Origin of the sequence: Lachnoclostridium sp. An14 (assembly GCF_002160755.1) — a bacterium.
In the GTDB taxonomy this organism is placed as follows: domain Bacteria; phylum Bacillota; class Clostridia; order Lachnospirales; family Lachnospiraceae; genus Lachnoclostridium_A.
The window spans coordinates 1-57671 of the sequence record NZ_NFLE01000016.1 but is presented as its reverse complement, the minus strand read 5'-3'; the positions used below and the strand labels follow the sequence as shown (position 1 = coordinate 57671).

Below are 57671 nucleotides of genomic sequence, written 5' to 3'. Positions count from 1 at the left end.
CTTCATTTTGGTCTGTTGGACTAATTTCTACCACTGTATTATCCGTAATTCCATCAATAGTATATGTCCAAACTTGTCCACTACCGGTAGGAACAGAAACTTTCTCTCCATTTCCCACCTGAATATCCAAGCTATCCTTATAAACACCAGTAATTTGAATTGTCAAGTTACTGCCTTCCGCCACTTTCACTGTTTCCGTATGTGTTTGTGACCAGGATAAATGCCCGGTAGAATTTACCGTCACCGTTTTCGCATTACTATCCACCGCCTGCTGATACAACGTCACATCCACATGATCCGCCCCCGGCGGTATCGTCATACCAGAGTCATCCTTCCACAGCTTTTTCACTGTCAGCTCTGTGGGCTGATTTTGCACATAGATTGCGCCGGAAGTGGTTAGGAATTTCACTTTTTCCGAATCAACGCCGTTCAGTGCGCCGCTGTTTTTCAGTTCATCTTTTACAGTATCTATCGTTTTACCATTTTCTAGCCATACAAAATAATATGGCTCCGTATCATCGGAATTATATCCAGAAGGTGCTTCTATCTCCGTCAAACAATACAGCGTGTTCTCCTTAAAATTCCAGTTACTATACTCCTCATCTTGTGTGTAACTTAACACAAACTGACCATTTTCATCCGAAGTAAGGTCATCCAACAGCGTTTTCCACTGACCATTTTGGTAAACCTCCAGCTTAAACACCGCCCCCGGCAGCAGCTTGCCGTAATTGGTGGCGTCCACTTTATAGATGGTCAGCTCTTTTTTGGTGGCAGTCGCGCTGGAGGAGGTGTCCTCCAAGATCACCTCGTTACTGCCTCCGGAGCCGGTTCCGCCCGTGAGGTGTGCCTCATTTTTAATCGTCAAATCTCCTGCGGCGTTTCCCCGGTCAATCACGTATTCATAGACCAGCACACAGGCCGTTTCATCCGGCAAAGTGAAAGTCAGCTTATACTCCGTCTCGTCATAGGTATAGCTGTACAGGCTGGAATCCAGTGCAGTTCCGCAAAGATTTTCCGCCTTTGAATCGTAGTGGTACAGTTTGACACTGCCCGGCCGAAATTCGGCTCCGGCCGCTGACCCCACATCCAACTGATCCCACATGGTAATAAAATCTTTGCCCGGCACCAGATCCTTTGCGCCGGCATTGATGACCACCGAATAGCGGATTGTATTGGACAAAAGCGGATTTCCGTCTTTGTCCTGTATGGGATCCCCGTTAGCATCGTACTGCGGGAGCTGTTCGCCGGTTTTTTTGATGTCCGGCACTTCCCGATCCACCGTGACATCCGTCTCGTCGCTCTCACTGCCCCATGTCACCTCATTCCGGTAAAGATGGCTCCCTAAACCAGGATTTTCCGTCCAGAGGGGGTCGTCCTTGATGGAAAGATCGTAGTACACTGCCAGGACATGGTACTCCCCATTTCCGTTGTAGCCGTCGTCGATGGTGAAGGTTACCGGAGTGGTTCCGTCGGAGTTGGTTGCACCCACTACGGCGTGGATATGTTCCGAGGCTTTATATGAACCATTCCCATCATATTCATACCAGTCATGTACATAGAAAGCCATTTTCACCGAGTCTTCCACCAGCGTAGCCCCCTTGGGGAGCAGGTCGGTCAAGGTGATGTCACCCTGAGTGCTCGCGTCAGTATGGAGCAGCAAGCGGTAGTGGATCACTCCGCCGGATTCCTCGTAATCAATAGTGATAGAATCGCCGGTGTAACTGCTCCCCCCATCTCCTGTGATGCTGGCCTGCTTTTCCAGCTTTTTAGGCGGCGTGTAGCCGGTACTGCTCTCACTATCATGACCAGGGATACTCCCCTTGTTGGCGATGGTATATGGCCCGTCGCCGGTCAGTTTGTTATAATCCACCTGGGTCTGATACCGCAGCTCAATGATCTGGCCGGTGACTTTCTCCTTGGCCGCATCCAGGAATTTCACCTGGAAACCGGTGAGATGGGTCTGGCTTGTAAAATCAGCGATGACATTGCCCTGGGCGTCGCAGATCTGATAGTCCGTCCCCCGCTCCAGCGCCGTGCCGTTGACCGTGACGGTCATCTGGCCCAGCAGGGCGGCGGTGATGTAGTGACTGCCTGCCACCGTTTCACCATTCACGGTTGCGTCAATCAGGGTGTCCGTGTAGATCAGCTTATCCAGATCTACTCCCGTTTTTGGCACCGTGATGCGGGACACCCACTTGTAAGTCCCCACCTCGTCCGTAGATTCGTTCTGATCTATGCCATCGAAACTCTTTCCTACGTTGTATCCCTGGGTCTGGCCACTAACGTTTCCGCCAGCCTCATAATGGTCATTACCCCCCTCCAGCTCCGCCTTGTTGGACACCGTCCAGGACTGGCCCGGCTCACCCTGGGGCGCGTCGGTCTCATAGGTGATGGTGTAGCTGTCGCTGGAGCCCGCCGGGAACGTATATGGTAAAGTGATGGTCTGGCTGCTCCCGTTCGACCCGGTCATAGTGATCACCGTGCCTGCCGGGATGCTGACGGTTTCGCCGCCGATGGTCATAGTGTCCTTCAGAACATAGCCGCTAATATCCTGCATATCCTGGTTCAGCTTGATGGTCCACTGAATCTTCCCAGTCCCACTGTTGTAGCTGCCCCATTTCTGAATCATCTGCTGGGAGATGGTCACAGTGACCCCACTGCTGTTGTTATCGCCGCCGCTGGTGCCGGTGGCATTGTTGTTCACACTGGAGGAGCCGCTGCTGTCGCTGGATTCCTCCGGTGTGGCAGTGTAGGTCACCACATACTTTTCCCCAGCCTCCAGTTTCGGCAGATTTTCGATGGTAAATTTCTCCGGGCCGCCTGTCCAGGCTGTACCAAATTCCGGGGTATAGCCGCTGACCGTTTCCTGCGTGCCGTCCGCCTTCACCTTGACAATCTGGAAACTGTCCTTATCATAAGCAGCGCTGGTATCTCCAGTGCCAAAACTATCACTGATGGTCACAGTATCTTCCGTCCCTTTTGTCGTAGAGACCGTGACGGTATAGTGCAGTTTCCCATCCTCCTTATTGTAGGAGCCCTCCTTCTCCACACGAATATCCGTGGGCGAGGCGTTGGGCTTTACCGTGATGGTTCCGCCGCTCCCGCCAAACTCGATCTCCTGTTCACCTCCCCCTGAATCAGCAGACAGCGTGCCCTCAAAGCGGATCATACCATTAAAGGGCTTATCGTCCGCAAAAGTGTTATTGAAAGTAATGGTAATCATACCATCCGTCCCGATGACATAAGCTCCCACCGGAGTCTGACCGTCGTACACCGTGCCGGACTCCTCCCGAGAAAGCCGGATGCCATCCGGAAGCTGATAATGAATCGTCTGATTGGCCGCTCCCACCGTATTGGCCGGGATCGTATAGTTAATCTCCACCCGCACAGAGTCCCCATCTGTAAACTCCGTCCCGGGCACCCACTGGCCATTCTCCAGCTTTGACACCGTCACACTGGTAATGTTGTCTGTAAAATCATGGCTGTTCTCATTATCCGCCAGCCCAGCGATTTCCTCCTCGAACAGGGCCATATTCATGACACCAAAATCCTCGGAAAGGAAATCCTCCTTCTCCACCGTCGCCCAGCTGGTGGCGTTTTCCGGGATCTCAAAGGGCAGTTCCTCCAGCCAGGACAGCTCCACCGTGTCCTCTGCCCGCCGTTTCGCCTCCTTCAAAGTCCCGCCGCTGCCGAAGGTGATCACCAGAAATCCTTCTTCTTCCACATCTCCCGGCTGATCCAGTATCAGCTCCACAGGCTCGTCCAGTTCCAGCTCCTCCTCGTCCATATCAGAAGGGGTGGCCGTCCCATAGGAACGGGCTACGGAGGGAACCTGATGCCAGGACAGGAAAAACTTCTCATCCCCGGCATTTTCCGCGGAAACCCGGATTTCCCGCCGGATTCCGTTTTCCTTCACCGGCACGGCAGCCAGATCGCTGCCGGTGGCCACGGGATCAGAAGACGTTTCCGGATCCACCCCGGGAGAGGTTTCGGCGGAAGGGCCGTTTTCTGGGGTACGGCCGCTCTCCGGCGCATACAGCTCCGACGGTGTCTGCACGGGATCGGGCACCTCCAATACCTCCTCCCGAATCCAATCGTCGCGGTAGCGGTCCACACCGTTGATCCAGGGGAGCTCAAACCGGACCGACTGTCCACGCTCCAGCGTAAACCAGTACTGGACCGTTCCGTCCCCCTCATATTCCCGGAACAGCTTTATTTTCTGTCCCGTCTCATCCTTAATAAAAGCCGCGTCATTCTCAAAGTCTATCCGGTTTTCATCCAACCCGGCGTTATCCCCGTCCGCAATGAGCACAAACACCGTTTCTTCCCTGTCGTCCTCCGCCTCCGCGAAGACTTCTGTGTAGATCGTTCTGCCCAAAGCGATTTCCGAAGGGGTGGCCGTGATTTCCAGAATGCTGTGTTCCATCGTAATCGCCGGCAAAATCAGCAGATAGGTGGTCACAAAAACCACCGCCGCCGCCATACCGGTCACAATCCTCAGCCACCAGCGATACCGCCGCTGATCCCGTATAAAACCCAACGCCTGGGTCAGAAGATTCTTCTGATCCATCGGCTGATCCTCCTTCCATACTTATTTCAAAGGTCCGAAAACGGCCAGCGGCCAGACCCGGAACACCAATTTCCCCACGATCTGTTCCTCCGCCACACAGCCTACCGCGCTGTTTCGGCTGTCCGAGGAGGTGGAACGGTGGTCGCCCATGACAAAAATGCGGCCATCCGGCACCTGATAAGGCAGCCTGATGTCACATTCTCCCAGCGCCCGCTCCGTCAGATACGGTTCACTGAGCGGTTTTCCGTCCACCGACACATTTCCGTCCTCGTCTATGTCCACCCACTCGCCGGGTTTCCCGATGACCCGTTTTACCAAAATCTTATTGTTAAACCAAAACGCGATAATGTCGCCGCGTTCAAAAGCCCCGCCCTTCACGGATACCACAATATCCCCGTCTACCATCGTCGGCGTCATGGAAGACCCGTAAATCCGCAGAACCGGCAGGAATAACGTAGCCACCAGCACCGCCGCCGCTGCCACCGTGATGAGCGTGTAAACGGTGCTGCGGAGCACCCGGTTATACCGTTTTCGGTAGGATTCCCGTTTCAGCTCGCCTTCCAGCTGCGCCACCGTGGGAACCTGTGAGAGCTTTGTTTTCCGTCCTTTTCCTATCATGTCTTTCCTCCGGAAAACAGCATCTGTTTCAGTTCCTCATGCTCTTTGCAGAAAGAATCCAGCCGCGCGGAAACCTCCGCCCAATAAGCCTCCGACTTCTTTTTCGCGTCTTCCTCCAGTTTCTGGCATTTTGCCCTGGTTTCTTCTTCCAGCCTGCGGGCCGTCTCAGCCGCCTCCCGCTGCTGTTTCTCGATGTTTTCCTGACATTCTGCCTCTCTCCGGACACAGTCCGCCTCCCGCTTCGCGCAGATTTCCTCTATATCCTCGCTGCGCTGGCGAACGCTGTCCAAATACTGCTGGGCCGCGGCCTGCGCCGCCTCAAACACTCCATTCAACCGCAGTGCCGCCTCGGCAATAGAACCAGCCTGCTCCATACAGAGCTGCCGGTTCTCCAATTCTGCCTTTATTCTCTCTAATTCTGCCTGCAGGGCATCCCGCTCACGGCCCTGGGAAATCAACAGCTCCAACAAATCCTTTCGGCTCAGTCTCCGCAGTTCCCGATCAGTCACAGCGGTGTCCTCCCTTCCTGTCGCTTTATGCGGATGGTGTCGAAAGCAGACTTTTAAAGCCAGATATTGTAAAATAAAAATGAGCCGCTGTACCTTTCTCACTATACTAAATATAGAAAATAGATACAGCAGCCCACTATATATTGAAAACTATATGTACACACAGGGATGGTTTTGAAAGTCTACCCTAAAAAACCGGTGAAATTTCACAAACTTTTCTCCATTCCACTCCCCCATTTGAGGAATGTACTGTGCACTACGCCCAATTCCGCGGCCGCGGCCCGGGCCGTGACCTCTCCCCGGCGGAATTTTTCCCACAATCCTCCGAATTCCTCGGGAATCGGTTTCTTCTCTCGCCCAAACTTCACTCCCCGCGCTTTCGCCGCCGCGATCCCTTCCGCCTGGCGCTGACGGATGTTTTCCCGCTCCACCTGGGCCACATAGCACAGGATCTGCAGCACCAGATCCGCGATGAAGGTCCCCGTCAAATCCTCCGCCTTCTGTCTCGTGTCCAAAAGCGGCATATCCAGCACCACAATATCGGCGTGTTTCTCTTTAGTGATCAGCCGCCACTGCTCCTGAATCTCCCCGTAGTTGCGGCCCAGGCGGTCGATGGCCTTAATTACCAGCACGTCTCCGGAATGGAGTTTCCGCAGCAGCCGCTTATACTGGGGGCGCTCAAAATCTTTTCCGCTGAGCTTATCCGTAAACACCTTCTTCTCCGGCACGCCAAACTCCCGCATAGCCAAAAGCTGACGTTCCTCGCACTGATCCTTCGCGGACACCCGGACATACCCATACACTTCACTCATATAAATCCCTCCTGATTCATTTATTTATTGTATAGGATAGTTTGCCTTCCAGAAAAAGTTTCAATGCACACAAAAAACAACAGGATTGCCCCTTTTTTAGACGGTCTTCTGCCCCCAATCGGAACTTATTTTCTCATTATTGTAAAAAGCTCCCGAAAACAGGCGTCTCCCCCCATTCCCAAGCCGCCGCCCGTCCCCTTCTGTACACGGCGTTTTCACGTCCCCCCTCCCTCAAATCTGCAGCCGTCACAATTCTCCCGCTGCCAGTCTGCTCCTTCCTCCCGCCGGATCCTCCAGACACCTGAGCCTTAAGAAAACGGCCCCAAACGTGTTTTTCCAGACGGCCCTTTTCCTCCAGGCGAAATACGCCTTCCGCCGGAGGCTTTTGTGGCATCGGAAATGCAATTTCTACACATAAAAAAGTGTGCGCTTGGCGCACACTCGCGCCGGAGCGCGGCTGCGTCAGCAGCCATATTCCTCTGCGCGGAGTGCGCCTCCCGCCGGAGGCTTTTGTGTCATAGGGAACGCAGTTTCCTACTATGACACAAAAAAATTCCCCTGCGCACAGCAGAGGAATTCTCATTTCATGTTTCCCGGGCCTCAATTCCTGGGATGGGTTTCCTTATACACGTCTCTTACCGCATTTTCCTGGGAGTAAGCCATATACGCCTGAGTGGTCGCCATATCCGAATGCCCTAACATCGCCTGGACAGCGTGCACATCCGCCCCGTTCCGCAGCAGATGGGCGGCGAAGGAATGGCGCAGGGTATGGGGCGTAATATCCGCCTGGATCCCCGCCTTTTCCCCGTAATACTTGATGATTTTCCAAAAGCCCTGGCGGCTCATGGGCTTGCCGTTACAGTTTGTAAAAAGCCACTCCGACTCATTTCCCTTTAAAAGCGTCTGTCTGGCCTGGTCCATATAGTTTAACAGGGACTGCTTGGCCACCTTTCCAAAGGGGACCGTCCGCTCCTTCATCCCATCCCGGCAGGTGATAAAACCTACGCTTAAATTCACGTCCTCCACCCGCAGATGGATCAGCTCCGACACCCGGATTCCCGTGGCATACAAAAGCTCCAGCATGGCCTTGTCCCGAATCTCCTTGGGCGCCTCCCCTCCCGGCTGGGCCAGCAGGCAGTTTACCTCGTCCACCGTCAGAATGGTAGGCGCTTTCTTTTCCACCCTGGGCGCCTTCAAAAGCTCCGCCGGATCCCGATGAATCCGCCCGCAGCTCACCTCATAATGGAAAAACGCCTTCATGGACGCCAATACTCTGGAAATGGTGGTAGTCGCCTTCCCCTCCTTCTCCAGATACAAGATATAAGAATTGAGGCTGGTCTTTGTCACCTTGGACGCCTCATGGATTCCCTTTTCCCGCAAAAACGCCGCCATCTGCAGCAAGTCCCTCTGGTAGGAAACCTCCGTGTTCACGGACGTCCGCTTCACCTCTCTCAGATAGACAATAAACTCTTTTATGTCCTCTACCATGGTTATCCCCCTAAACAATCCCCATAACCTGACTTATCCACCATAATCAGGCAAAAAACAGGCTCGTGCTCACATTATATCCCCATTTTTCCATAAAATCAAACATATTTTTCCCACTTTTCCACCATTTTCCGGCTGATTTACATAAAAAATACAACATATTGGAGGGCCATCCGTTTTCCCTCAATATGTTGTAATAAAAAACGCGAAATTTTTTGCGGATTTCCAGGCTCCCGAGGCGGAAAAAACGCCCCAAAGCCCATTTTTTCCACCTCTACCGGCGCAGCAGCCCCCTCAGCAGCCACGGGCTTATCACGCCCTCGCACCAGATCCCGGCAGCCAGCAGAACCGCTCCCGCCAGCACATAGCGGATGGGAATCCGCATACGCCGGCCTGCGGCCCCCGCCAGAAACAGCCATACCGGGAGGTAACAAGCTGCCTGGGGCAGCACCGTAGCCAGGTAAACCGCCAGGCCCATCATCCCCTTTTCACAGGTGAGCACAGATAAAACCACCGCCGCCGAGCACCCCAGATACGCGGCCAGCAGACAGCACAGCGGCCTGGCCGCCGCCGTCAGCCCGGCTCCCCAGAGAAGAACCGTTTCCCCCAGCCGCTGGAGCGCCGCCGCCCGCATCAGCTCCAGCCGGCTCCCGTTTCCATATACGCTGCCCGCCAGCAGGCTGCCCATTCCCGCCGCCTGCTCCCGCAGCTGCGGCTCAAGAAGGTTTGCCATCACGGTTCCCGCCACTGCTCCCGCCGCCAGCGCCGCCAACAGCCAGTCCCCATACCGCTTTCTCAACATAACAAACGCCCCGCGCATATCCTTATTCCCAAACTATGCGCGGGGCCAGCTGTTTATGACTGTATTTTCGTTTTCTACTGGTTCTGCGGCCTGCGGCCTTTGGCGATGGCCTCACCGCCACTCCGGGTTCCGCGGCAGCCCGTTCTTACTTCGGCTGTCCTTGCGGCCGTTCCCACCGTCTTTCCGCTCTCAAATCCTTCCGCTTCTTTTACCGGCAGAATTTTCTCGCGTAAGCCAGGATCCCGGCGATGGTCTTGCCGTCTGTCATCTTTCCGGAGTAAATGAGCTCCTCCAGATCCTTTACCTCCCAGGCCTCCACGTTGATCTCCTCATCCTCGTCCAGATGCTGCTTGGACGGGATCAGATCCCTGGCCACAAAAATATCAATCGCCTCATTGCAGAACGCCACTGTCGTGTTCACGCTGATCAGATACTCCATATGCTCCGTGCGGAAACCGGTCTCCTCCTCCAGTTCCCGGTACGCGCACTGGATCTTCGGCTCATCAGGCTCATCCAGCTTTCCCGCCGGCAGCTCCAGGGTATAGCGGTCCAACGCGTTGCGGTACTGCCGCACCATCAGGATCTTTCCCTCCGCGGTCACCGGCACCACCGCCGCCGCGCCGTCGTGATGAATATAGTCCCAATGGGCAATGTGTCCATTGACCTCCACCACATCCTCATACACATTGAGAATGTTTCCCTGGTACTTTAAGCTCCGCTCCAGGCGTTTTACCGGAGTTTCCTGATTTTTCTGATCTGACATATCTCCTCACCTCTGTCTGTTATTTTAAGCCGCTGTCCCGGCACTGTCATCCCGGCCGCGCGGCCCTCGGCCTTATTCCTGCACCCAGGCTCCCGTGCTGTCCACGTAATACTCCGTATCCGGCACGTAGGCGCCCCGCAGCATCGACCCGTCCGCTCCCACGTAATAGTAGACTTCACCGGTCTTCACCCAGCTGTTTTCCAGCATATAGCCCTGCTCATTAAAATAGTACCACTTGCCGTCAATTTTCTGCCAGTCCTCTGCCGTGTTAGAGCCGTCCTCGTTCCGGAACCACCAGCCGTTTTCATCGTGAACCCACTCTCCGCCGTCGGGATTGTCGCTGCGGAACTGGGCCGCCGCCATGCTGTCAATGTAAAGGCCTCCTGTGCTGGCCCATTTTCCCTTCACTTCCCAGTTTACCCGGCTGACTGGGCGCACCTTCACCGTGTAATTAGCCGCCTTCGTCATAAGATAACCGAAATCCACGGTGGTGCTCTGTACCGTCTGGGTGCCTCCCACTGTGGTGGAATTGCGGATCAGACGGACCTCGTACTGACCGGCGCCCTGCACCGCGTTCCAGGTGGCCATGCCGTTCTTCTCCAGGGTCACCGTCTCGATCTCATCCATCCGCCCCGCCATGGAAGGCAGATCCATGGTGATTTTCAGCTGGGTGGAATCCATGCCGGACGGTTTCACCGCCTCCACGTAGGTCGCCCCGTCCAGGTGCACATCTGAGCTCTTTAAGGAGAAATAATACCCCTCCTCCGCCGTCAGATACACCTCAATCCTGGGCACGTCCTCCTCCGTCCAGTAAAATCCGGTGTTTGTAATATCACAGGATTCCACGTAATACTTCTCACTGTCCTCCTCAATCTCAATCTGAGCCGGATCCATGTCATCCCCAATTCTCATATCTGAAGTCACCGACAGATTGACGGAGGAAATTTTCTTCCTGCTGGCCGCCGCCGGAACGATGGTTGTCCCCACCGCCATCGCCGCTGCCAGCACAATCATCGCTGTCTGTTTGTACCTTGTCATTTTCTGCACACTCCTTCCTTTCTCTACTCTAACCGCTGTCCGCGTCAAAGTCAATTCCCTTCCAGGAATTGACTGAAAAACGTAAGACTTCGTTTCCCGGTATCTATAAAATGCGCGCGGATGCCGCCATTTCCCTCTAAACAGCGCCCCGCACCGAAACGAGCCTGCGCCAGTAGCTAATTTCCTCTGCGCGGAGTACGTCTCCCGCCGGAGGCTTTTGTGGCATAGGGGCGCAGTTTCCTACATAAAAAGTGTGCGCTTGGCGCACACCCGCGCCGGAGCGCGGCTGCGTCAGCAGCCAATTTCCTCCCCGCGGAGTACGCCTCCTTGCGGAGCATTCTTATTTCACAGAAAACGCAGTTTCCTGTGAAATAAAGAAAAAGCCTCACTAGCATTTTATCTAGCAAGGCTCTTTTCCTTATTTCGCGTAGTCGGTCACTCTTGATTCCCGGATCACATTCACCTTGATCTGGCCCGGATACTCCAGCTCCGCCTCGATCCTCTTGGAGACCTCTCTCGCAAGGAGAACCATATCGTCGTCGCTGATCTGCTCCGGCACAACCATAATCCTGACCTCCCGGCCAGCCTGAATGGCAAAAGATTTGTCCACTCCCTTGAAGGAGTTGGTAATATCCTCTAACTGTTTCAATCTGTTTGTATATGTTTCCAGAGTCTCTCTCCTTGCGCCGGGTCTCGCGGCTGAAATCGTATCGGCCGCCTGCACCAGGCAAGCAATCAGGCTCTGCGGCTCAACGTCGCCATGATGGGCCTCCACCGCGTTAATTACCACGGCAGACTCTCTGTACTTTCTGCACAGCTCCACGCCCAGGCGCACATGAGTGCCCTCCATCTCATGGTCAACGGATTTACCAATGTCATGTAACAGTCCAGCACGCTTTGCCATCCGCACATCCACTCCCACTTCCGATGCCAACAGCCCTGCAAGCTGTGCCACCTCGATGGAATGCTTCAGCGCATTCTGCCCATAGCTGGTTCTGAATTTCATTTTGCCCAGAAGTTTGACAAGCTCCGGATGAATTCCGTGAATTCCCACCTCAAGGGTAGCGGCCTCGCCGTCCTCCCTCATATTGGCTTCCACTTCCTTCTGAGCCTTCTCTACCATTTCCTCAATCCTAGCCGGATGGATACGTCCGTCTACAATCAAACGCTCCAGCGCGACTCTCGCCACTTCTCGCCGAATCGGGTCAAATCCCGACAGCACAACCGCCTCCGGGGTGTCGTCAATAATCAGCTCCACGCCGGTCAGCGTCTCCAGGGTACGGATATTCCGTCCCTCACGGCCGATAATACGGCCCTTCATCTCATCATTGGGAAGCTGCACCACAGAGACCGTCGTCTCTGCCACATGGTCAGCGGCACATCTCTGAATGGCGGTTACCACGTAATCCTTCGCCTTCTTGTCCGCTTCCTCTTTGGCTTTCGCTTCCAGTTCCTTGATCATTTTCGCGGTGTCATGCTTGACATCTTCTTCCACAGATTTTAAGAGAAATTCTTTTGCCTGTTCGGAGGTAAGGCCGGAAATCTTTTCCAGTTCCTGTATCCCTTTTTCATACAACGCCTCAACTTCCGCAGTCTTTTTTGAGAGTTTCTCCTCTCTGGCAGCCAGACTGGCTTCCTTCTTTTCCATTGCTTCGGACTTTTTGTCCAGGTTTTCTTCTTTGCTCAGTACACGCCGCTCGTATTTCTGAAGCTCTGCCCGTCTCTCCTTCGTCTCTTTTTCCAGCTCATTTTTCGTCTTTAACGACTCTTCCTTCGCCTCCAGGAGAGCTTCGCGCTTCTTGGTTTCCGCGGTTTTCAACGCTTCATCTATTATTTCTCTGGATCGTTCCTCAGCACTGCCAATGGTACTTTCGTAAGCCTTTTTCCGGTGATTGACAGCGGTGACCCAGGTAATAGGAGCTACAATAATAATTGTAACAATTACAGCTATTACTGACACAGGAGCACCTCCTTATTTAGTTTTCATTGTACGAGTAATACAACATTATAATTTTAATCTTTTTTGTGCATGATGTCAAGTATCGCCTCGTAAGAAAAACCTCGTCTTGAAAGATATGCCATAGTTTTCTGCTGTTCCTTCAAATCCGCCGTCTCCCTGTCATAGCCTCTTTTTTGCAGCAGGCGCTCTATCTGCCCCGCCTCGTCGATCTCCGTCTCCGCCAGACAGGCCTCCGCCAACTCCCTGGAAATTCCCTTTCCCGCCAGCTCCGCCTCGATCCGGCGGCGGCTCTTTCCCGCCGCGGCAGAGGCCACGTAATTCTCTGTGTAACGCCTGTCATCGACGTAGCGATACCGTTTCCCGTAGGCGATCGCTTCCTCCACCGCCTCTGAAGGGTAGCCCCCGTCCCGCAGCCTGCGGCGCAGCTCCGTTTCCGTCTTATCCGACATCTTCAGAAGGTGGAGAAGGCGCTCCTTCGCTCTGGGGCAGAGCACCGTCCGCAAAATCTCCTCATAGACGGAGCCGGGCAGCTCCTGTCCCTCTCTGAGCCCGTAGGTTTCCAGCTCTCCGTTATATAAAGGGAAGGCAAGGCCCTCGTCAGTGAGGACCTTGCTCCTTCTTTTATCCAACGGCTCTACCGATACAATCTGCATCCGCAGGACCTCGCTTTTCTTAGTTTTCCTTGTTCTCCGTCAGGGGCAGAATGGTCTGTCCCGCTCCGTCGTGGGTCTCCTCCGTATCCGGCTCCAGCCCGTAGCGTACCCGCACCTTGTGCTCAATCTCCTCACAGATCGCCGGATTGTCCGCCAGGTAGATCTTGGCGTTTTCCCGGCCCTGGCCGATCTTCGCTCCATTGTAGGCGTACCACGCGCCGCTTTTCTCCACAATATTCTCCTTCACCGCCAGATCCAGCACATCTCCTTCCTTGGAAATGCCTTTTCCGAACATGATGTCAAACTCCGCCTCCTTGAAGGGGGGCGCAATCTTATTCTTTACCACCTTGACACGTACGTGGTTTCCGATCATCTCGCCGCCCTGTTTGAGTGTCTCTGTGCGGCGCACATCCATACGGACGGAGGAGTAGAATTTCAGGGCCCGTCCGCCTGTGGTGGTCTCCGGATTTCCAAACATCACGCCTACCTTCTCACGAAGCTGGTTGATAAAGATTACAATACAGTTGGACCGGCTGATGGCCGCCGTCAGCTTTCTCAGGGCCTGGGACATCAGTCTGGCCTGAAGGCCCACGTGGGAATCTCCCATCTCGCCGTCGATCTCCGCCTTCGGCACCAGGGCCGCCACGGAGTCCACGATCACAATATCCACAGCCCCGGAGCGCACCATGGTCTCCGTGATCTCCAGCGCCTGCTCTCCGTTGTCCGGCTGGGAGATGTAGAGATTGTCAATGTCTACGCCGATATTTTTCGCGTATACCGGATCCAGGGCGTGCTCGGCGTCGATAAAGCCGGCGATCCCGCCCCGTTTCTGCACCTCTGCCACCATGTGCAGGGCCACAGTGGTCTTACCGCTGGACTCAGGCCCGTAGATCTCCACAATCCTTCCCTTGGGAACTCCGCCCAGTCCCAAGGCAATGTCCAGGCTCAGGGAGCCGGTGGGCACCGTCTCAATATTCATATTGGCACTGGAATCTCCCAGTTTCATCACGGAACCTTTTCCATATGCCTTCTCAATCTGTGTCAGCGCGGCGTCTAGCGCCTTCAATTTATCATCTTTATTCATAAAGCCCTCCATGCGAACAAATGTTCTGTTTCTGTTACCATCATAATATAGTTGGCGGGAAAAGTCAACTGCTTTCTGAGAATTTTTCTGAGGGGGACTCTTGCAGGAACCTGCCTGGAACGGCGCCGGACGGGAAGGCCGGCGGACAATCTGATTATACCACGGGAAAGGGGGACATTAGGGCTATCTGCTGACTTTCCGGCGGATTTTCCGCAAAAATCTGCCGCAAAGCCTTTCCAGAACCAGCTCCGAGGCTCGCCGCTCTCCCCTTTCCTTTTCCTATATATAAAAAGTGTGCGCTTAGCGCACACTCGCGCCGGAGCGCGGCTGCGTAAACAGCCATTTTCCTTTGCGCGAAGTGCGCCTCCTTACGGAGCATTCTTATTTAACAGGAAACGAGTTTCCTGTTAAATAGAAAAGTGTGCGCTTAGCGCACACTCGCGCCGGAGTGCGGCTGCGTAAACAGCCATTTTCCTTTGCGCAGAGTACGCCTCCTCGCGGAGCATTCTTGTTTAACAGGAAACGAAATTTCCTGTTAAACAAGAAAAAGCAGAGCCGGCTCCTACGCCTGCCCCGCTCCTTCAATAACGGTTTTCACATCCTCCACCGTCATATTTTTCTGCGCCATCAGCTCCAAAAGCTCGTCGGTCTCCAGGCTGCGGATGGCTTTTTCGCACTCTTTTTTCTCCGCCTTCAGCTTTCCTAACATTTCTTCCTGCTTTTCAATAGCGTCCCGCAGCTCCTCCAGACGCTCCTTCAGCTTATCTTTGCTGCATTTTCTTCCTCTTGCCATGCGGAAATTTCCCTCCCTGCTCTGCACATATTTTCGGTACTATCCATATATGTATGCAGGGAAAAGGCATTTTATTCAAAATCAGGATCCCTTTTCTCAGATAAAATGCGCGCGCAGTAGCTAGCGCGGATGCGCCAGTAGCCGTTTCCCGTTGCGCGGAGCAGGCCTCACGCCGGAAACTTTTTTGTCATAGGGGACACCGTTTCCTCTGACCCGAAAAAACCGGGGATTTCCAGGCGCCTGATTCCGCGCCGGACTCCCCGGTTTTCCCCTATCCTGTCTCAATCCTATATTGCGGATTACTCCGTATATCCGATCAGCCGGCTGTTGTCCTCCGATGTGTCGATCACGATCCTGTCGCCCACATGAACCTTGTCGCTTAAGATCATCTTCGCCGCCAGGGTCTCCACGTGTTTCTGCAGGAACCGTTTCAGCGGGCGGGCGCCGTATACCGGGTCGTAGCCCTGCTCGGTGATAAATGCCTTGGCGGAATCCGTCAGCTCGATGGACAGCTCCTTGTCCGCCAGACGGCGGTTTACATCCTCCACCAGCAGGCCGATGATGCCGCCGATATTCTCCTTCGTAAGCGGTTTAAAGAGAATGGTCTCGTCCAGACGGTTTAAAAACTCCGGGCGGAAATGGGCGCGCAGGTCGTTCATAACCATGCTCTCCGCCTCCGGGCGGATGTTTCCATTCTCGTCGATGCCGTCCAGCAGGTACTGGGAACCGATGTTGGAGGTCATGATCAGGATGGTGTTCTTAAAGTCCACCGTCTTTCCTGTGGAATCGGTGATCCGGCCGTCATCCAGCACCTGGAGCAGCACGTTGAACACGTCGGGATGGGCTTTCTCCACCTCGTCAAACAGCACCACGGAATAAGGTTTGCGGCGCACGGCCTCCGTCAGCTGTCCGCCCTCGTCGTAGCCCACGTATCCGGGCGGCGCTCCGATCAGACGGGAAACGGAATGTTTCTCCATGTATTCGCTCATGTCGATGCGGACCATATTTCCCTCGTCGTCAAACAGGGCCTCCGCCAGAGCCTTGGCAAGCTCCGTTTTGCCCACACCGGTGGGGCCTAAGAACAGGAAGGAACCGATGGGCTTGGTGGGATCCTTGATACCCGCCTTGGAGCGGATAATGGCCTCCGTCACCTTTTCCACGCCCTCGTCCTGGCCAACTACCCGCTTGTGGAGCAGCTCATCCAGATGCAGGGTCTTGCTCCGCTCGCTCTCCGTCAGCTTTGCCACCGGGATATTCGTCCACTTGGAAACAATCCTGGCGATCTCGTCCTCCGTCACGCTCTCGTGAACCAGGCTCAAATCCTCATTTTTGACCTTTTCCTCCTCCTGTTCCAGCTGTTTTTGCAGCTGAGGCAGGCGGCCGTACTGCAGCTCCGCCGCTTTATTCAAATCGTACCGCCTCTGGGCCTCCTGAATGTCCCGGTTCACCTGCTCGATCTCCTCCCGCAGGGCCGAAAGCTTATCCACAGACGCCTTTTCGTTCTCCCACTGGGCCTTCTTGCCGGCAAACTGGTCGTGGAGCTCTGCCAGCTCCTTCTGCAGATCCGCCAGGCGCTCCTTGCTCAAATGGTCCGTTTCCTTCTTTAAGGCTGCTTCCTCGATCTCCATCTGCATAATCTTTCTGGAAAGCTCATCCAGCTCCGTGGGCATGGAATCCAGCTCCGTCTTGATCAGAGCGCAGGCCTCATCCACCAGGTCAATGGCCTTATCCGGCAGGAAACGGTCGGTGATATAGCGGTCGGACAGCACCGCCGCCGACACCAGGGCGGAGTCGGTGATTTTCACGCCGTGGTACACCTCGTACCGCTCTTTTAAGCCCCGGAGAATGGAAATGGTGTCCTCCACCGTGGGCTGATCCACTAACACCGGCTGGAAACGGCGCTCCAGGGCCGCGTCCTTTTCAATATATTTCCGGTATTCGTCCAGGGTGGTGGCTCCGATGCAGTGGAGCTCTCCTCTGGCCAGCATGGGCTTTAACAGGTTTCCGGCGTCCATGGAGCCTTCCGTCCGTCCGGCGCCCACGATGTTGTGCAGCTCGTCGATGAACAGAATGATCTGTCCCTCGCTCTTTTTCACTTCCTCCAGAACGGCTTTCAGCCGCTCCTCAAACTCGCCCCGGTACTTGGCTCCCGCGATCAGGGCGCCCATATCCAGAGCAAAGAGTTTCCGGTCCTTCAGTCCCTCCGGCACGTCGCCGCGGACGATTCTCTGGGCCAGGCCCTCCACCACAGCTGTCTTTCCCACGCCGGGTTCGCCGATTAAAACCGGGTTGTTCTTCGTCTTTCTGGAAAGGATCCGTACTACGTTTCGGATCTCGCTGTCCCGGCCGATGACAGGATCCAGTTTCTGCTCTCTGGCCCGCTCTACCAGGTCGTAGCCGTACTTTTCCAGGGTATCATAGGTGGCCTCCGGATTGTCGCTCACCACCCGCTGGTTGCCCCGCACGGTGGACAGGGCCTGGAGAAAGGTCTCTCTTGTGATCCCGTACTGGCGGAACATTTCCTTCATGATCCGGTCGGGCTGGCGGATCATGGCCAGGAACAAATGCTCCACGGAAACGTACTCGTCGCCCATGGCCTTCGCCTCGTCCTCCGCGCTGACCAGCACCTTGTTCAGGTCATTGCTCACGTAAACCTGGCCGGAACCGCTCACCTTCGTCAGCTTTTCCACGTTCTGCCTGGCCTCATTCGCAAACATCTCCCCGGAAATGCCCATCTTCGTCACCAGTTTTAAAATCAGACTGTCCTCTATCGTCAGCAGGCTTAACAGCAAATGCTCCTGCTCGATCTGCTGATTTCCATGCTCATACGCCAGTTTTTCGCAGTTCTGGACTGCTTCCAGAGATTTCTGAGTAAACTTGTTGATATTCATGACAACGCCTCCTTTTGTCTCTGTTCTATTCGTACTATAACATATCACAATTTGTTAGCACTGTCAATAGTTGAGTGCTAAAATCAGGAAATATTTTTTCGGCGGCTCATACGCCGTTCTTCTGAAGTATTCTGCCGGATTTTTCAATGGGGTATTCGCGGAAAAAGCGATGTGACAGGAAAAATAGGAAAATGGGATGAGCGCCGAGGCTGCGTCACGGGGAAGGGCGGCCTCTGTCATGAACATATTGAAAAACAGGCCAGGCGCACACCCGCCCGGCCTGTTTTCATATTCTATTCACAGATGGATCAGAAATTAGTTGCTCAGCTTTGCAACATTTAATTTCACGCCCGGTCCCATGGTAGAGGTCAGGGTTACGCTCTTTAAGTAAGCGCCCTTAACGGTGCTGGGTCTGGCCTTGATGATCGCATCCATAAGCGTCTGGAAGTTGTCCGCTAACTGCTCCTCGGTAAAGGAAGCCTTTCCAACTGGCACGTGGATAATATTGGTCTTATCGAGTCTGTACTCAATCTTACCGGCTTTGATCTCGTTGATCGCCTTGGTAACGTCCATGGTAACGGTGCCGGCCTTCGGGTTCGGCATTAAGCCCTTCGGTCCAAGTACACGACCCAGACGGCCTACAACGCCCATCATGTCCGGAGTAGCTACTACTACGTCAAAGTCCAGCCATCCCTCGTTCTGGATCTTCGGGATCAGCTCCTCAGCTCCAACGTAGTCAGCGCCTGCAGCCTGAGCCTCGTCAGCCTTCGGTCCCTTCGCGAATACCAGGATACGAACGGTCTTACCAGTTCCGTGGGGCAGTACAACAGCGCCGCGGATCTGCTGGTCAGCGTGACGTCCGTCACAGCCGGTTCTTAAGTGAGCCTCGATGGTTTCGTCAAATTTTGCGCCGGCGTTCTTTTTTACAAGAGCGATTGCCTCCGGCACGTCGTAAAGATTCGTGCGGTCTACGGTTTTCGCAGCCTCAATATATCTTTTTCCTCTTTTCATTTCTAAATAAACCTCCTAGTGGTATTGTCGGGAGTTCTCCCTCCCACGTGTTTCATGCTCCATTTCCCAAATGGGGCAATTAGTCCTCTACTACGATACCCATGCTTCTCGCGGTACCGGCGATCATGCTGGTAGCAGCCTCGATGCTTGCAGCATTTAAGTCAGGCATCTTTAACTCAGCGATCTTCTGAACCTCAGCCCTGGAAATGGTGGCTACCTTCGTCTTGTTCGGGGTCGCGGAGCCGGATTTCAGCTTGCAGGCCTTCTTTAACAAAACGGCAGCCGGCGGAGTCTTGGTGATAAAGCTAAAGCTTCTGTCAGCGTATACAGTGATAACAACGGGGATGATCAGGTCGCCCTGGTCAGCCGTTCTCGCGTTGAACTCTTTCGTGAACTGTACAATGTTTACGCCGTGCTGTCCAAGTGCGGGACCAACAGGCGGAGCCGGCGTAGCCTTTCCAGCCGGGATCTGCAGTTTAATATAACCTGTTACTTTCTTTGCCATAATTAGGCACCTCCTAAATAATGTGGTATTGTCGGGGATTTCCCTCCCACCAGCGCTTCACAGCCAAAGCGCCGATCTTGTTACATCTTCTTTACTTCCGTAAAGCTCAGCTCGACCGGGGTCTCACGGCCAAACATCTCAACATTGATTGTAATGGTCTTCTTCGTCTCATTGATGGACTTGATGGATCCTACGGTATCCTTCCAAGCCCCCGCGGTTACCACGATCATATCGCCTACCGCGTAATCAATCTGGACATCCACATCCTCACCTTTGAATCCTAAACTGGCCATCTCCTCCTCAGAGAGGGGCACCGGTTTGGATCCCGGACCAACAAAGCCTGTCACTCCACGTGTATTTCGTACAACGTACCAGGTGTCGTCATTCATTACCATGTTGATGAGAACGTAGCCGGGGAACATCTTCTTGTCGGCCTTCTTCTCCACGCCGTTCTTTAACTCCACAACGGACTGCATGGGGACGGAGACCTCCAGGATCTGATCCTGAAGTCCACGGTTCTCAATCGTCTTTTCAATATCGACCTTCACCTTGTTCTCGTAGCCTGAATAAGTATGGACCACGTACCAATGCGCTTCTGCCATATTTCTCACCCTCGCTTATCCTAATATAACATCAAGTCCCAGTCTGATGATCAGATCCAATGCCGTGATCACCAGGCCTAACGCTATCGTCGATACCAGAACGGCGATGGTCTGCTTCGTCACGGTGTCCTTGGAAGGCCATACGATCTTGTTGTACTCGGCCTTTATGCCCTTGATGAAGCTCTTTTTCCCAGCCTGCTCATTTTTCGTTGTATCTCCCATAATTCACGTCCTTTACTAAAACAGGTTATTTGGTTTCCTTGTGTAAAGTATGTCTCTTACAGAATCTACAATACTTCTTGGTCTCCATTCTGTCCGGATGAGTCTTTTTGTCTTTGGTCATGTTGTAATTGCGCTGTTTGCATTCCGTACACGCCAGTGTGATTTTTGTACGCACAACTTCCACCTCCACGTAATTTTTTTGATTTGCGGTCCTTCTTCTATTTTTGAGCATAAAAAAAAGACCTATAGCTTCCATTCGCCCGTCCACTATATCACAAATATAAGGGGCCGTCAAGCCGTTTTTTGCGGTTTGCTGCCGGTTTTCCCGGGATTTTTCCGAGATTTTTCCGCGTCAACAAAAAAGTGTGCGCTTGGCGCACACTTGCGCCGGAGCGCGGCTGCGCCAGCAGCCATTTTCCTTTGCGCGAAGTGCGCCTCCTTGCGGAGCATTTTTATTTAACAGGAAACGAAGTTTCCTGTTAAATAAAAAAGTGTGCGCATCCCGCCGGAAGCTTTTACGGTATAGGGGGCGCAGTTTCCTCCTACATAAAAAGGGAAACAGGCCGCGCCGCCCGTTTCCCCGTATGAATCCCCTTCTATTTTCCGCTGTCGATCTTATAGCCCACCCCGCGGATGGTCTCGATGCAGTCGCCTGCCGGCCCCAGTTTCTGCCGCAGCGTCCGGATGTGGACGTCCACGGTGCGGCTCTCGCCGTCAAACTCGTAGCCCCAGATCTCGTCCAAAAGCTGCGCCCTGGTAAACACCGTTCCCGGATGGCGGATCAGCAGGCAGAGCACCTCAAACTCCTTCAGAGTGAGGGTGACCGTCTCCTCCCCGGCGCGGACGATGTGGCCGGACGGGTTTACATAAAGATCTCCCACCCGGTACTCCTCCATCTGTTCCTCCCGCCGTTTCGACCGGCGCATCACCGCCCGGATCCGGGAGATGAGCTCCATCATCCGAAACGGCTTGGCAATGTAGTCGTCCGCCCCGCTGTCCAGGCTGATCACCGTGTCATACTCTCCGTCCTTTGCCGTCAGCATGATCACCGGGATATGTTCCGTATCCTTGTCCGCCCGCAGTTTCTTTAAAATGGTCAGCCCGTCCTCCTCCGGCAGCATGATGTCCAAAAGCACCAGATCCGGTTTCATCCGCCCCATGGCCTTCCAGAACTGGGACGGCACGGAAAAGCCCTCCGTCTCCAGCCCCTGGCTGTTTAAGGTATAAGTCACCAGCTCCCGGATGCTCCCGTCATCCTCCACGATATAAATCATCGGCATTCTCCTTTATAATGGAAAGGGCAGGCAATCAAACGCCCTCATCAGATTTCCAGCCGTTTGACCCCGGCATCCTTATATGATTCCAAGCTGCTCCATGGCCCAGGCCACTCCGCCTTCCTCCACCGTCTTTGTGATAAAGGGGTTAAACTGCTCCAGCTCCGGCGCGTGGACGCCCATGGCGATCCGGTTGGGGGCAAACTCAAACATGGGAATGTCGTTGGTGCTGTCCCCGAACACGTAGGCGCTCTCTAAGGGCAGGCCGTATTCCTTCAATACCCAGTCCATGGCCGTGGCCTTGCTGCACCCAGCCGGCACGCACTCGTACATCCCGTCCCCGCGGTCGATGACGTCCATATCCGGAATCCCGGCGAAAAACCGCTCCAGGTCACAGCCGCCCTCGTCCAGGGCGCAGAACTTGTCAAACACCACCTCCGGGCCGTCCCAGCCGGGCACCATGCCGTAGTCTCTCATCATGCTCTCCCGCATTCTGCGGGTCCGCTCTGTCCGCGGCTCGTCATCCGGAAACCAGACGCCTCCTTCTCCCTCCAGCCAGGCGGCCAGACGGCAGTCGGAAAGGAGCTTTTTGATCTCCTCCCCTCTCTCCCTGGAAAGGGTCCTGTGGAAACGGCTCTCGCCCTTCACCACGATCTGGGTCCCGCAGCCGCAGAGAAAGCCGTCCGCCGGCAGGGTTTCCTCCAGAAATTTGAGCATACATCTGGCCCGCCCAGAATTTACAAACACCAGATGGCCCTTTTCCATGGCCTTCACAAGGGCCTTTACCGTGCTCTCCGGAATGTCTTTTCCGGCCTCGTCCACTAAAGTGCCGTCCACGTCAAAAAACAGCACCTTTCTCTCACAGTCATTTCTCATCACGGAACACAATCTCCCCTGTCTTGTCATTCATCTCGTCCACAATGGCAAGGGACTCCACCCGAAGGCCCTGGCTGCGCAGGCGCTCGCCGCCGCCCTGGAACCCTTTCTCAATGATGATTCCGGCTCCCACCACCTGGGCCCCTGACTCTTTGATGACCTCCAGCAGGCCGTCCATGGCTGCTCCGTTGGCCATAAAATCGTCAATGATGAGGATTTTATCCTCCGGCCCTAAAAACTTCTTTGACACAATAATATCAAAGATGCGGCCGTGGGTGTAGGATTCCACCTTGCTGGAGTACACCTCACCGGCGATGTTTTTGCTCTGGCTCTTTTTGGCGAACACCACCGGAACGCCGAAGGACTGGGCCACGATGCACGCGATCCCGATTCCGGAGGCCTCGATGGTGAGGATCTTGTTGATCTCCTCCCCCTCAAACCGCCTTTTAAATTCTTTTCCAAACTCCGAAAACAGCTCAATATCCATCTGGTGGTTCAGAAAGCTGTCCACCTTCAGTACGTTTCCAGGGAATACCTGGCCATCCTTCCGTATTCTATCCTTGAGTAGCTGCATCATTTGCCTCCCGCTTTTCCTCTTATTTGTATACCGCGTTATCCTTTAAAAATTTCATGGCCGCGTAATTGCGTGCCAGGCGCTCCGCCTCAGATTCGTTGCCGGCGGCTTCCACAAGGCTGTCGTAGTCCTCCATTCCATTCATGTCGGCCACTTCCTGCTTTATCTCGTCGGTGATTTCCAGGTTTTCCTGCTCGGCCACCGCTTTCAGCATCAGCTCCATCTTTACATTGTACTCCGCCTGAGAGCGCCAGGCCGTCTCATAGACCTCCTGGTCCAGGCCGTAAGCCGCCAGATAGTCCTCCAGGGTGACTCCCTGCAGAGCCATCAGACTTTCATTCATCTCCATCAGCCGGTTTAACTCCGCGTCCACAGACTCGTCGATTCCCGTAAAGGTGGAAGATTCCATAATCGCGTTGTAAAGATTGAAATCGTCCTGGCTCTCCGCCTGCTGAGCCTTCTGCTCCTCCAGCTGGCTGCGCAGATCCGTCTCCCAGGCATCCACCGTGTCAAAATCGGAAATGCGCTGCACAAAGGCGTCGTTTAACTCCGGCGTCCTCGGCTCCTCCACACGGTTCACCGTCACGTCAAACACCACCGGCTGTCCCGCCAGATCGGGATTGTTCCGGTAGGGGTCGGGGAAGGTCAGCTCCAGGGAAAGCTCCTGGCCCTTTACCGCCCCGATCAGGCCGTCCTCAAAGCCGTCGATGAAGGAGCCGGATCCCAGCACCAGGTCATAGCCCTGATCCGTGCCGCCCTCAAAGGCCTCTCCGTCCCTCATGCCCACGTAGTCAATGTTTACCGTATCGCCGTTCTGGGCCGGGCGTTCCACCTCGATCCAGTCGGGATTGGCCTCCAGTCTGGCATCCACGGCCGTCTGAAACTCCTCGTCTGTGAGGGACGCGTCCGTCTTTTCCAGCTCCACTCCTTTGTACTGTCCCAGCTCCACCTCGCCGGAAACTGCCGTGGTCTCCTCCGCCGTGGTCTGGTCGGCCTCCTCCTGCTTTTTCCCGCAGCCGGACGCCAGCACAAGCGCCGCGGCCACGCCGCAGACGCAAAGCTTTGCAAATTTCCTCATGATATTCCTCCTCATTTTGGGTTTATAGGTAGTTATACCACAATTACATCTGCCGCGCAACCGTGCAAATCCTGCCATCCCTGTTTTTCCCCTGATTTCCCTTAACGGGCGTTGTAAAATGCCCGGAAGGCCAGGTATGTATGGTAGACATCCAGCTTGGACGCCAGCTCAAAGGGAGCGTGCATGGACAGGATCGGCACTCCAAGATCCACCACGTCCACGTTCATCCCCGCCACAAACTTGGCGATGGTTCCGCCGCCGCCGGCGTCCACCGCTCCCAGCTCGCCGGTCTGCCAGCACACGCCGGCATCGTCCATGATCTTTATGATCTTTGCCATCAGCTCGGCGCTGGCATCGTTGGAGGAAGACTTTCCTCTGGCTCCCGTGTACTTAGTGAGGACGCAGCCTTTTCCCACATAGCAGGAATTGCGGCTCTCGTATACCGCCGGGAACGTGGGATCGTAGGCGGCGTTTACGTCGGAGGAGAGACAGATGGAATTTTGCAGCACTTCCTTATAATCCGCGCCGCTCATCTCCGCCAGCGTCTGCACGAAATGGAGCACGTAATCAGAATCCAGGCCGGTGTTTCCGCAGGAGCCGATCTCCTCCTTGTCTGCCAGGATGGTCAAGGTGGTATAGGCCGGATCCTTCGCCTCCATCTCCGCCGCCAGAGCCGTGTAGGCGCAGACTCTGTCGTCCTGGCCATAGGCTCCGATCATGCTGCGGTCAAGCCCCACGTCAGCCGCCTGGAACGCCGGCACCATCTCGATCTCCGCCCGGAGGAAATCCTTCTCCGTCATGCCGAAATACTCGTTTAACACCGCCAGGGCTTTCAGTTTCACAGCCTCTTTCACGTCCTTGCTGTCCTCATAGGGGATGGAGCCCACCACGATGTTTAACTCCTCTCCCTTCAAGCCCTCGCCCAGCTTGCGGCTGTTCTGCTCTCCCGCCAGATGGGGCAGAAGGTCGGTGACGCAAAATACCGGCTCCCCGGCTTTCTCTCCCAGGGAAATCTCCCGTCTCGTCCCGTCCTCCAGATATACCACGCCGTGCATGGCAAGGGGGATGGCCGCCCACTGGTATTTGCGGATTCCGCCGTAGTAGTGGGTCTTTAAAAGGCTCATTCCGTCCTTTTCATAGAGGGGATTGGGCTTTAAATCCAGGCGGGGGGAATCAATGTGGGCCCCGTTCATCCTGAGTCCCCGGGCCAGGGGCTCCGTGCCGATGGTGGAGGCGATCACCGCCTTCCCGCGGTTTACGGCGTAAATCTTATCTCCGGCGGCGTAGGATGCCCCCTTCTCAAAGGGACGGTAGCCGGCGGCCTCCAAAAGCTCCACCGCCCTTTTCACGCACTCCCGCTCCGTTTTTCCTGTATTTAAAAACTCCTTATAGCCCTCACAGAACCGGTCCGCCTCGCCGATGTGCTCCGGGTATTTCTCCGCGATCACCGGGAATTTCCATCCCAGTTTCTCCTGCAGCTCTTTTCCTGTCATTCTTTTGTCCTCCTGTCCTGATTCTGTCTTTTTCGTGAAAATAAAATTTCTTTCGGAAACCGTGTGCGCCGCGGCACGCCCGTTTCTTACCAAAACAGTGTGCGAAACAGCGCCCACCCCCGCCGAAACGCAGCTGCGTCAACAGCCGGTTTCCCGCGGCATAAAGCAAAGGGGACGCCGCACCCTGCGGCTCCCCCATTGCCATTTATGTCTGTCTGTTCTGTTCTCTGCTGACCTCCAGGATCCTCTCGTTGAGAGAGTACATCTTGGCGTCCAGCATATCCACCATGTCCGCGCAGGCTTTCAGCTCCTGCTGCAGGTTCTCCGGGCCGTCGCCCTCAAATTTATAATAGATCTTATGCTCCAGACTGGCCCAGAAATCCATGGCCACCGTACGGATCTGAATCTCCACCTTCGTCTCCACCATCTCCCCGTTTAAATAGATGGGGACCGTCACCACCATGTGGTAGCTGCGGTAGCCGTTGGGCTTGGGATTCTTGATATAATCCTTTACATAGAGGACGTTCACGTCCCTCTGCCTGGAAATCATGTCCGCCAGCAGGTAGATGTCCGACCGGAAGGAGCAGATGATCCGGATCCCCGCGATGTCGCTCAGCTTTTCCACCATATTTTCAATGGTGACCGCGTAGCCGCTGCGTTTCAGCTTTTTCACGATGCTCTCCGGCGTTTTCAGCCTGGCCTTCACGTGTTCGATGGGGTTATAATCATTGATCTGAACAAACTCATTGTTCAGAATTTCAATCTTGGTATTGATCTCCTTCAGCGCGGAATCATACAGGAACATGATGGATTTCCACTGGTCTATCTGATTAGTCTTTTCCGGAAACTTCATTTGCCCGCCTCCTCGCACGCCAATTTCAAGCCGTCTTACAGCTTGATGTTCTTTAACAGGGCGCCCAGGCCGGTGGAAATGGTTCCGGTCTCTTTATAATTGAAGGACTCGTGCTCCTCCCTGGCGGTCTCCTCGCTCACCCGCGCCTTCATGCTCAGGCCGATCTTTCCGTTCTCCGTGGAAATGACCTTTGCCTTCACTTCCTGGCCTTCCTTCAGCACAACGCTGGGATGCTTGATCCTCTGGGTGCTGATCTGGGAAACGTGTACCAGGCCGGAAACGCCGTCCCCAAGGTCCACGAATGCGCCGTAGGGCTGCAGGCTCTCCACCTTGCCGGTCACCACGTCGCCCACATGGTACTGGGCCAGTTTCTGCTTTTTAGCCTCGTCCCGTTTGGACTTCTCCACCTCGCGGCCGGAGAGCACCAGGCGCTTTTTCTCCAGATCGGCGGTAATCACCATCACATCCAGGTGCTTGCCCACCATATCCTCCAGCTTTTCAATGTAGCGGGTGGAAATATGGGACGCGGGGATGAAGGCTCTCACGTCGTCCACAAAGGCTACCAGGCCGCCTTTTACGGCCTCCTTCACCTTCACGTTGATGACGGTCTTATCCTCCAGCATCTGCGCGAAGTTCTGCCACTTCTCGCCGTCCGGATCCTCAGCCGCCTCAAATACGGGCTGCTTTCCCTCCAGGGCCTTATAGGACTCCTCCAGCTCTGCTGCGTAATCATCCATGGTCTCTGGGGTTCCTGTCATTTCATTTTTCATTTCTTCACTCATAATGGGTCTCCCTTTCGTGCATATTTTATGGTGCCGCGGGCCGTTTCGCGTTTTTCGCGCCGCTGCCCTCAACCGATGGGGCCGCCCTTTTCGGGCATATCCCCATTCTCCCGGCACCATATTCTCTAATATCTAAATTTATCATATTCCACCCGATTTTGCTATAGTTTTTGATGAATTTTTATGGTATCATTGAGTTATCAGAAGGAGGACGTTCTTCATGAAAGACATCATAGATCTGCACACCCATACCATTGCCAGCGGCCACGCCTACAGCACGCTGTCGGAGATGATCCGCTCCGCCGCTGAAAAAGGGCTTTCCGTTTACGGCTGCGCCGACCACGCGCCGAAGATGCCCGGCAGCACCCACAAGTTTTACTTCATTAATTTTAAGGTGATTCCCCGTCTCCAGCACGGAGTCCGCGTGCTCATGGGGGCGGAATTAAATATTCTGGATCCAGAAGGGACGGTGGACCTTCCGGAATCCACCCTGGAAAAGCTGGACTACACCGTAGCCAGCCTTCACGTTCCCTGCTTTGCTCCCCGCACCAGGGAGGAGCACACCCAGGCTTATGTAAACGTGATGAAAAATCCCCACGTGACCATCATCGGACACCCCGACGATGACCGCTACCCCGTAGATTACCGGACCTTTGCCCGGGCGGCCAAGGAATCCGGCAAATTGGTGGAGGTAAACAACACCTCCTTAGCCCCCGGCGGATCCCGCACGGGAGCGGCGGAAAACTACGCTGTCCTGTTGAAATACTGTAAGGAATACGAGGTTCCCATTATCATCGGCAGCGATGCCCACCACGAAAACGACGTGGGAAACCACCGGTGCGCCTGGGAGCTTTTGGAGAGGGAGCACTTCCCGGAGGAGTTAATCATGAACACCTCCGTGGAGAAACTAAAGCCCTACATTCCTGTTCTGGCCCAGCTGTTTCCGGAGGAATGCCATGATTAACTTCCTTAATTTAGAGTACTTCGTCGTGGCGGCGGAGGAACTGAATTTCACTCGCGCCGCCAGACGTCTTTTTATCTCCCAGCAGTCTTTAAGCAACCACATCGCCCACATGGAGCAGGAGTTTGGCGTGACCCTGTTCAACCGCACCACTCCCCTGACTCTCACCTACGCGGGCCAGCGCCTGCTGCAGCGGGCCAGGAATCTGCTCACCTACAAGGACGAGACGTACCACGAGCTGGCGGATATTAAGGACTTTACGGTGGGACAGCTCTCCATCGGGCTCTCCCACACCAGGGGACGGGTCATTCTCCCCCACGTGCTCCCGGCCTACCGGGACCGTTTTCCCAACATTGATCTAAAGATTCTGGAGGGGAACACCGCCCAGATGGAGGCCGCTCTCCTTCACGGGGAAGTGGATCTGGTCATCGGGATGCTGCCCTTCCGGGTGGAAAATATTGAGACGGTGCCCATCTGCGCCGAGGAGGTGCTTTTGGTGGTGCCGGACGCCGTGCTCGCGAAAGCCTTCGGTGAAAAGGCGGAGGAAGTCCGGACACAGCTGAAGGAAAACGCCGATCTCACGATCCTGCGGGACTGCCCCTTCATCCTGCTGCGCCAGGGAAACCGGGTGCGGACCATCGCGGACGAGCTCTTTCAGGACGCCCAGATCTCCCCGCCCGTTGTGCTGGAGCTGGAAAACATCGAGACGGTGCTGTCCCTCTCCTCCAGGGGAATGGGCATTACCTTCTACCCGAAGATGTTCGCCGCCAACCGGGAAAACCTGCCGGGAGCCAGAGACGACGGCAACTCCGTGAACCTTTACTCCCTAAAGAACCCGATCACCCACGGCACCCTGGCCATCGGTTACCACAAAGGCCATTATATGTCCCAGGCCACGAAAGAATTCATAAATATTGTAAAAGAAATGATCTAGCCTGCTTGACATTTCCTCCCATTTCCTATAATATGGTTATTATAAATGATAACTGTTACTATTATTGAGAAAGGAGGATGCCATGAAACAGCTCAAATACAGCCGTCAGAGGGAATCCATCAAAGCCTGCCTGATGGCCCGTCACGACCACCCTACGGCCGACGCCATCTACGCGTCCATCCGTGAAGAATTTCCCAACATCAGTCTGGGAACCGTTTACCGCAACTTAAACCTGCTGGTGGAGTTAGGCGAGATCCAGAAACTGCGCTGCGGCGACGGAGCGGACCATTTTGACGCGGACACGCGCCCGCACTACCATTTTATGTGCCGGGAATGCGGCTGTATCGAGGACCTTCCCATGGAGATCTCCCAGGAGATCAACGACCTGGCCCAGGAACACGTCCACGGGAAGATAGATTCTCACATCACCTATTTCTATGGGGTGTGCGAGAACTGCATGAAGAAAAAAACTTCTTAAAAATATTCTGAAAAACGCTTGACAAATAGAAATGCTTGTGCTAAATTAATATCAGTAATTGTTACTATTATTACTTAGGGGTTACTAAGAAACATTATTTTAATAAAAAGGAGATTAGAAGTATGAAGAAATGGGTTTGTACTGTATGTGGTTACGTTCATGAGGGAGAGACTGCTCCGGAGTTCTGCCCGGTATGTAAGGCACCGGCTGAGAAGTTCAAACTCCAGGAGGGTGAGAAGACCTGGGCTGCTGAGCACGTAGTTGGCGTTGCGCAGGGTTCTCCGGAGGACATCATGGCTGATTTAAGAGCAAACTTCGAGGGCGAGTGCTCTGAGGTTGGTATGTACCTGGCTATGGCTAGAGTTGCTCACAGAGAGGGCTACCCGGAGATCGGCTTATACTGGGAGAAGGCCGCTTACGAGGAGGCTGAGCACGCAGCGAAGTTCGCTGAGCTGTTAGGCGAGGTTGTTACCGACAGCACCAAGAAAAACCTGGAAATGCGCGTAGACGCTGAGAACGGCGCTACCGCCGGTAAGTTCGACCTGGCTAAGAGAGCAAAAGCTCTGAACCTGGATGCAATCCATGACACCGTTCACGAGATGGCTAGAGATGAGGCTCGTCACGGCAAGGCATTTGAGGGCCTGCTTAAGAGATACTTCGGCTAATATCCGATTATTTCTACCATTTGCTTAGGCTGGCCGCCCGGAGTGATTCAATATCGCTCCGGGCGGTTTTTTCACCAAAAATTTCCATATTATTCCTTGTTTATTCTGACAAGAAGTGATATGATTAGGCTGTTAGGAGTAACTATTTCACTTTTATCAAACATTTAAGGAGGTATATCATGTCCAAATACGCAGGAACCAAGACGGAGCAGAACTTACTTGCCGCATTCGCAGGCGAGTCCCAGGCCAGAAACAAATATACATACTATGCCTCTGCCGCTAAGAAGGCAGGATACGAGCAGCTTGCCGCTCTGTATCAGGAGACCGCTGACCAGGAGAAAGAGCACGCGAAAATGTGGTTTAAAGAGTTCCATGGCATCGGTGACGTAGCCGCGAACTTAGAGGATGCTGCCGCAGGCGAGAACTACGAGTGGACCGATATGTATGCCCGCATGGCCAGAGAGGCCCGCGAGGAAGGCTTTGAGGAGCTGGCTGTGAAGTTTGAGCTGGTTGCCAAGGTTGAGGCCGCTCACGAGAGACGCTACTTAAAGCTGTTAGAGAGCTACAAGAACGACAAGACCTTCAAGGGCGACGCCCCCTTAGGCTGGAAGTGCCGCAACTGCGGATACATCCACGAGGGCGAGGAGGCTCCGGAGGTATGTCCGTGCTGCAACCATCCGAAGGCTTACTTTGAGAGAAAGGTGGAGAATTATTAATCTCCTTTTTGCTGCGGCTTGTTAAAAAATTGAGATCGGAAAAAAACGGGAGAGGCCATGCCTCTCCTTTTTTATACCATCGGAGGTTTCGTTTCCTATGACATAAAAGCCTCCGGCGGGATGGGCACACATTTTCATCATTTCCGAAACAGCTCCAGCGCCTCATCCACATCGGGATGAGATTCCTTTTGTTTCCCAGGCTGGCACATCGTGGCCAGGCAGCCCAGCAGATATTTCCAGTAAATATCTCCAAACAGCTGGCTGTCCCCCTCTTTGAAAACGCCTTCCTCCTGCCCTCTCTTAAATAAAGAGCCGAAATATTCCCTTCCAAAATCCTCCCGAATGGGATTTTCCTCCGTGTCCAGGCTGACCTCTCCTCTCACCAGGGCGCTAAAGTACACCCGCAGCGGCGGGACGTATTCATTATAATAAGGATACGACAGCAGCCGCAGGCTGAACAGGCGGATGCCCTCCAGCGCGGATGGCATGGAGAAACATTCATCAAGACAGACATCTATTTTATCCTGCAAAGCAAAGAAAATTTCCTCCTTTGACCGGAAATACCGATACACCAACCCCTTGCTGATGCCCGCTTTTTCTGAAATATCGCTGATCTTTGTATTGGAATATCCCTGCTCGTCAAAAAGCAGCAGGGCCGTATCCAGGATCTGGCGGCGCCTCTCATCCTGGATCTGCCGGCTTTTCTCCTCCGATATGGCCATTTGTCCTACCTCCGTCCTCGTGCCTTATATTCGTGACACACATTATAATATATCTGGCTGGAAAAGTAAATTGTTTCCGGGTTCCATACTTTTCCCTGGATTTTGAACATAGAGGCAAAACAATTGACTTTTAGGTCATTATTGACTTACAAGTCACTATTGACTCATGGGTCAATCTATGTTAATATAATAACAACGAATTCGAATTTCACAGCCGGCTACACATTCATCTCAGGAGGTTGGTACTATGTTAGATCACTTATTCAGCCCATTTTCCATCAATGGGAAAACTTTGAAAAACCGCTGCGTGGTTCCCGCCATGGTTATGAACTACTGCAACGAGGACGGCACCTGTACGGAAAAATTCACCGCTTATCACGAGGCAAAGGCCAAAGGCGGCTTTGGTATGATTATCACCGAGGATTTTGCCGTGTCCCCGGAGGGCAAAGGGTTCAAATACCTGCCTGGCCTGTGGAATGACAGTCAGATCGACGGTTTCCGGGAGTTTACCCGGCGCATCCATCAGCACGGCACCGTTCTGATTGCCCAGATTTACCACGCCGGCAGGCAGACCAGCCGGGCCGTCATCGGACAGGCGCCGTGGGCTCCCTCTGCCATCCCCTGCCCTTTCAGCCCGGATATGCCTCACGAAATGACCTTAGAAGAAATCCATGCCACCGTCTCCCACTACGGCGACTGCGCCAGACGGGCCAAGGAGGCGGGATTTGACGGCGTGGAAATCCACGGAGCTCACGGCTACCTGATCGCCCAGTTTATGTCTCCTTATTCTAATAAGCGGACAGACGCCTACGGCGGACCCCTGCAGAACCGGATCCGTTTCGCCCTGGAAATCATCCGCGACATCCGCAGGAAATGCGGCGATGATTTTATCGTAGGCTACCGTATTTCCTCCGACGAGTACGTAACCGGCGGACGCAACATTGAAGACACAAAAACCATCGTTCCCTACCTGGAGCAGGCAGGAATCAGCTATGTACACGTAACCGCCGGAGTGTACCGCTCCTTCGACACCGTGATTCCGTCCATGTACTGCGGACACGCCTGGATCGCCGACATGGCGGCAGAGGTGAAACAGGTCACCTCTCTCCCGGTGATCACCGTCGGCCGCTACAACGATGTGCGGATTGCGGAAAATGTACTGTCCTGCGGGAAGGCCGATCTGGTTTCCTTCGGCCGCCAGTCCCTGGCTGACCCGGAGACGCCCAACAAGGCGAAGGAAGGCCGTTTCGACGACATCCGCACCTGCATCGGCTGCCATCACGGCTGCATCGGAAAACTGCTGGCAAATGTTCCCGGAGAGTGTATTTTAAATCCCACCCTCGGGCATGAGAGCGAGTATCTGCCGGTTCACGCCGGGGAGGCGAAAAAGGTCATGGTCATCGGCGCAGGCCCCGGCGGGCTGCAGGCCGCCATCTCCGCGGCGGAGGCCGGTCACCGCGTAAAAGTTTATGAAAAGGGACGCTGGGCCGGCGGCCAGTTCCGTCTGGGAGCCGTGCCGGCCGGAAAAGGAGAGATCACGTCCTTCATCACCTGGCAGCTCCATCAGCTGGAGAACCTGGGCGTTCCGGTGATTCTGGAAACGGAAGTGACCAAAGAGCTGGTGGATCTGGAAAAGCCTGACGTGGTGATCGCCGCCACCGGAGCCGTTCCCGTGATTCCGAGGATTCCGGGAGCAGACGGCCCCAACGTGGTGACCTCCCACGACGTCCTCTCCGGGGCTGCCAATACCGGAGCCAGGATCGTCGTCATCGGCGGCGGCTGTGTGGGCGCGGAAACTGCCAACCATCTGGCCTCCAACTTAAAGAACGTCACCCTCGTGGAAATGATGGACGACATCGCCACCGACGAGCTGGTGGTGCCCAGATGGGGACTTCTGGCAGACCTGGAAAAGAACAAGGTGCGCATCTGCACGAAAACAACGGTTACGGAGATCAAAGACGGCTCTGTGGTCCTCTCCGGCGCGGTAAACGAGGAAGTGCCCGCAGATACGGTCGTTCTCTCCGTGGGCTCCAGACCGGAAACCAGACTGGCGGACGAGCTGAAGGAACGGGGCTACGACGTGCGGGTGATCGGCGATGCCGCCAAGGTAGGGCTGGCCGGCGCGGCAATTACCCAGGGGTATCTGCTGGGACGGGAGCTGTGATATTGGACAGTATTTGGTAATAAGAGCTGGGAAACGGTTCCTTTAGCCGGGTTTTCTATGGCAGAGCTGGAAAAGAGCAGCGGAGACGTTCAAACATCGAGGCAGTCAGGCCGCTGAACCATAACTCCGCTGATATTTGTACGATTTTCACAATACAGACCGGGTCAGCTCCTGTTTCCCGGAGGACAGCGCCTGGGAAGGCGTTTTCCCCAAATAGCATCTACAGGGTTTTTGTGAAAAAGTCCCTTTGAAATTTCCTCCTATTTCCATTATGATGAAGGCACAACGTGTAGCTTTCGCGTAATTCCGGTTGCGTGAAGGCTGCACGTTTTCGTTTTTATATCGAAGAAAAGGAACGGGAGGCAAATCCAGAGAACTAGACCGCAAAAAAATAGATCCAAAAAGAAGAAATCCCCAAATTAAGCCATACCGAAAAGCAAATCAAACCTCACCTGTATCTTTCATCATTGCAAACTCCTCACTATTTGTTTTAGCATTGACTTAAATAAAAACCGATTATATAATTAAGCTAATACTAAAATAAAAGAAGGTGGTATTTATAGATACTGAAAGCATTATGAAAGCCTTGGGCGAACCGACGCGATACCGCATCTGGACCTGCCTGCTGGAACGCAAACATTGTGTGCGCTCTCTCTCCAAAAAAATGGGAATCAGCGAATCTGCCATTTCCCAGCACATGAAAGTCATGCGGGAAGCCGGATTGGTCTATGGAGAAAAGTACGGTTATCACACACATTACCTGCCGAGCCCGGAAGCCGTTCATCAACTTTTCAAGTCAGTCCAGAAGATGTATGAGCAATCCCAGAAACTGGATCGGAATACAACGGTTTGTCAATGTGAATTTAAGGAGGGAAATGCTAAATGAAGATTCTTCCCGAACTCTTTTTGACCTTTGCCAAAATTGGCGCGTTCACTTTTGGCGGCGGATATGCCATGATTTCCCTTTTGGATCATGAATGTGTGGAAAAAAAGCAATGGATCACTTCCGAGGAGCTTATGGATGTGACTGTGGTTGCTGAATCGACACCAGGTCCCATCGCCATAAACTGCGCTACTTATACCGGATATAAACAAGCCGGGCTTGCTGGAGCTATTGCCGCAACTGTGGGTATCGTACTGCCGTCATTTTTTATTATTTTATTCATATCCACCTTCTTCGAAAGTTTTCTAAGTTTTCCGCTTGCCGCAAATGCCTTTAAGGGAATCCGGATCGCTGTTGCTGTCCTGATTATGCAGGCGGCAGTAAAAATGATAAAAAAGATGCTAAAAAAGACACCTGACAAATCGGTAAGTATCGCGTTCGCCGCAGTGTTTTTTGTGATTGTCCTGGCGCTCAATCTGTCCGGCATCCGTTTCTCAACGATTTATCTGATCCTGATTGCGGGAATTGCCAGCTTTTGTATATTTACACTGCCTAATGGGAAAGGGGTGCAAAAATGATTTACCTGGCTCTTTTTTGGGAATTTTTCAAAATAGGACTGTTTGCTTTTGGCGGCGCTTACGGAGCCATTCCTCTTATCAAAGAAAGTGTCCTGGCGCAGGGGTGGATGACGGAAACCATGTTTGGCAATATGGTGGCGCTCAGTGAATCAACACCTGGGCCAATCATGGTAAATGCCGCAACGTACATTGGAGGTTCTCAAGCGGGCATCGGAGGTGCGATTGCCGCCACATCAGGTGTAGTACTGCCGTCTTTTATCATTATCCTGCTTGTCACCATGTTCCTGCGGAAATGGCTCAAGCATAGAAATGTGCAGGCGGTATTAAGAGGAATCAAGCCCTGCTTAATGGGAATTATCCTTGCAACCGGCGTCTGCATGGCTTTCACATCTGTATTCGGCGGGCAAGATGGCATTGTCCTCGATTGGTCAGCCCTTTTCCTTTTGATTATCCTCACCGCGCTGTCGATTGTCTATCCGTTGCGAAAGAAGAAAGAGTTCTCGCCAATCCTATTGATTGTCATAGCCGCTGTATTTGGCATTATTTTGTTTTAATTACGCTATATCATGTAAAACTGCTATTCCAGCCCCTGTCTTCCGGTGTAATTACATGAGCGTCTGAAACATTTTTACCCCTTATCACAAAAACCATTAGACCCCACCCCCTCCCATCCCTTATAATAACCTTATCTTCTATCACAAAACAGACATGGCCGCTCACGCGGTGATCACGAATCATGAAAGCCAGATGGTTTCACGCCTGCGGCGTTCCAGCCATCTGCCTGACGGTATTCGAAATACGCGCGGCGGCGCAAGGAGGTCATATGAGGATTTTGGTAGCCGAGGACGAGAGGGATTTAAACCGGCTGATTGCGAAAGTGCTGGAAAAGGAGGGCTATGGGGTGGACGCCTGTTTCGACGGGGAGGAGGCCCTGTACTACCTGGAGCACACGGAGTACGACGGCGCGGTGTTGGACATTATGATGCCGAAAATGGATGGGCTTGCGGTGTTAAAGGCGGTGAGACAAAGGGGCATGGATCTGCCCGTCATGTTCCTCACCGCCAGAGACAGCATCGCCGACCGGGTAAACGGCCTGGACTCCGGGGCGGACGACTATCTGGTCAAGCCCTTCGACTTTGACGAGCTGCTGGCCCGCATCCGCTCCATGACCAGGAAACGCAGCTCCCACAGATCCAGCGTGCTCCAGGTAGGCGACTTATCCTTAGACACCGGCAGCCACAGGGCTGTCCGCGCAGGGCGTACCATCGAGCTGTCCTCCAAGGAGTACGCCATCCTGGAATATATGTGCATGAACCCCGGCATCGTCCTCTCCCGGGAAAAAATCGAAAACCACATCTGGAACTACGACTACAGCGGCGGTTCCAACGTGGTGGACGTCTACATCAGCTATCTTCGGAAGAAAATTGACGGCGGTTCCCCCAAAAAGCTGATCCGCACCGTCTGGGGCTCCGGCTGGATGATCAAGGAGGCAGAATGAGACGGCGTTTTTCCATCAAAGGCAAGCTCACCCTATGGTTTACCAGCTTTATGGCCCTGACGGCCGCCCTCTGCCTGGGGCTGATCCTGCTGGTCAGCGGCCGGGTGGCGGAAAAAGAGGCCTTTAACATCCTCTCTCTCACCGTCCGCGGTAATCTGACGGAGGTTTCCCTGGAAAACGGCGCCCTGTCCCTCTCCCCGGACTTCCGTTTCTACACCAACGACGTGTATATGCTGATCTACAGCAAAAACGGCGCCCTTCTCTCCGGCCAGACGCCCCCTTCCTTCCCCGTGGAAACGGAGCTGGAAAACGGAGTGACCAAATTTGTGGCCGGCGGAGACGGGGATTTTTACGTGCTGGATTTCTGGATTCCCTCCGGCTGGGAGGACGGCGTCTGGCTTCGAGGAGTGTTAAGGAGCGCTGACAGCGGGCAGATGGCAGACAGCATTTTCACCATATTTTCCATCGTGCTGCCCTTTCTCATCCTGCTGGCCGCCGCGGGGGGCTACCTCATGGCCCGGCGGGCCCTGGCTCCCATCTCCCGCATCGCGGACGTGGCGGAAACCATCAGCGAAGGCCAGGATCTAACCAGGCGCATCGGCCTGCCGGAAGGGCGGGACGAGGTGAGCCGTCTCTCCAGCTCCTTTGACCATATGTTTGAGCGGTTGGAACAGGCCTTTGAGGCGGAAAAACAGTTCACCTCCGACGCCTCCCACGAGCTGCGCACCCCCACTGCCGTGATCCTGGCCCAGTGCAGCTACGCCAAAAAACACGCCGGCACCGCGGAAGAATACCGGGAGGCCATCGAGGTCATCGACCGCCAGGCCCAGAAAATGTCCCTTCTCATCAGCCGTCTTCTGGATATGACCCGCCTGGATCTGGGCACCCAAAAGCTGAAAAAGGAGCGGACAAACTTAAGTGAAATGGCCCGGATTCTCTGTGAGGAGCAGGACAGCGGCGAGGGGGGCATCTCCCTGGAGACCCAGATCCAGGACGGTGTTTTCGCCGGCGTCGACCCATTTCTGATCTCCCGCGTCATGGGAAACCTCCTGGACAACGCCAGAAAATACGGGCGGGAAAACGGCCGCATCATCCTGCGCCTGTACACCGACCATTCCTGGGCTGTCCTGGAGGTGGAGGACGACGGCATCGGCATCCCGGCGGAAGAACAGGAAAAGATCTGGCAGCGGTTCTACCAGGTAAAAACGTCCCGGGAAGCTGGTTCCGGCCTGGGCCTGGGGCTGTCTATGATCCGGCAGATCGTACTGCTCCACGGAGGCTCTGTGGCGGTGGAAAGCCAGCCGGGACAAGGCAGCCGCTTTACGGTCCGCCTTCCGGTATCGTAAGCCAGGAGCCAGTTTCTAACATTTTTTTAATGTCTGTCTGATATATTTCCAGATATAATAAAAGAAATCCCCGGCGGCAGGAGCCGTTTCCCGCCGCCGGAAACGCAGCGAAAAGAGGGATGTGTATGAAAAATAAGAATCAGCGGCCCGGGGGGCCCCGCCTTCTGTCCGCGCTTGGCCTCGGAGCTCTCGTCCTGGGACTCTCTGCCTGCGGCGGAAACCCGAAAGCCTCCACCGCCGAGTACATCGGCATTGCCGCCGCAAAGGAGGCAGCCCTGAACGACGCGGGTGTCCCCGCCGCTCAGGCGGACTTTTCCTCCGCCGGCCTGGACAGCAAAAACGGGACCTTTTACTATGAGATCAACTTTACCGGAAACGGAATCCAGTACGAATACGACATCGACGCCATGACCGGCGTGGTAATCGAGGGTTTGAGCAGCGCCGCGGGCGGGGATGGCGCTGGCGCAGAGAAACCCGGCGCAGCCGGAGCCGTTTCCACAGACGAAATCCTGGCAGCCGGCGAAACCGGCGGAACTTCCGCGGAAGGCCAGTCCGTTTCCCCAGACGGCTCCGGCGAAACTTCCACCAGAGTTTCCGCTGACGGCCAGTCTCCAGCCAGCCAGGCCCCCGGCTCCGGCCAGCCGGCCGCAGGCACAGATCAAGCCCCGGCAGCTGCCCATGCGGGCCAGTCACAGACACCCGCAGGCCAGTCACAGGCCTCCGCAGGCCAGCCGCAGCCAGCCCCCGCAGGCCAGTCCTCCGCCTCCATCACCGAATCTCAGGCCCAGTCCATCGCCCTCTCCCACGCAGGAGTGACAGAGGCCGATCTGGTATTCATCGAGGCCAAACGGGACTTTGACGACGGCCAGGAAATCTTCGAGGTGGAATTCTTCACCTCCGGCGGGACAGAATACAACTATGACATCCGGGTTTCCGACGGCTCCGTGATCAAATACGACTACGAGACAAAGACGGCCCAGACCAGCCCTCAGCCGGGAACGGGAATGCTTTCCGAGGATCAGGCCAGGCAGGCCGTTTTAGACCGCGTCCCCGGCGCCCCGGCAGCCGCCGTTTCCCTCCATCTGGACGAGGACGACGGCCGTATGGAGTACGAGGGAGAATTAAAACACGACGGAATGAAATACGAATTTAAGATCGACGCCTACAGCGGCTCGATCCTGGAGTGGGAGGCCAAGAAACAGGGATGGTAAAAATTTTGCCGGAAACGGTTTGGGCCCGGCTGTCCAAAGGCGTTTCCGGCCGCCTCCTTCCGCCTCATCCTCCCCAATAAACCAGCCTCACCCGTCCCACAAAAATACCATTTGACTTTTCCACCCATTCGTGCTACGCTGTACGTCGATACAGAAAGATACTCCCCTGCCGCCGGGTATGGGAGCTATGCGTCAGATTTTCTATCGTTAGGCCAATGAAGATAGAAAATTCTGGCGCTATTTTTTTTGACAGGAGGATCATCTCATGGAACAGCAGACCTGCGCGCGGGATTTCGCGCGCTACACCGTTTTAAGTGTCCTGGGCACCCTGGGCGTGTCCTGCTACATCCTGGCAGACACCTTTTTCGTGTCCAAAGGCCTGGGCACCAACGGCCTCACCGCCTTAAACCTCGCTATCCCCATCTACAACTTCATCCACGGTAGCGGCCTCATGCTGGGGATGGGCGGAGCGACGAAATTTTCCATTTACAAAAGCCAGGGCCGCAGCCGGGACATCGACTGCATTTACACCAACACCCTCTATCTCGCCGCCCTGCTGTCCGCCCTGTTTTTCCTCACAGGGCTGTTGTTTTCCGGGCAGCTGTCCCTTCTTTTGGGGGCGGACGGCACCGTATTTGCCATGACGGAGACATACCTGCGCTGGCTGCTCCTCTTTGCCCCGGCCTTTATCCTCAACGACGTATTTCTCTGCTACGTGAGAAATGACGGCAGCCCCCAGCTGGCCATGGTCGCCATGCTCATCGGCAGCTTTGCAAACATCGTGCTGGACTACGTCTTCATCTTCCCCTTCCGCATGGGGATTTTCGGCGCCATCTTCGCCACAGGGCTGTCGCCCATTATCAGCATCGCCGTCATGTCCCCCCACTGGCTGAGGAAAAGACACAGTTTCCACCTGACAAAGGTGAAACCGGACGCCGCCGTCATGGGCCAGACCGTGTCCCTCGGGTTCCCGTCTCTGATCGCCCAGCTGTCCTCCGGCATTGTCATGATCACCTTCAACGCCCTTATCCTGGGGATCACTGGAAATACCGGAGTGGCAGCCTACGGCGTCGTTGCCAATATCTCCCTGGTGGTAGTGGCTGTCTACACCGGAATCTCCCAGGGAATGCAGCCCCTGGTCAGCAGCGCCTACGGCAGGGGAAACAGGCAGCAGATGAGGGAGGTGTTTCGCTACGCCTTAGGAACCACCCTGGCGGTCTCCGGCCTAGTGTACCTGTTCCTCTTTGTATTTGCCTCCCCCGTGGCCGCCGTGTTCAACAGCGAAAGGGATCCCATTCTCCAGCAGATTGCCGTCTCCGGCCTGAAGCTGTACTTTTTATCCGTCCCCTTCGCCGGTTACAACATCATCCTGGCCACATATTTTACCTCCATTGAGCGCGCCCTGCCGGCCCACGTGCTCTCCCTGCTGCGGGGACTTATCCTAATCATCCCCATGGCCTTCCTGATGTCCTTCCTTTTGGGAATGACAGGGATCTGGATTTCCTATCCTCTCACAGAGCTGGCGGTGGCTGCCGCCGGAGTGGCCGCGCACCGGCACATGAAGGCCCGCGGCCGGACGTAAAACAGGCGGCCGGTAGCTCTCCCGCCCCCGCGGCAGAAACGGGACTGCGAAAGCAGCCGTTTCCCCGCGGGGAGCGACAGAGCGCCCCATCCCCTTACGAAACCTTTACAATCCTTTCATCTTTCTCCCAAAAGTCCCGAATCTTAAGAATTTCTTCATAATCTATTTAAACAGTCTTCAAACATTTTCCAGCGGGGTATGATATACTAAGACCATAAAGAAAGCAATTCACTTTTACCCTTTTTTGAAATCCCGAATTCGAAAGAAAAAGTCCCCCCTGCGCTCCATCACGGCGCAGGGATTTTTCTGTCTGTGAAAGAATTCTTTCAGCTCCGGTGCGCCAGCGGCCATTTTCCTTTACGCGGAGTGCGCCTCCTTGCGAAGCATTCTCGTTTAACAGGAAAAGAGCCGGAACCGGCCGCAGCGGCCGCAGCCGCGTCCCCGTCAGTTCTGACTCTTTTCTTCTTATTATATTCTGTATAATTCCTATTTTTACGCTCTAGGCTGACAGGCCGCAAGCCTGGCCAGTCCCAGCCATCCGGCAGCCCTTACAGGTATTTCTTCATCTCCCCGCACACATCCAGGGTAGCAAAATAATCCTGGGGCGTCTCCGCGCGGCGGATGAGCTGGACGGAACCGTCCTCCTTTAAAAGCAGCTCGGCGGAGCGCAGCTTTCCGTTGTAATTGTAGCCCATGGAGAATCCATGAGCGCCGGTGTCGTGGATTACTAGCAGGTCGCCCTTGTCGATCTTCGGCAGCATCCGGTCAATGGCGAACTTGTCATTGTTCTCGCACAGGGAACCTACAATGTCGTACTTGTGGTCGCAGGGCTCCTGCTCCTTTCCCATCACCGTGATATGGTGGTAAGCCCCGTACATGGCAGGACGCATCAGGTTCACCGCACAGGCGTCCACCCCTACGTACTCCTTGTAGGTGTGTTTCTCGTGGATGGCCTTCGTCACCAGGCAGCCGTAGGGCCCCAGCATGAAACGGCCCATCTCCGCGTAGATAGCCACATCCCCCATTCCCGCGGGAGTGAGGATTTTCTCATAGGCCTGACGGACGCCCTCGCCGATGGCATAGATGTCGTTCGGTTCCTGATCCGGGCTGTAGGGGATGCCCACGCCGCCGGAGAGGTTGATAAAGCGAATCTTTGCCCCCGTCTCCTTCTGCAGCCGCACCGCCAGCTCAAACAGCTTTTCCGCCAGCATGGGATAATACTCGTTGGTCACCGTGTTGCTCACCAGGAAGGCGTGGATGCCGAACTCCTTCGCCCCCTTCTCCTTCAGAACGCGGAAGGCCTCAAACATCTGGGCCTCTGTCATCCCGTACTTCGCGTCGCCGGGGTTGTCCATGATGCTGTTGCTGATTTTAAACACGCCGCCGGGGTTAAACCGGCAGCTGATGGTCTCCGGAATCCGCCCCAGCACCTGCTCTAAAAACTCGATATGGGTGAAATCGTCCAGGTTGATGATGGCGCCCATCTCGTCCGCCATCTGGAACTCCTCCGCCGGGGTATCGTTGGAGGAAAACATAATGTCATGGCCTGTAAAACCGGCGGCCTCCGACATCATCAGCTCCGTGGCGGAGGAACAGTCCGTGCCGAACCCGTAATCCCGCAGAATCTCCAGAATCCTCGGGTTTGGCGTGGCCTTCACCGCAAAATACTCTTTAAAGCCAGGATTCCACGCGAACGCCTCTTTTACCCGTTTCGCGTTCTCCCGGATTCCCTTTTCATCGTATAAATGGAACGGCGTGGGGTAGGTTTTCGTGATCTCCTCCAGCTGTTCCCGTGTCACAAACGTCTTTTTCTCCATAACTGTATTTCTCCTCTCTGCCAAATGGGCGTCCCGTCCATCCGCCCGCCGGTTTTTCCTGAAACTATGCGCCGGAACGCCGTTGGCGCCCGCCGGATTTTCTTAAAAAAGGCCCGCCTCCGGGCACATCGCGTAATGCTATTGTATCCAAGGCGGACCTCTTTGTCCAGCTATTCTATTTTAATCTTTTATCAAACGGCAACCGTTTCACCTTAATCCGCGATCACTACTCTCATAATATTGGTATCGCTGGCCGGCTCATGGCGCTTGGAATAGCTCACCACGCCCGCCGTCACAACGGCCAGATCGCCCTCCTGGAGCACGCCCTTCTCCTTTAAAAGCTCGATGGACGCGTACACCAGAATATCTGTGGAGTCCGCCCGCTTAGCCTGGTACGGCTTTACACCCCAGTAAATCTGCATCCGGCGCACCGCCGCGGCGCTGGGGGACAGGCCGATGATGGGCGCCTCCGGTCTCCACTTGGACAGCAGTTTCGCCGTGAAACCGCTGATGCTGGGGGTTACGATCACCTTCGCGTTCAGCTCGTGGGCCGTGGAAACGGTTCCGGAGCAGACAGCGTTGGAAATATTGCTGACGCCCTGGGCCACGATGGTATTTCTGTGGCGGTATGTGGAATAGTCCAGATGGGACTCGGAATCCTCCACGATCTTTGCCATCATCTGTACGGCCTCCACCGGGTATTTTCCCATAGCCGTCTCGCCGGAGAGCATCACCGCGTCCGTTCCGTCGTAAACGGCGTTGGCCACGTCTGTTACCTCCGCTCTGGTGGGTCTGGGATTGCGGATCATGGAATCCAGCATCTGAGTGGCGGTGATGACCACCTTGCAGGCCTCATTGCACTTGCGGATGATGGTTTTCTGAATATAGGGAACCTTCTCCGCCGGAATCTCCACGCCCATATCTCCGCGGGCTACCATAATGCCGTCCGCCTCAGCGATGATGGCATCCAGGTTCTCGATTCCCTCCGCGTTCTCGATCTTCGCGATAATTCCCATATCGCAGTCGTTCTCATCCAGGATCTGACGGATCTCACGGATGGCGTCCGCCGTTCTCACGAAGGAGGCGGCGATGAAATCAAAGCCCTCACGGATACCAAAGAGAATGTCCTCTTTGTCCTTCTGGGTCAGGGCCGGCAGCTTGATCTTTACATTGGGCACATTGACGCCCTTTTTGGAGCCCAGCTCGCCGCCGTTTAACACCTTACAGTGAATTTCCTCTCCCTTGACCTCCGTCACCTCCATGGCGATCAGTCCGTCGTCGATGAGGATGGTGTTTCCCGGAACCACGTCCTCGTGGAGGCGGTCATAGTTGATATAGCAGATTTTATCGTCGCAGGGCACCTCTTTGGTGGTCAGCACGTAGTCCTGGCCCTCCACGAGGGTGACCTTCTTATCGTCCTTTAAGGATCCGGTACGGATCTCCGGCCCCTTGGTGTCAAGCAGGGCGGCGATGGGCAGATCCAGCTCATCCCGAATGCTCTTTAAAAGCTCCAGACGGCCTTTGTGCTCCTCGTAGTCCCCATGGGAGAAGTTGAAACGGGCTACGTCCATTCCATTTAAGGCGAGCTGTTTCATGATCTCTCTGTCGTTGGTGTTCGGTCCCATGGTGCAGATAATCTTCGTTTTCTTCATTCTCTAACCCTCCGGATTCTTTTCCTTATTTATAGTACAGCGTCTCGAATGTCCCTGCGGTTCCGCGCCGTGCGCAATCCCCGGGGACAGGGAAACGGGGCTTTCCAGTAAGCTTATTGTGGATCCTTTGTCACGTGCTTATGCGTGTAGAGGTGGTCCTGACAATATTCATAGTTTCCCTCACATTTGGAACAGTAGCGGAACTCCAGGTCGTCCCCGTCCAGCTCTGTCCTGCCGCAGACCGCGCATTTATGATGGGTCTGGCCCTGCGGTTTCATTTTTACTTGGGTCTTAAAATCCTGCCTGCGCCGGATCTCCCTGGGATTTACCCGGCTGTAATTGCGGGTCACCGCGAAGAACAGGATAAAGTTTAACAGGGAGAACAGAATCTCCACCCGAGCTGCCGTCCCGCCTGTGAGCAGCCCCTCTATGGCAAACAGGCCATAGATCAATGCCAGCCACTTCGCCCGGATCGGCACCACGAAATACAGCCAGAACTGTAAGTCCGGGAATGTGGCCGCGAAAGCGAAAAACAGGGACATATTCAGGTACGTCGTAGTAAGGGGCACTCTCTGATCAAATACCAGATAGAGTACCAGCGACGCGATCACATGGCCCAGGATTCCCAAAAACATATAGATGTTAAAGCGAAACGCCCCCCAGACCCGCTCCAGCGTCTGTCCTAAATTGTAGTAGAGGTAGATCATCAGCGCGTTGGAGACCATGTTTCCAAAGGGGGGCCACGCCATAAAGGTGACCACGCGCCAGATCTGCCCCTTGAGAATGGCGGGAGCGTCCAGGCTCAGCCATTCAAAATAAAACCAGGGATTGACATACTGAAGGATGGCGCCCACCACGTACATCGCCACGATGTAGTTCATCAGATGGCGGATCGCATACCTTCCGTATTTCCGTTCGATCTTTTTAAAAAATTCCATTCTGCCTTCCTTTTACTGAAATTGACCGGGATTTGAAATTATAAGAAATCCTTTTTGTGGAACACCACTGCCACCAGAAGGGACAGGGCCACGGCAAAGAGGAAGATGATGAGAAATCCCCACGGGCTGGACGCGAAGGGCATCCCGGCCTCATTTACGTTCATGCCGTAAAAGCTGGATACCATGGTAGGGATCGACATCACGATGGTGACCGCCGCCAGGAATTTCATGACAATGTTCAGATTGTTGGAAATTACGGAGGCGAAGGCATCCATCATACCGCTTAAAATGCCGCTGTAGATGTTGGCCATCTCGATTGCCTGCTTGTTCTCAATGATTACATCCTCCAGAAGATCCGTGTCCTCCGGATATTTTTTGATCTTCTCATTTTTCAGCAGTTTCTCCAGCACCACCTCGTTTGCCCGCAGGGAGGTGATGAAGTACACAAGGCTCTTTTCCAGCTCCAGAAGCTCAATCAGCTCCCTGTTTTTCGTGGACTGGTGGAGCTTTTTCTCGATCACACCGCTCTTTTTGTCGATGATTCTCAGGTACTGCAGGTACTGCTGCGCGTTTTTATAAAGCACCTGTAAAATGAAACGGGTCTTCATATAGGTGTAGAAATCCCGGACGCGGCCATCCATGAAGGCCCCCAGAACCGCCGTGTCTTCCAGGCAGACCGTGATGATCGCCTCGTCGGTGGTCACAATGCCCATGGGGATAGTCTCATACCAGTCGTTCCCATTTCTCTCCTCAATGACGGGGATGTCCACAAGGATCATGCTGTATCCTTCCTCTGTCTCGATACGGGAACGCTCCTCCTCATCCAGAGGCGCCCTCAAATCGTCGGGATCAATGTGGTAACGGTCCGCAATCTCCAAAATCTCCGTCGCCGTGGGGTCTGTCAGCGCAATCCAGCACCCTGCCGTGATCTCATCCTTCTGATGAATCGCACCGTCTTCCGTCTTAAAAATACGAATCATGTCTTATTCTCCTTTCTTCCGTGCAGCGCACTCAAACCTGCACCAGAAAGGCCCGGATCATGCTTCGCCGTCCAGTGCAGGTTTTCGCTTTCGTCCTTCTTCAATTTCCGCGTGGTAGCACGAGCCACTATCCATAACCTGCTGCTGTCCTTTCATTAAAATATATAGATATTTGCCGAAGTCCTTTTCATAAAAGCCAAACTTCCGACGTATACCATTATAGTGAGTGATCCCGTGTTTGTCAACGTGTGTTAAACCTCTCTTTTTCCTCGTTTTTCCCGGAAAAACGACTTTTTTACAACTTTTTAACATACCTTACCAATTGTATTCTTTCTTAATATATGCTAAACTGTACCCCGTACTTGAAGTTACGTCAACCAATTCCCATTCATAATACAAAGGAGGCAGGGATTTATCCCGAGTATCTATGAAAGATTTACATAATACCCTGGGCATCGACATCGGTTCCACAACCGTGAAGATCGCCATTCTGGACCCGGCGAACAAAATGCTGTTCGCCGATTATGAGCGCCATTTTGCCAATATCCAGGGAACTCTGGCCGGACTGCTCCGCAAGGCGAAGGAGAAGCTGGGCGCCATCGAGCTGGCTCCCATGATCACCGGCTCCGGCGGTCTGACCCTGGCAAAGCATCTGGACGTCCCCTTCGTTCAGGAGGTGGTGTCCGTGGCCACGTCCCTTCAGGACTATGCCCCTCAGACGGACGTAGCCATTGAGCTGGGCGGCGAGGACGCCAAAATCATCTACTTTACCGGCGGCATCGACCAGCGCATGAACGGCATCTGCGCCGGAGGCACCGGTTCCTTTATCGACCAGATGGCATCGCTGCTCCAGACGGACGCGGCCGGCTTAAATGAGTACGCGAAAAACTACAAGGCCATCTACCCCATCGCCGCCCGCTGCGGCGTATTCGCAAAATCGGATATTCAGCCGCTGATCAATGAAGGAGCTACCAGAGAGGATCTGGCTGCTTCTATTTTTCAGGCCGTAGTAAACCAGACCATCAGTGGACTGGCCTGCGGAAAACCCATCCGCGGAAACGTGGCCTTCCTCGGCGGCCCGCTCCACTTCCTTCCGGAGCTGAGAAACGCCTTTATCCGCACCCTGCGCCTGACCCCGGAGCACATCATCGCCCCGGACCACTCCCACCTGTTTGCCGCCATCGGCGCCGCCATGAACAGCGAGGGCAAGGGCGCCATGGAGATTGACAGCCTGATCCACAAGCTGGAGCACGGCATCCAGATGGACTTTGAGGTCAAGCGGATGGAGCCCCTGTTCGCGGACGAGGAGGAATACCGCGCTTTCACGGAGCGGCACAACGGCCACTGCGTGAAAAAAGCAGATCTTTCCACCTACGAGGGCAACTGCTTTTTAGGCATCGACGCCGGTTCCACCACCACCAAGGTGGCCCTGGTGGGCGAGGACGGAAGCCTCCTCTACCGGTTCTACGACAATAACAACGGTTCTCCTCTGGCCACGGCCATCCGCGCCATGGGGGAGATCAACGAGCTGCTTCCGGAAAAGGCAAAGATCGTCTACTCCTGCTCCACCGGCTACGGCGAGGCCCTTTTAAAGGCCGCCTTTATGCTGGACGAGGGCGAGGTGGAGACCATCTCCCACTACTACGCCGCCGCCTTTTTTGAGCCGGAGGTGGACTGCATCCTGGACATCGGCGGCCAGGACATGAAGTGCATCCGCATCAAAAACGGCGCCGTGGACAGCGTGCAGTTAAACGAAGCCTGCTCCTCCGGCTGCGGCTCCTTCATCGAGACCTTCGCCAAATCCTTAAACTACGAGGTAAAGGATTTCGCCAAAGAGGCCCTGTTCGCGAAAAATCCCACGGACCTGGGAACGCGCTGCACCGTATTTATGAACTCCAACGTAAAGCAGGCCCAGAAGGAGGGCGCCTCCGTGGCGGACATCTCCGCCGGACTGGCCTACTCCGTGATCAAGAATGCCCTGTTTAAGGTCATCAAGATCACCTCCGCCTCTGACCTGGGAAAACACGTGGTGGTACAGGGCGGCACCTTTTACAACGACGCCGTGCTCCGCAGCTTTGAGAAGATCGCCGGCTGCGACGCCGTCCGCCCGGACATCGCCGGGATCATGGGCGCCTTCGGGGCGGCCCTCATCGCCAGGGAGCGCTACGACGCCGCCAAGGGCAGCACCATGCTCCCCATGGAAAAGATCCTGGGCTTAAAGTACACCACCACCATCTCCCGCTGCAAGGGCTGCACCAACAGCTGCGTGCTCACCATCAACCAGTTCGGCGGCGGCCGCCACTTCGTCAGCGGAAACCGCTGTGAGCGGGGCCTGGGCAAGGAGAAGGTGAAAAAGGACATTCCAAACCTGTTTGACTACAAGTACCACCGGATGTTTGACTACGAGCCCCTGACGGCGGACATCGCTCCCAGAGGCACCATCGGCATCCCGCGGGTGCTGAATATGTACGAGAATTTCCCCTTCTGGGCCGTTCTCTTTAAGGAGCTGGGTTTCCGCACCGTGCTGTCTCCTCAGTCCACGAAAAAGCTCTACGAGCTGGGCATCGAGTCCATCCCCAGCGAGTCGGAGTGCTACCCGGCCAAGCTGGTGCACGGCCACATCGCCTGGCTGATCGCTCAGGACATTCAGACCATTTTCTACCCCTGCGTCCCCTACGAGAGGAACGAGACGCCGGAGGCGGGCAACCATTTCAACTGCCCCATGGTCACCTCCTACGCGGAGAACATCAAAAACAACGTGGAGGAAATCAAGGAAAAGGGAATCCGTTTCTTAAATCCTTTCATGGCCTTCACCAACGAGGAAGTGCTGTCGGCCCAGCTAGTGGACTTCTTTAAGAAGGAATTTGACATTCCGGAGGCGGAGACGGCCGCTGCCGCCAAAAAGGCGTGGGCGGAGCTTCTCCAGTCCCGGACAGATATGGAAAAGAAGGGCGAGGAGGTCATCCAATACCTGAAACAGAACCACAAGCAGGGAATCGTGCTGGCCGGCCGCCCCTACCACGTGGATCCGGAGATCCATCACGGAATCCCGGAGCTGATCACCTCCTATGGATTCGCGGTGCTGACAGAGGACTCCATCTCCCATCTGGGAACCCCGGAGCGCCCCCTGATCGTCACCGACCAGTGGATGTATCACAGCCGCCTGTACCGGGCTGCCGAGGTGGTAAAACACTCCGAATGCCTGAACCTGGTCCAGTTAAACTCCTTCGGCTGCGGCCTGGATGCCGTCACCACCGACCAGGTAAGCGACATTCTCACCCGCTCCGGAAAGATTTATACTGTGTTAAAGATCGACGAGGTGAATAACCTGGGCGCCGCCAGAATCCGCATCCGCTCCCTGATCTCCTCCCTGCGGGTGAGAGACCAGAAACACATTGAGCGGAAGGTGGTTTCCAGCGCCTACAACCGGGTCATGTTTACCAAGGAGATGAAAAAGGACTACACCCTTTTATGCCCCCAGATGTCTCCCATCCACTTTGAGCTCATTGAGCCGGCCATCCGCTCCTTCGGCTACAAGCTGGAAGTGCTGCAAAACCACGACCGGAACGCCGTGGACATGGGCTTAAAGTATGTAAACAACGACGCCTGCTACCCGTCCCTCATCGTCATCGGACAGATCATGGACGCCCTGCTGTCCGGAAAATACGACTTAGACCACACCGCTGTGGTCATGAGCCAGACCGGCGGCGGCTGCCGCGCCTCCAACTACATCGGCTTTATCCGCCGTGCCCTGGAGAAGGCGGGCATGAGCCAGATTCCCGTGATCTCTGTCAATGCCAACGGCATGGAGACGAACCCCGGCTTTACCATGAGCCCCCTCATGCTCACCAAGGCCATGCAGGCGGTGGTGTACGGGGATGTGTTCATGCGGGTGCTCTACGCCACCAGGCCCTACGAGAAGGAACCGGGAGCGGCCGACGCCCTGCACGCCAAATGGCGGGAGCGCTGCATCGCCTCTTTGTCAAAGAAGAACCCGTCCATGATGGAGTTTGGGCGGAATGTGAAGGGAATTATCCGGGAGTTTGACAGCCTGCCCCGTCTGGATGTGAAAAAGCCGAAGGTGGGCATTGTGGGCGAGATCCTGGTGAAATTCTCCCCCCTGGCCAACAACCACATCGTGGAGCTTTTGGAGTCCGAGGGCGCGGAGGCGGTGATGCCGGATCTCATGGATTTCCTGCTGTACTGTTTCTACAACAGCAACTTTAAGGCCGAACACTTAGGCGGCAAAAAATCCACTGCCCGGCTCTGCAACATGGGAATCTCCCTTCTGGAGTATTTCCGCAAAACCGCCAGGAAGGAGCTGGAGGCCAGCCGTCATTTCGGCCCTCAGGCCCGCATCGACAAGCTGGCGGACATGGCCAAGGATTTCGTATCCTTAGGCAACCAGACCGGCGAGGGCTGGTTCCTGACGGGTGAGATGCTGGAGCTGATCCACTCCGGAGTGGAAAACATCGTCTGCACCCAGCCCTTTGGCTGCCTGCCCAACCACATCGTGGGCAAAGGCGTGATCAAGGAGCTGCGCCAACAGTACCCCGGCGCCAACATCATCGCCGTAGACTACGACCCCGGCGCCAGCGAGGTAAACCAGCTAAACCGCATCAAGCTCATGCTGGCCACCGCTCATAAGAATCTGAAGAAGGAGACGGAGGCGGAGGAGAAAAGCTGCGGGTGATAAAGCCCGCGCTGCCGTTTCCAAATAAAAACAGCTGTAATATCAAACGAGCCTGGAGAACATTTCTCTCCAGACTCGTTTTTTCATATTTTTCATATCATAGTAGGAAACGATGTTCCTACGGCACAAAAGCCTCTGGCGGGATTCGCACGATTGCGCATCCCTTTTTATTTACAGATCCTATTCCTCTGATGAAAAGATGTCTCCGTCCAGCTCCATCACCGCCTCCAAAGGAATCCTGCCGCCATTCTCCAGCACAATCTGACGGCTGTTTTCATCTACTTTTTTTACCCTTCCGCGTACAGATACGTAACTTCCCCCTTCCTTTTTCTCGTCCGGCAGAAAATAGACGATGGACACCTCCGGACGGGGGCTTGGCAGCTCCATCAAAAGGCGGAGTTTTTCGTTTAAACGGTCTTTCACGTCCGGTTCCAGCTCCAACTGGCGCTCTGTAAGCCGCCCCGTCTCCCGGATGGCGTCCCCGTAGCCGGTGAGGGCCGCGAAGGGAGAAAACTGGGCGGCCCGCTCCTCCATGGCCATCCGCGGCCGCTCCCTGGAAATGTGGTGGGGCAGCTCCAGCATATCCTCATACCGGCTGGAATTCTGAAATTTGTTCTGTAATGAGTGGTCAATCTCCCGTCTCATGCCTTGTGTCCTCCGATCTGCTGGTTTCTGGTCTTTGTGGTGGCCCCTTCTTCCAGGTTCATTCCCTTTAAAATGGCGTTTTTGCCGAATTTCTTCTTGATGGAGAGCACGGCCTGCTGCATTTTCCGCTCCCGCTCCAGGACTTTTTCCTCCTCCCTGCGCCGTTCTTCCTCCGCGGCGTAGTCGGTGAATAAATCCAGCTGCCGGAAGGTTTCCTCCTTTTTGACGGCCCGTTCCTCCTCCACCTGGTTGGCGGTGAGGGTGAGGCGGCGGATCAGAAGGTTCCGGTCCACGATCCTGTCGTAAAGCTCCAGCACCCCATCGGTGATCAGCCGGGCGGAGGCGGTCTGACGGTCCAGATTGGCGGTGCCGTGGGCGTGTTTGGGCACCTGGCGGCCGTAGCGGTCCTGGTGGATTTCCCCGCGGTAGGATTTCTTTCGCTCCGGATCCGTGAGGTTTTCAATGTCGTAGCCCACCGTCAGCACCATCTGGCCGGTGACCAGTCCCTTTTCCACCAGATCCAGGGCCAGAAGGTCAGCCATCTCTTTCACCGCCAGACGGGCCTTTTCCCAGGAGTAGGGGCACTGGAGCACCTGTCCGGAGACCAGGCTTTTGGAGGCGGGCTTGTAGGCCTTGATGTCGGCGATGGTGCATGGCTCCCAGCCCCAGGCGTGGTCGATCAAAAGCTCGGCGTTTACACCAAACAGCCGGTACAGAAAGGCTTCGTTATAGAAATCCGACGGGCCGCCCAGGGAGCAGCGGGCCACGTCGCCCATGGTAAAAAGGCCGTTTTCCTCCAGTTTCCTGGCGTAGCCCCGTCCCACCCGCCAGAAGTCAGTCAGAGGACGGTGGCCCCAGAGCAGGCGGCGGTAGGCGTATTCGTCCAGCTCGGCGATCCGCACGCCGTCCCCGTCGGCGTCCACGTGCTTGGCCACGATGTCCATGGCGATTTTGGCCAGGTAGAGGTTCGTGCCGATGCCTGCGGCGGCGGTGATGCCGGTGGTCTGTAACACGTCCTGGATGATGGTCTTTGCCAGCTCCCGCGGCGTCAGGCGGTAGGTGTCTAAGTAGGCGGTGACGTCCATAAATACCTCGTCGATGGAGTAGACGTGGATGTCCTCGGGAGCGATATATTTTAAATACACGTCGTAGACGCGGGTGCTGTACTCCATGTAGTGGGCCATCCGCGGCGGGGCGGCGATGTAGTCCAGTTTCAGCTCCGGATGGGCTTTCAGTTCCCCGTCATCCCAGGAGGAGCCGGAAAAAGCCCGGCCAGGCGCCAGGCGCAGCCGCTCCGCGTTCACCTCCCGCACCCGCTCCACCACCTCAAACAGCCGGGCGCGGCCGGAGATCCCGTATGCCTTTAACGATGGGGAAACGGCCAGACAGATGGTCTTTTCCGTCCGGCTGGCATCTGCCACCACCAGGTTTGTGGCCAGCGGGTCCAGGCCCCGTTCCATACACTCCACGGAGGCGTAGAAGGATTTCAAATCAATGGCGATGTAGACGCGTTCCGGCATGGCGGCTCCTTTCTTTTTTGATGGATCGTTCAGGGGTTTGCCTATAGTTTACCACAAAATATGGGGAAATACTATCCGGCTCGGAATGTACCTTTCGCTGTATCTTTCGCCTTCCGCCGGAAGGTTTTGCGGAGGATTTTACGGAGGGTTCTGCGGAGGGCTTTGTGTCTCAGGGAACGCCCTTTCCTATGGTCCTGGGAAACGGCGGATGCCCGCCATCCGGATCTTTTTCCGGACAGCGGGCACCGCAGGACTTTTCTACTCTTTTATTTGACGTCCGTTTCCCGGTTCCTCCTGGCGGAGGTTTCGGTTTACTCGTCCCTCACATTCAGTTTCAGCACATCCGGGCGGGCGTAGTGGCCGCAGACGTCATGTTCCATGCGGCTGGCGGGCACCTTCTGCATATCCAGAGTGGCGTAAATGATGCCTTCCTGATCCCAGACCGTATCGGAAACCGCGTGGCCGTTGGGGCCGATGACGCAGCTCCCGCCCCGGCAGACCACATCCGGCAGGGCCGCGATCTCCGCCCCGGCGCTCTCCGTCTGAGGGTAGTCCTTCTTTGTGAAGAACATATCGCAGTTTACGAAATAGCAGTGGCCTTCAATGGCGATGTGGCGGATGGTGTTCTGCCACTCCTCGTTGTCGTTGGTGTTGGGGGAAATGTAGATGGTGATCCCCTTCTGATACAGGGCCACCCGCGCCAGGGGCATATAGCTTTCCCAGCAGATCAGGTTTCCCATAGGCCCCCAGGGCGTCTCCATCACCGGGAAAAAGTCCCGGTCGGCGTCGCCCCACACCACCCGCTCGCTGCCGGTGGGCTTTAATTTCCGGTGGTTTAAGGCCGTCCCGTCTGGGGCGATCATCATGTTGGAATTATACAGGGTGCCGGTGACGGCGTCCCGCTCGGAGTAGCCGATGCTCACGTATACCTGATGGCGCACGGCGCTGGCAATGAGGGCTTTCATCTCCTCCCCGTCCGCTAAAATGGAGTTGTCATAGTAAGTTTTCCAGTCTTCGCGGCCGTTTTCCTTCCTGGAGCCAACGGTAAAGCCGTAGGTCATCCCGTAGGGGTAACCAGGGATAAACAGCTCCGGAAACACGATCAGCTCCGCTTTGGCGGCGCACCTGTCGATGAGCTCCAACGTCTTCTGAAGGCATTTCTCCTTGTCAAACATGACAGGCGTGGCCTGGACCACGGCGATTCTGCACTCGTCTTTTAAGGTTTTCATACAGGTTCCTCTTTATCTGTAAATAGGATATTTCTCACAAATCTTCGTCACTTCTCCGCGGATGTAGCCGGCCTTGGCCTCAAAGTCGGTGGCGGTCAGCCAGATCAGCTCCGCGATCTTTTCCATGTCGGCCTCTACCAGGCCTCTGGTGGTCACAGCCGGGGTGCCGATGCGGACGCCGGAGGTGACAAAGGGGCTCCTGGGGTCGCCGGGAACGGCGTTTTTGTTCAGGGTGATGTAGACCTCGTCGCAGCGGTTCTGCAGCTCCTTGCCGGAGATGTCCATGTCCCTCAGATCCACCAGCATCAGGTGATTGTCCGTGCCGCCGGTGAGAATCTGAAAGCCCTGTTTCTGGAGGGCGTCAGCCAGGGCGGCGGCGTTTTTCACCACCTGCTGCTGGTACGTCTTAAACTCCGGTTTTAACGCCTCTCCAAAGCAGACGGCCTTGGCGGCGATCACGTGCTCTAAGGGGCCGCCCTGGGTGCCTGGGAAAATGGCCTTGTTGAAGTTGAATTTCTCCGCCGCCTCTTTGTTTGCCAGGATCAGGCCGCCTCTGGGGCCCCGCAGGGTCTTGTGGGTGGTGGTGGTCACCACGTCGGCGTAGGGAATGGGGCTGGGATGAAGTCCCGCGGCCACCAGTCCGGCGATGTGGGCCATATCTACCATCAGGTAAGCACCGGCTTTGTCCGCAATCTCCCGGAACCGCTTGAAATCAATGGTGCGGCCGTAGGCGCTGGCGCCGGCGATAATCAGCTTGGGATGGTTCTCCATGGCGATGCGCTCCACCTGGTCATAGTCGATGTAGCCCTCATCGTTTACCCCGTAGGACACGATGTTGAAATACAGGCCGGAGAAATTGACGGGGCTGCCGTGGGTTAAGTGGCCGCCCTGATCCAGGTTCATTCCCATCACCGTATCACCCGGTTTTAACATGGCGATGAACACCGCCATATTGGCCTGGGCGCCGGAGTGGGGCTGCACGTTGGCATAGTCGCAGCCAAACAGCTTTTTGGCCCTCTCGATGGCGATGGTCTCCGCCACGTCCACGTGCTCGCAGCCGCCGTAGTAGCGCTTGCCGGGGTATCCTTCCGCGTATTTGTTGGTGAGAACCGTTCCCATCGTCATCATAACCGCCTCGGATACGATGTTCTCCGACGCGATCAGCTCCAGATTCCTGGACTGCCGGTCAAACTCGGCCCGCACGGCCGCGCCTACCTCGCTGTCATAAGCGGCGATAAAATCCATGACTTCTTTCACCATTTTCTTGTACCTCCTTTTTCTTTCCTTATATACAACCAGAAACGGCAAAAATGCTTACCGGAACTGGTAGTTTTTAATAATAATCTGAAGACTCCTGTTTCCATTGTACTCGTTTATGTCGGGATAGTAAACCGCGTCCATGCGGCGGCAGGAGCCCATTTCCGCCAAAAATCCGTCCCCGTCTCCAAACCAGATGCCGTCCATGGGGTAGCCGCCCTCTGTCACCAGGGATAGGCGGGCCACATTCCTGTTTTTCCCCAGTACCCGGACGCTGCGGATGCTTAAATTTTTCTGGGCGAACAGAGGCTTTTCATTGCCCTGGCCAAAGGGCTCCAGGACTTTAAATTCTTCCACCAGCTCCTCTGTGATATACTCTAACGGCATGGGCACGTCAACCCAGATTTTGGCGGTGAAATCTTCCTCCGTCAGCCGGGCGTTTTCATTCAGGCGGCGGCGGAATTCGCCGATGTTTTCCTCCGGAAGGGAGAAACCGGCCGCCATGGGGTGGCCGCCAAACTTCGTCAGCAGATCCCGCACCTCCACCAGCCCCTGGAACATATGGTAGGTCTCAATGGAGCGGCCGGAGCCTTTCGCCCCGTTTTCAGCCTGGGTGAGCACCAGGGACGGTTTCTGGTATTTCTCCCGCAGGCGGCCGGCGATGATGCCGGCCAGAGACTCGTGGCAGTCGGGCAGAAACACCACCAGCACCTTGTCATTCTGATAATACTGATCTACCAGGGCGGAGGCGGCCTCGGTGCCCTCCAGGGTCATGGCCTTCCGCTTGTCGTTTAGCTCTTTTAACTCCAGGGCCAGGCGGTCGGCCTCGGCCTGGACTTCCTCCGGCTGCGGGGCATCCGGCCCGTGCTCCCCGTCCATGCCGCAGAGCAGAAGGGCCAGGGCCATTTTCGCCGTCTGTAAGCGGCCGCCGGCGTTTAGGCAGGGGCCAATGACGAAACCGATGTGGTAGGCGGTAAGGTGGTTTAAATCCAGGTTGTTTTTTTCCGCCAGCTTTCGCAGGCCTATGTTTTTCGTGGAGCCGATCCGTTTTAAGCCTTCCCGGACGATGATGCGGTTTTCGTCCTGGAGGCGCATCACGTCCCCCACGGTGGCCACTGCCGCCAGCTCCAGAAGCTCCATCCACTCCTGCTCTCCCATGCCGCAGGCCTCGTAGAGGAGTTTCACCAGTTTCCAGGCCACCACGGCGCCGCAGATCTCCGGATTTGGATAAGGGCAGTCCTTCTGCTTGGGATCCACCACGGCGTCGGCGGCCGGCTTGATTTCCTCTCCGTCCACGTTTAAAACCTCGTGGTGGTCGGTGATGATCACCGTCATTCCCAGCTCCTTTGCCCGGCGGATCTCCTCCACCGCGGCGATGCCGTTGTCGCAGGTGAGCAGGGTGTCGATCCCGTCCCGGAAGGCCGCCTCAATGATCATCACGTTGATGCCGTAGCCGTCCCGGATGCGGTCGGGAATTTCATAATCCACCTGGGCCCCCGCCCGGCGCAGGGCCATGTAAAGGATGGCGGTGGAACAGACGCCGTCGATGTCATAGTCGCCGATGATGCGGATCCGTTTTCCCGCCTGGATTTTTTCTATTAAAATGCGGACGGCCAGCTCCACATCCTTTAAAAGGCGGGGATCGTACAGATCCCCGATGCCGCCGGATAAGTAGCGGCGGATGGCCTCCTCTCCCACCACATCCCGGTTTCTCATAATTCTGGCGGTGACGGGGTTAATGTGAAACTTTTCCGCGATCTCCTGGAAATCCGCTCGTTTTGTCTGTAGCATCCATTTTTCCGCTGCCATCTCGTTCTCTCCTCTTTCTCATGCCGCAGGCGGCGGATTTGTCGCTCCACTTCCGGCAGAATGTCTCTCTCTTTTGTTTGAGCCTTGGCCCAGTGGTTCCATTATAGCGGATTTGGGGGGAGGTGGCAAGCGGGTTGGGGGA

General features: G+C 55.1%; 49 protein-coding genes (1 of these 49 running past the window's edge). 14 read left to right on the top strand and 35 right to left on the bottom strand.

Translation table 11 applies throughout. The annotated features are described in order from the left end of the window. From B5E84_RS10725 to B5E84_RS10585, 25 genes are all read right to left on the bottom strand, one after another. Positions 1-4570, bottom strand: partial view of a SpaA isopeptide-forming pilin-related protein gene (locus tag B5E84_RS10725; RefSeq protein ID WP_087222548.1) — the 5' portion only. The gene continues 416 nt to the left of window position 1, outside the view; only the first 4570 of its 4986 coding nucleotides appear in the window; it begins with the start codon at positions 4568-4570; its stop codon lies off the left edge, out of view. Positions 4571-4591: 21 nt separating this feature from the next. Continuing rightward, on the bottom strand, positions 4592-5188 hold the full coding sequence (lepB, locus tag B5E84_RS10720) for a signal peptidase I (RefSeq protein WP_087222546.1): 597 nt from the start codon (positions 5186-5188) through the stop codon (positions 4592-4594). Further along, positions 5185-5697 (bottom strand): hypothetical protein, encoded by a 513-nt coding sequence (locus B5E84_RS20840; protein ID WP_204248575.1) that lies wholly within the window; start codon positions 5695-5697, stop codon positions 5185-5187. The genes lepB and B5E84_RS20840 overlap by 4 nt, the downstream gene beginning before the upstream one ends. A 206-nt stretch (positions 5698-5903) precedes the next feature. Next, positions 5904-6509, bottom strand: a complete 606-nt coding sequence (locus tag B5E84_RS10710) for a recombinase family protein (RefSeq protein WP_087222544.1) — start codon at positions 6507-6509, stop codon at positions 5904-5906. A gap of 600 nt (positions 6510-7109) precedes the next feature. Then, a complete protein-coding gene (locus B5E84_RS10700; RefSeq protein ID WP_087222540.1) occupies positions 7110-7997 on the bottom strand; it encodes a site-specific tyrosine recombinase in 888 nt (295 codons plus the stop codon). Between the two features lie 274 nt (positions 7998-8271). Continuing rightward, positions 8272-8799 (bottom strand): stage II sporulation protein M, encoded by a 528-nt coding sequence (locus B5E84_RS10690; protein WP_162612849.1) that lies wholly within the window; start codon positions 8797-8799, stop codon positions 8272-8274. Positions 8800-9007: 208 nt separating this feature from the next. After that, the gene (locus tag B5E84_RS10685) at positions 9008-9562 is read right to left on the bottom strand and encodes an NUDIX hydrolase (RefSeq protein WP_087222534.1); all 555 of its coding nucleotides are present in this window, start codon (positions 9560-9562) and stop codon (positions 9008-9010) included. A gap of 72 nt (positions 9563-9634) precedes the next feature. Next, positions 9635-10600, bottom strand: a complete 966-nt coding sequence (locus tag B5E84_RS10680; RefSeq protein WP_087222533.1) for a hypothetical protein — start codon at positions 10598-10600, stop codon at positions 9635-9637. Positions 10601-11018: 418 nt separating this feature from the next. Next, positions 11019-12560, bottom strand: coding sequence for a ribonuclease Y (gene rny, locus B5E84_RS10675; RefSeq protein ID WP_087222531.1), 1542 nt, complete (start codon positions 12558-12560; stop codon positions 11019-11021). 53 nt (positions 12561-12613) lie between these two features. Then, positions 12614-13213 carry a regulatory protein RecX gene (locus tag B5E84_RS10670; RefSeq protein ID WP_087222529.1) on the bottom strand — a complete coding sequence of 200 codons (600 nt, stop codon included), beginning with the start codon at positions 13211-13213 and terminating at the stop codon, positions 12614-12616. Positions 13214-13232: 19 nt separating this feature from the next. Next, positions 13233-14297, bottom strand: a complete 1065-nt coding sequence (recA, locus tag B5E84_RS10665; RefSeq protein WP_204248574.1) for a recombinase RecA — start codon at positions 14295-14297, stop codon at positions 13233-13235. Positions 14298-14859: 562 nt separating this feature from the next. Further along, positions 14860-15090: a hypothetical protein gene (locus tag B5E84_RS10655; protein ID WP_087222523.1), complete on the bottom strand. Its 231-nt coding sequence runs from the start codon at positions 15088-15090 to the stop codon at positions 14860-14862. Between the two features lie 299 nt (positions 15091-15389). Next, a complete protein-coding gene (clpB, locus tag B5E84_RS10650; protein WP_087222521.1) occupies positions 15390-17981 on the bottom strand; it encodes an ATP-dependent chaperone ClpB in 2592 nt (863 codons plus the stop codon). 315 nt (positions 17982-18296) lie between these two features. Then, positions 18297-18992, bottom strand: a complete 696-nt coding sequence (gene rplA, locus B5E84_RS10640; protein WP_087222517.1) for a 50S ribosomal protein L1 — start codon at positions 18990-18992, stop codon at positions 18297-18299. A gap of 79 nt (positions 18993-19071) precedes the next feature. Then, entirely contained in the window at positions 19072-19497 is a 426-nt protein-coding gene (rplK, locus tag B5E84_RS10635; protein WP_087222515.1) for a 50S ribosomal protein L11, read from the bottom strand. 80 nt (positions 19498-19577) lie between these two features. Further along, positions 19578-20099 (bottom strand): transcription termination/antitermination protein NusG, encoded by a 522-nt coding sequence (nusG, locus tag B5E84_RS10630; protein WP_087222592.1) that lies wholly within the window; start codon positions 20097-20099, stop codon positions 19578-19580. A 15-nt stretch (positions 20100-20114) separates the two neighbouring features. Then, positions 20115-20321: a preprotein translocase subunit SecE gene (secE, locus tag B5E84_RS10625; RefSeq protein ID WP_087222513.1), complete on the bottom strand. Its 207-nt coding sequence runs from the start codon at positions 20319-20321 to the stop codon at positions 20115-20117. A gap of 25 nt (positions 20322-20346) precedes the next feature. Next, positions 20347-20496, bottom strand: coding sequence for a 50S ribosomal protein L33 (gene rpmG / locus B5E84_RS10620; protein ID WP_066550315.1), 150 nt, complete (start codon positions 20494-20496; stop codon positions 20347-20349). Between the two features lie 421 nt (positions 20497-20917). Beyond that, entirely contained in the window at positions 20918-21595 is a 678-nt protein-coding gene (locus tag B5E84_RS10615) for a response regulator transcription factor (RefSeq protein ID WP_087222511.1), read from the bottom strand. Between the two features lie 78 nt (positions 21596-21673). After that, entirely contained in the window at positions 21674-22471 is a 798-nt protein-coding gene (locus tag B5E84_RS10610) for an HAD-IIB family hydrolase (protein WP_242963348.1), read from the bottom strand. Next, a complete protein-coding gene (locus B5E84_RS10605) occupies positions 22461-23045 on the bottom strand; it encodes a xanthine phosphoribosyltransferase (protein WP_087222507.1) in 585 nt (194 codons plus the stop codon). Before B5E84_RS10605 ends, B5E84_RS10610 begins: the two co-directional genes overlap by 11 nt. A gap of 22 nt (positions 23046-23067) precedes the next feature. Continuing rightward, on the bottom strand, positions 23068-24123 hold the full coding sequence (tig, locus tag B5E84_RS10600; RefSeq protein ID WP_162612847.1) for a trigger factor: 1056 nt from the start codon (positions 24121-24123) through the stop codon (positions 23068-23070). 101 nt (positions 24124-24224) lie between these two features. Beyond that, on the bottom strand, positions 24225-25616 hold the full coding sequence (locus B5E84_RS10595) for an aminopeptidase (RefSeq protein WP_087222503.1): 1392 nt from the start codon (positions 25614-25616) through the stop codon (positions 24225-24227). A gap of 205 nt (positions 25617-25821) precedes the next feature. Next, positions 25822-26469 carry a GTP pyrophosphokinase gene (locus tag B5E84_RS10590; RefSeq protein WP_087222501.1) on the bottom strand — a complete coding sequence of 216 codons (648 nt, stop codon included), beginning with the start codon at positions 26467-26469 and terminating at the stop codon, positions 25822-25824. A gap of 35 nt (positions 26470-26504) precedes the next feature. Beyond that, positions 26505-27251 (bottom strand): S1 RNA-binding domain-containing protein, encoded by a 747-nt coding sequence (locus B5E84_RS10585; protein ID WP_087222499.1) that lies wholly within the window; start codon positions 27249-27251, stop codon positions 26505-26507. Between the two features lie 220 nt (positions 27252-27471). Here B5E84_RS10585 and B5E84_RS10580 point away from each other — a divergent pair, with 220 nt between their 5' ends. From B5E84_RS10580 to rbr, 5 genes are all read left to right on the top strand, one after another. Further along, complete coding sequence (locus B5E84_RS10580; RefSeq protein ID WP_087222497.1) at positions 27472-28215, top strand: phosphatase; 744 nt, start codon at positions 27472-27474, stop codon at positions 28213-28215. Next, the gene (locus B5E84_RS10575) at positions 28208-29146 is read left to right on the top strand and encodes a LysR family transcriptional regulator (protein ID WP_087222495.1); all 939 of its coding nucleotides are present in this window, start codon (positions 28208-28210) and stop codon (positions 29144-29146) included. The genes B5E84_RS10580 and B5E84_RS10575 overlap by 8 nt, the downstream gene beginning before the upstream one ends. Positions 29147-29228: 82 nt before the next feature. Then, on the top strand, positions 29229-29624 hold the full coding sequence (locus B5E84_RS10570) for a Fur family transcriptional regulator (RefSeq protein WP_087222493.1): 396 nt from the start codon (positions 29229-29231) through the stop codon (positions 29622-29624). Positions 29625-29746: 122 nt separating this feature from the next. Further along, positions 29747-30289 carry an NADH peroxidase gene (locus B5E84_RS10565; protein WP_087222491.1) on the top strand — a complete coding sequence of 181 codons (543 nt, stop codon included), beginning with the start codon at positions 29747-29749 and terminating at the stop codon, positions 30287-30289. Between the two features lie 179 nt (positions 30290-30468). Beyond that, positions 30469-31005 carry a rubrerythrin gene (rbr, locus tag B5E84_RS10560; protein WP_087222489.1) on the top strand — a complete coding sequence of 179 codons (537 nt, stop codon included), beginning with the start codon at positions 30469-30471 and terminating at the stop codon, positions 31003-31005. Positions 31006-31142: 137 nt separating this feature from the next. Here the strand turns inward: rbr and B5E84_RS10555 are convergent, their stop codons facing one another. Then, positions 31143-31727 (bottom strand): TetR/AcrR family transcriptional regulator, encoded by a 585-nt coding sequence (locus B5E84_RS10555; protein ID WP_087222487.1) that lies wholly within the window; start codon positions 31725-31727, stop codon positions 31143-31145. 247 nt (positions 31728-31974) lie between these two features. On the opposite strand from B5E84_RS10555, the gene B5E84_RS10550 reads away from it, so the two are divergent. From B5E84_RS10550 to B5E84_RS10515, 8 genes are all read left to right on the top strand, one after another. Further along, positions 31975-33891 carry an oxidoreductase gene (locus B5E84_RS10550; RefSeq protein ID WP_087222485.1) on the top strand — a complete coding sequence of 639 codons (1917 nt, stop codon included), beginning with the start codon at positions 31975-31977 and terminating at the stop codon, positions 33889-33891. Positions 33892-34468: 577 nt separating this feature from the next. Then, positions 34469-34777, top strand: a complete 309-nt coding sequence (locus tag B5E84_RS21405; RefSeq protein WP_242963346.1) for an ArsR/SmtB family transcription factor — start codon at positions 34469-34471, stop codon at positions 34775-34777. Beyond that, complete coding sequence (locus B5E84_RS10540; protein ID WP_087222483.1) at positions 34774-35352, top strand: chromate transporter; 579 nt, start codon at positions 34774-34776, stop codon at positions 35350-35352. The genes B5E84_RS21405 and B5E84_RS10540 overlap by 4 nt, the downstream gene beginning before the upstream one ends. Next, a complete protein-coding gene (locus B5E84_RS10535) occupies positions 35349-35906 on the top strand; it encodes a chromate transporter (protein WP_087222481.1) in 558 nt (185 codons plus the stop codon). Before B5E84_RS10540 ends, B5E84_RS10535 begins: the two co-directional genes overlap by 4 nt. Before the next feature lie 269 nt (positions 35907-36175). Continuing rightward, positions 36176-36850, top strand: a complete 675-nt coding sequence (locus B5E84_RS10530) for a response regulator transcription factor (RefSeq protein WP_087222479.1) — start codon at positions 36176-36178, stop codon at positions 36848-36850. Next, positions 36847-38196 (top strand): sensor histidine kinase, encoded by a 1350-nt coding sequence (locus tag B5E84_RS10525; RefSeq protein ID WP_087222477.1) that lies wholly within the window; start codon positions 36847-36849, stop codon positions 38194-38196. The genes B5E84_RS10530 and B5E84_RS10525 overlap by 4 nt, the downstream gene beginning before the upstream one ends. Before the next feature lie 125 nt (positions 38197-38321). Next, positions 38322-39407, top strand: coding sequence for a PepSY domain-containing protein (locus B5E84_RS10520; protein ID WP_162612846.1), 1086 nt, complete (start codon positions 38322-38324; stop codon positions 39405-39407). A 265-nt stretch (positions 39408-39672) separates the two neighbouring features. Further along, positions 39673-40989 (top strand): MATE family efflux transporter, encoded by a 1317-nt coding sequence (locus B5E84_RS10515; RefSeq protein ID WP_087222473.1) that lies wholly within the window; start codon positions 39673-39675, stop codon positions 40987-40989. Positions 40990-41537: 548 nt separating this feature from the next. On the opposite strand, the gene lysA is transcribed toward B5E84_RS10515, so the two are convergent. The 4 genes from lysA to B5E84_RS10495 all read right to left on the bottom strand — a co-directional run bounded on the left by lysA (position 41538) and on the right by B5E84_RS10495 (position 46376). After that, positions 41538-42806 (bottom strand): diaminopimelate decarboxylase, encoded by a 1269-nt coding sequence (gene lysA / locus B5E84_RS10510; protein ID WP_087222471.1) that lies wholly within the window; start codon positions 42804-42806, stop codon positions 41538-41540. A gap of 212 nt (positions 42807-43018) precedes the next feature. Then, a complete protein-coding gene (gene pyk, locus B5E84_RS10505) occupies positions 43019-44458 on the bottom strand; it encodes a pyruvate kinase (protein WP_087222469.1) in 1440 nt (479 codons plus the stop codon). 113 nt (positions 44459-44571) lie between these two features. After that, a complete protein-coding gene (locus B5E84_RS10500) occupies positions 44572-45396 on the bottom strand; it encodes a hypothetical protein (RefSeq protein ID WP_087222467.1) in 825 nt (274 codons plus the stop codon). 38 nt (positions 45397-45434) lie between these two features. After that, the gene (locus B5E84_RS10495; RefSeq protein ID WP_087222465.1) at positions 45435-46376 is read right to left on the bottom strand and encodes a magnesium transporter CorA family protein; all 942 of its coding nucleotides are present in this window, start codon (positions 46374-46376) and stop codon (positions 45435-45437) included. 427 nt (positions 46377-46803) lie between these two features. On the opposite strand from B5E84_RS10495, the gene B5E84_RS10485 reads away from it, so the two are divergent. After that, on the top strand, positions 46804-51069 hold the full coding sequence (locus B5E84_RS10485) for a 2-hydroxyacyl-CoA dehydratase (protein ID WP_087222460.1): 4266 nt from the start codon (positions 46804-46806) through the stop codon (positions 51067-51069). 180 nt (positions 51070-51249) lie between these two features. Here B5E84_RS10485 and B5E84_RS10480 read toward each other — a convergent pair whose 3' ends face one another. The 5 genes from B5E84_RS10480 to recJ form a co-directional block, all read right to left on the bottom strand. After that, positions 51250-51714, bottom strand: coding sequence for a hypothetical protein (locus B5E84_RS10480; RefSeq protein WP_087222458.1), 465 nt, complete (start codon positions 51712-51714; stop codon positions 51250-51252). Further along, positions 51711-53234: a Y-family DNA polymerase gene (locus B5E84_RS10475; RefSeq protein ID WP_087222456.1), complete on the bottom strand. Its 1524-nt coding sequence runs from the start codon at positions 53232-53234 to the stop codon at positions 51711-51713. Before B5E84_RS10475 ends, B5E84_RS10480 begins: the two co-directional genes overlap by 4 nt. 311 nt (positions 53235-53545) lie before the next feature. Beyond that, entirely contained in the window at positions 53546-54463 is a 918-nt protein-coding gene (locus B5E84_RS10470) for a carbon-nitrogen hydrolase family protein (RefSeq protein ID WP_087222454.1), read from the bottom strand. Between the two features lie 12 nt (positions 54464-54475). Beyond that, positions 54476-55723: a serine hydroxymethyltransferase gene (glyA, locus tag B5E84_RS10465; RefSeq protein ID WP_087222452.1), complete on the bottom strand. Its 1248-nt coding sequence runs from the start codon at positions 55721-55723 to the stop codon at positions 54476-54478. Between the two features lie 54 nt (positions 55724-55777). Beyond that, on the bottom strand, positions 55778-57529 hold the full coding sequence (gene recJ / locus B5E84_RS10460) for a single-stranded-DNA-specific exonuclease RecJ (protein ID WP_087222450.1): 1752 nt from the start codon (positions 57527-57529) through the stop codon (positions 55778-55780). Positions 57530-57671: the final 142 nt, after the last annotated feature.

Excerpts from the sequence above, each read along its gene's own strand:
- lepB (WP_087222546.1), bottom strand. The coding sequence starts at position 5,188 with ATGATAGGAAAAGGACGGAAAACAAAGCTCTCACAGGTTCCCACGGTG.
- B5E84_RS10710 (WP_087222544.1), bottom strand. The coding sequence starts at position 6,509 with ATGAGTGAAGTGTATGGGTATGTCCGGGTGTCCGCGAAGGATCAGTGC.
- B5E84_RS10700 (WP_087222540.1), bottom strand. The coding sequence starts at position 7,997 with ATGGTAGAGGACATAAAAGAGTTTATTGTCTATCTGAGAGAGGTGAAG.
- B5E84_RS10690 (WP_162612849.1), bottom strand. The coding sequence starts at position 8,799 with ATGTTGAGAAAGCGGTATGGGGACTGGCTGTTGGCGGCGCTGGCGGCG.
- B5E84_RS10685 (WP_087222534.1), bottom strand. The coding sequence starts at position 9,562 with ATGTCAGATCAGAAAAATCAGGAAACTCCGGTAAAACGCCTGGAGCGG.
- B5E84_RS10680 (WP_087222533.1), bottom strand. The coding sequence starts at position 10,600 with ATGACAAGGTACAAACAGACAGCGATGATTGTGCTGGCAGCGGCGATG.
- B5E84_RS10670 (WP_087222529.1), bottom strand. The coding sequence starts at position 13,213 with ATGCAGATTGTATCGGTAGAGCCGTTGGATAAAAGAAGGAGCAAGGTC.
- recA (WP_204248574.1), bottom strand. The coding sequence starts at position 14,297 with ATGAATAAAGATGATAAATTGAAGGCGCTAGACGCCGCGCTGACACAG.
- B5E84_RS10655 (WP_087222523.1), bottom strand. The coding sequence starts at position 15,090 with ATGGCAAGAGGAAGAAAATGCAGCAAAGATAAGCTGAAGGAGCGTCTG.
- clpB (WP_087222521.1), bottom strand. The coding sequence starts at position 17,981 with ATGAATATCAACAAGTTTACTCAGAAATCTCTGGAAGCAGTCCAGAAC.
- rplA (WP_087222517.1), bottom strand. The coding sequence starts at position 18,992 with ATGAAAAGAGGAAAAAGATATATTGAGGCTGCGAAAACCGTAGACCGC.
- rplK (WP_087222515.1), bottom strand. The coding sequence starts at position 19,497 with ATGGCAAAGAAAGTAACAGGTTATATTAAACTGCAGATCCCGGCTGGA.
- nusG (WP_087222592.1), bottom strand. The coding sequence starts at position 20,099 with ATGGCAGAAGCGCATTGGTACGTGGTCCATACTTATTCAGGCTACGAG.
- secE (WP_087222513.1), bottom strand. The coding sequence starts at position 20,321 with ATGGGAGATACAACGAAAAATGAGCAGGCTGGGAAAAAGAGCTTCATC.
- B5E84_RS10615 (WP_087222511.1), bottom strand. The coding sequence starts at position 21,595 with ATGATTTATATCGTGGAGGATGACGGGAGCATCCGGGAGCTGGTGACT.
- B5E84_RS10610 (WP_242963348.1), bottom strand. The coding sequence starts at position 22,471 with ATGAGAAATGACTGTGAGAGAAAGGTGCTGTTTTTTGACGTGGACGGC.
- B5E84_RS10605 (WP_087222507.1), bottom strand. The coding sequence starts at position 23,045 with ATGCAGCTACTCAAGGATAGAATACGGAAGGATGGCCAGGTATTCCCT.
- tig (WP_162612847.1), bottom strand. The coding sequence starts at position 24,123 with ATGAGGAAATTTGCAAAGCTTTGCGTCTGCGGCGTGGCCGCGGCGCTT.
- B5E84_RS10595 (WP_087222503.1), bottom strand. The coding sequence starts at position 25,616 with ATGACAGGAAAAGAGCTGCAGGAGAAACTGGGATGGAAATTCCCGGTG.
- B5E84_RS10590 (WP_087222501.1), bottom strand. The coding sequence starts at position 26,469 with ATGAAGTTTCCGGAAAAGACTAATCAGATAGACCAGTGGAAATCCATC.
- B5E84_RS10585 (WP_087222499.1), bottom strand. The coding sequence starts at position 27,251 with ATGAGTGAAGAAATGAAAAATGAAATGACAGGAACCCCAGAGACCATG.
- B5E84_RS10580 (WP_087222497.1), top strand. The coding sequence starts at position 27,472 with ATGAAAGACATCATAGATCTGCACACCCATACCATTGCCAGCGGCCAC.
- B5E84_RS10575 (WP_087222495.1), top strand. The coding sequence starts at position 28,208 with ATGATTAACTTCCTTAATTTAGAGTACTTCGTCGTGGCGGCGGAGGAA.
- B5E84_RS10570 (WP_087222493.1), top strand. The coding sequence starts at position 29,229 with ATGAAACAGCTCAAATACAGCCGTCAGAGGGAATCCATCAAAGCCTGC.
- B5E84_RS10565 (WP_087222491.1), top strand. The coding sequence starts at position 29,747 with ATGAAGAAATGGGTTTGTACTGTATGTGGTTACGTTCATGAGGGAGAG.
- rbr (WP_087222489.1), top strand. The coding sequence starts at position 30,469 with ATGTCCAAATACGCAGGAACCAAGACGGAGCAGAACTTACTTGCCGCA.
- B5E84_RS10555 (WP_087222487.1), bottom strand. The coding sequence starts at position 31,727 with ATGGCCATATCGGAGGAGAAAAGCCGGCAGATCCAGGATGAGAGGCGC.
- B5E84_RS10550 (WP_087222485.1), top strand. The coding sequence starts at position 31,975 with ATGTTAGATCACTTATTCAGCCCATTTTCCATCAATGGGAAAACTTTG.
- B5E84_RS21405 (WP_242963346.1), top strand. The coding sequence starts at position 34,469 with ATGAAAGCCTTGGGCGAACCGACGCGATACCGCATCTGGACCTGCCTG.
- B5E84_RS10540 (WP_087222483.1), top strand. The coding sequence starts at position 34,774 with ATGAAGATTCTTCCCGAACTCTTTTTGACCTTTGCCAAAATTGGCGCG.
- B5E84_RS10535 (WP_087222481.1), top strand. The coding sequence starts at position 35,349 with ATGATTTACCTGGCTCTTTTTTGGGAATTTTTCAAAATAGGACTGTTT.
- B5E84_RS10530 (WP_087222479.1), top strand. The coding sequence starts at position 36,176 with ATGAGGATTTTGGTAGCCGAGGACGAGAGGGATTTAAACCGGCTGATT.
- B5E84_RS10525 (WP_087222477.1), top strand. The coding sequence starts at position 36,847 with ATGAGACGGCGTTTTTCCATCAAAGGCAAGCTCACCCTATGGTTTACC.
- B5E84_RS10520 (WP_162612846.1), top strand. The coding sequence starts at position 38,322 with ATGAAAAATAAGAATCAGCGGCCCGGGGGGCCCCGCCTTCTGTCCGCG.
- B5E84_RS10515 (WP_087222473.1), top strand. The coding sequence starts at position 39,673 with ATGGAACAGCAGACCTGCGCGCGGGATTTCGCGCGCTACACCGTTTTA.
- lysA (WP_087222471.1), bottom strand. The coding sequence starts at position 42,806 with ATGGAGAAAAAGACGTTTGTGACACGGGAACAGCTGGAGGAGATCACG.
- pyk (WP_087222469.1), bottom strand. The coding sequence starts at position 44,458 with ATGAAGAAAACGAAGATTATCTGCACCATGGGACCGAACACCAACGAC.
- B5E84_RS10500 (WP_087222467.1), bottom strand. The coding sequence starts at position 45,396 with ATGGAATTTTTTAAAAAGATCGAACGGAAATACGGAAGGTATGCGATC.
- B5E84_RS10495 (WP_087222465.1), bottom strand. The coding sequence starts at position 46,376 with ATGATTCGTATTTTTAAGACGGAAGACGGTGCGATTCATCAGAAGGAT.
- B5E84_RS10485 (WP_087222460.1), top strand. The coding sequence starts at position 46,804 with ATGAAAGATTTACATAATACCCTGGGCATCGACATCGGTTCCACAACC.
- B5E84_RS10480 (WP_087222458.1), bottom strand. The coding sequence starts at position 51,714 with ATGAGACGGGAGATTGACCACTCATTACAGAACAAATTTCAGAATTCC.
- B5E84_RS10475 (WP_087222456.1), bottom strand. The coding sequence starts at position 53,234 with ATGCCGGAACGCGTCTACATCGCCATTGATTTGAAATCCTTCTACGCC.
- B5E84_RS10470 (WP_087222454.1), bottom strand. The coding sequence starts at position 54,463 with ATGAAAACCTTAAAAGACGAGTGCAGAATCGCCGTGGTCCAGGCCACG.
- glyA (WP_087222452.1), bottom strand. The coding sequence starts at position 55,723 with ATGGTGAAAGAAGTCATGGATTTTATCGCCGCTTATGACAGCGAGGTA.
- recJ (WP_087222450.1), bottom strand. The coding sequence starts at position 57,529 with ATGGCAGCGGAAAAATGGATGCTACAGACAAAACGAGCGGATTTCCAG.